This is a genomic window from Mucilaginibacter sp. McL0603, assembly GCF_049992945.1.
Lineage (GTDB): Bacteria > Bacteroidota > Bacteroidia > Sphingobacteriales > Sphingobacteriaceae > Mucilaginibacter.
The window spans coordinates 4550439-4608109 of the sequence record NZ_CP188251.1; the positions used below are offsets into that span (position 1 = coordinate 4550439).

Genomic DNA, 57671 nt, shown 5'->3' on the forward strand with positions numbered 1-57671 from the left:
CAGGGGGCTCCTGCGTAGTTATACAGGTATGGGATATGGAAGCTGGGCTCGTTACCCATGGAATACTGACCTACCAAACCGGTAGCATCAGGAAATTTAGCCCAAAACTCATATTTGCTGCGATCAAGGCCTTCACGGAATGTTTGGTCGAGCTTGTTCTGGAAACTATTATTGCCGCCCATTAAATTGATCAGGCCGCTGATATCATGCTGAACCTGCCACAGGTAGGTCCAGCCGTTATTTTCATCATAATAATCGCGCCCGCCCAGGCCGCCATCAAATTTAGGATCGATATCGATCCAGTTGCCATCTTTATCCTTGGGAATGAACATCTTTTTATCGTCGTTCCACAGGTTTTTGTAATTGGTGGCGCGCCTTGCAAACAGGGCCTGATCATTTGGTTTATCCAATTCGGCTGCTAACTGGCCAACTGCCCAATCATCATAGCTGCCACCGAGCGTTACTGCAACAGCTTGTCTTTTCTCGAAAGAATGCACCAGGCTTACAGTCTCTTTTTCTCCCTTTTGCAGCGCAGGGAAATAACCCTTGGTATAATAAAAATCATCAAGCTCGCATTTAGGGCCGTTCTTCCATGGCAGCATAGTGGCCTGGGTTGCATTTTTCAGAACACCTTCGTAGGCTTTGTTTATATCAAAACCACGAATCCCCTTACGGTAATCATCCAGGAACATAACTGTAGAGTGGAAACCGTTCATGCACGGGTTATCACCAAACAAAACCGGGAAAGTAGGCATCCATCCGCTTTGCTCGTACATGTCTACATAGGAGTTTAACATATCCGACTCCATAGCCGGGTTTAATATAGTTCTTAACGGATGTAGCGCCAGGTAGGTGTCCCAAACCCAATCGTCAACATAAAATGGTCTTGTGCTTTCATGTATTTTTTTATCGTAGCCGCTATAGTAATGCCCGTCTTCATTGATGTTCACCATACGCTCATTGCTGCGGTATAGTGCGGTATAAAAGGAGCGGCGCTGTGCTTCTGTGCCGCCTTCTATCCCGATTTGGTTAACCACTTTTGCCCAGGCGTTTTTAGCAGCGTGCGTTAAAGCAGCAAAATCAACCCCGGTAAACTCGTTTTTGTAGTTCTGCTTTGCCTGCTCGGGGCTTATATAAGATATAGCATACCTAAACTCAATAACGTCCGGTGTGCCGACTGTAAACGTAATATACGACTTAGCACTTTTACCGTCTATCGAGATTTGTTTTGATAACGTATTGTTATTAATCACACCTGCCGTTCCTTTTGCATTGAATTGCCCATACACATAAATTTTAATATCATCATGGTAGGTCTCCATGCCGGTAATCTCATTGCCGCCTGTAAAGCTCCATTTTGCCTCGCCATTGTTATACACGTTGAAAAGGAGGCTTTTAGCAACACTTTTAGCCGGAAAAGAAAACCGGTACATGCCCACTTTTTTGCCAGGGGTAAACTCAACGGTTATGTCCTTATCAATCAGGTAAGTTGAATAGTACCAGGGGCGGGTAACTTCAAGATCATGGTCGTAAGGCATTTTTTGATCCCAAGAGCCAGGCGTAAGCGGTGAGTTGTCGGGTTTTATCGCGAAAACTTCTCCCAGCCTATGTGAGACCATATTCAAAGGGAAACTGGAGATCTGATCATCAATATAGTCAGCCCTTTTGGGATACATCCTGATCATCTGATTGGGCAGGTGCATGGTTGGCCGTGTTGGTTCCAATAGTTGTCCTACATTACCAATGCGGGGATCAATATAGCTCAGATTACCATCGGTACTTTGTGCAACGCATTTATTTGCCACGGTAATACTTATCAAAGTGCAGAAAACGACCGGCTTTAGCAACCGGAAAACAGAAATAACCATTTGTTGAAATTTATAATTGGTTTACAGCTCCAAAATTGCCTGTAAAGCTTAATGAACTATTAATATTTGATTAATAGGGAAAGAAAATGATGTTTGTAACAAAATTATTCAAGAATTGAATTAAAATCCCTTTCAAAGGTTTCTCCATAAATGGCTTTGTACTCTTTATTGAAATTCTCGAAAGCGTTTTTCGCCAGGGAATGTTTTCCGATATGTGCCAGAGCTTTGCATTTTATGATCATAGCGTCCTCGTTAACCGGGTCAAAATAGAAAATATCATTGGCCAGTTTTATTAAAAACTCCGGATCATCAGCTATTTGGATGCTGTTTGCAAATAGAATGTATGAGTCAATTATTTCGTTAGACACTTCTGACTTGAAAGTATCAAGCCATTCATATTCAATATTTGATAAAAAATTACCCCTTTGGGTAATGTGGGTAAGCAGTATTATTTTTTCTTTATTGAGTTTGGTCTTATTTGATACAATATTCAAATAGCTATGATAATCAACCCGTATGTAGCTGTAATCGATTTCGATTTTCCAATAGCCGGTATCTTTTGATAAATGGCAGTATCCCATTTTATCAAGCAGCGATTTGAGCTTTGCAATATTAACCGAACGATTGTTACGCGCACTTTTTTCTGATTTATCAAACCAAAGTATCTCATTCAGTTTTTCGGAGCTTACCCCCCTATCCAGCTTTACCGAATACATTAAAATAACCAGGAACAATTCTTTTAGCAGCGGTGTAAAATATTTAGTGATCTCCTGCCCATCAGGTGTAAAAAGCTGAAGATCGCCAAATAAGAAAATAGCGTTCTTGTTGACATCCCTGTAATGATCGTCGCCGTCTGCTAACAGACCTTGTTCGATAGGATTAATATTCACGGGCACTTCTTCGGCAGATTTTGGTGCCCCTTGAACCGGTACCGCTACTTTTTTATTACGCCAATAAATCAACAGATAGCCGGCAAGCGCCAGTGCAACTGTGCACCCAATCGTAATCCACAGGAAATAATTTATAGGAGCAATTTCTGCGATCTGATTAGTTAAAGGCTCGGGCGGGCTCAGCAGCGAATATATCTTGATCCTTGTTTGCTGATCTTCTTTAAAAAGAGTAACAGCCAGGAATTTGCCACTATGGGGGAAATAACACAGATCGGCATAGGAGCGCCTGTCATGAAACAGGTAAGGAATGGTGTCCCCCACCAAATGATACACTCCTTTATCAAGTGACCCGCTTATGAGCTGAAGATTTGAATTAAATTTATGCTGAGGGAAAATAAGGCCGTAGTATGATTTGTCTTTCCCATTTATTACCAAAGAGTTGGCAAATACAAAGTCCTCATTTTTTACATCAATATTGAACAGCTTTTTAAACGTTTTATCTTTAACCGTAAAACGCATCATATCATACAGGTTACGCGGGTTTACTATCTGCTGGCCAGATGCGCTGCCGTATCCGCCGATAACATAAACCGTGTCGCCGTTTGCATTGGAGCCCAACCCGGCCAGGTAGCGGGGAGTAAATACATCTCCTTTACCCTTAATATTTTGCCAGGTATTGGTAATTACATTGTAACGTTTGATACTGTCTTTATATACCAGCTGTCCATATCCACCAATGGTATATATGGAACTATCTGTTTTACAAAAAAACTTATTCAGATGACCATTATTGGTTTCCGGGTTTTTGAAAGCCTTGTTCCATCGCTGATCTTTAATATCATAAGTGGCTATGACCTTCTGGTCTATATAAAGATAATACAGTTTGTCGTTGCTGAACAACGCCTGGTCGCCTGGCACTAATGGTTGCCTTCCCGAACGGTAAGCTACGCTTTTTAACTGTGGCGTTTTATTTAATGAGAATGTAACCAACGAGTCCGGTGAAATGATGTAGACCATTTCGTTTGCGGCATCGAAGGCCAGGCTGGCATCGCCGGGTACTGTAAATTCCTTTTCCATTTGCCAGTTACGATGGCGTGCCTTTATCCATAAAGGATTTTTCACCATTCCGTTATTCTGATGCACTGTTTCATTGGCCACAGTGCCCTGCCATTCGTCAAGCGGCCAGTTGGATAATAGTTTGTTGCCTTGCAAAACACTAATATCCCTTAATTTCATGGGAGGAAGATCGGTGGTTTGAAACTGGCGGTAAGAGTTTGCACCAAACAGTAATTTGTAGTTGGTGTTTTGCTTCAGATGAAGACCGGATTCTGAAAATGATTCACGGCCAGAAAATACGGTGAGCTTATCGTTCTTATAGTCTATCAATATCCTCAGCCTGTTCCAGTGTTCAAATAATAACTTGTCATCAATATTGAACGATATTTTTGAAAGCTGCTCACCTATAATTATTTTGAAATGCCTGATATTGGCTTGGTTATCATATACTAAATCGATGTTTTGCTTGTCATCGCCAATAAGCCTTAATATGTAACCGAAGTAAATTTCGTGATTGGGAATAAAGGAAAGATCAAAAGAGACTTCGAGGTTATCTTTTGGAGATATGTTGTCCAGGCCCAGATCTAATGTAGTACGCTTATCCTGTACTACCTCGTGACTATTAAAACCAAGCCCATATGATTGCGCATTGACTGGCAATATGAAAAGGACATTCAATAAAATAGCCGCGACTACACCCAATAAAAAAAATCTCATGTCGATAAGTACACCCCCAAGCATTATACCTCAAGTATCTGCTCTGTAATTTATAATTTTAGGCCAAAAAACAAGAACCCTGTTTAGGTAACTGCAATGGCTAAATTACAATAAAACAGTTTACATTTCAAAAAATTGCAGCACGATATAAGCAATAACGCAATGAAAGTGAGCTAAGCAATTGGTATTAATTTAATAAATATTGATACCATTTTAACCACTAAAATACAAACTATTCAGGGTATTTGGTATCCTGTTGCATTTAAAATAAACTCAACAATCGGTGCAGGATTGGGCAAACTGTGCGGATGGTGCTTAAAACCAGGCTTATGTATAACCGTTATCGATCCATTAAGTGCTTTTACCTCCTGTTCAAACAAAAGCGTATTTTTTGAAGGATCGACCGCTTCGTCCTCATCTGCCAAAATGTGGAGCATGGGATAACCGCCTTTTACTATCTGTGGTATTTTATCTATCGGACTTGCTTTTAAGGCGCCTATCTGCCCGGCGCTTGTTAAATGATAATCCTGTTTAAGTATGGCAGTATCCGGCCAAAAACGCAGGTCAAGCAAAGCATTATCAGCATAAACACAGGCTACCTTGTCCGGGTTTACAGCCGCCCAATTGTAAATGTAGATACCACCCCGGCTCATGCCTTCAAGTACAGCTTTTTTACCTAAACCGGCATTGTTGAGCATTTTGTAAAAATTATTCCAGTGGCTTATCGCTTCATTATTGCCAAGCAATTCGGCAACATCGCAATAGACAATATGGAAACCACGTTCGAGCAAAGCGATGTCAGTTTGTGGCTCGTGACCCCAAAATCGCGCCCTCCACACCCACGGATGCCCTACAGCCGCCCATTTGGGTTTGGCCACTTTACAATCCCTCCCGTCAATAGTAAATTCGGCACAGGGATAGCCATAAAAAGAACTCACTTTATAGGGCTGCTCTATTTTGTTAAAAATATCAAAGCTGATATCTTTTGGCTGGATGATCACATCATACAATCTTTTGGCAGTCATTGCAGTCCCTTCCAGATCTGGATGGATCTTGTCTGGCATCCAGCTTTCATGGTTAAGGAACATGGAGTGCATATCGATCACCTCCAGGTGTTCATCATAAGCTACACGCCTGATGCGGGGGATAATATCATTAACGATTACCTTATCATTTATCTGGTTGGTATCTGTTAAAAACGAAGGTATTGGCAACAGCAGCACAATGCGTGGATGCGATGGCAGATGCACCAAAGATTGAATCATTTCATGATAATCCTGTTCATATTCATTTAAATGAACACGGTTTATCAGTTTGCTGTCATTACCCCCGAGGTCAATAAACACGATATCAGGCCGACTTTGCAATGCCTGCTGCCAGGCCTGTGTATTCCAGTAAGACAGGTCGCCTTTATGCAGCATCGTGGCGCTGCTTACGCCAAAGTTGCTGACCACATAATTATTCCCCAATAATTTTTGCAGTTGCGCCGGGTATGATTGCGTTAAAGGGTCTTTAAGTCCATATCCGTAGGTGATGCTTGCCCCGATACAAGTTACTCTTGTACCTGCTTTTAACTGTATAACAATGCATAAGCTTAAAAGTAAACTTAAAATAAATTTCATAAGGTCAGTTCTTTTTAGTCATATCTATAATATCAGCAAGGCGGCTCGCGGGTGTTACCTTTAGATTAGTAAGCTTTCCCTTTTCCACCTTACCCTCTACAGTCGTGTTGTATGGGGCATTAAGTTTAAAAACGGCATCCCAGCCGACGGGCCAGGCGGGCAAAAGCATTATCTTTTTGCCATCTACCTGCATCAGCATTTGCTGCAGGCCATTCTCGCCGTTACCGCCGTTATCTTCGTCGGGACTATAATCATTTCCTTTATCCCAAAAAGCAGGGAATTTAAAATGAGGATCTTTACGGGTTAAGGCAAAACTCACATAGTCTTTAGCCACATCAGCATCCCCTATCATGGCCGCCTGAATAGGGTCCTGAACCCAGCAACCTTTTGCACGCTGTTTACGCGCATTAAAGGTATTTACAGCCACATCCAGGCCGGGCTTACCCAAACCATAAAGCCTGAAAGGATATATGGCATATAGTTCGGGGTTTTCGCTGTTGAATGATTTTGCAGTTTGGGGGCCGGTATAAGGTAAAAGCACAGTTTTACCATTAGTATTTTCCATTGGCAAAGGTGGCAGCTCATTATAGAGTTTTTGCCATTGCGATCGCGTTTTTTCATCAACCATACTGGTAGGTAATGCCATCATCCGGCTAAGTACGGCATGCAAACCGGCAATATCGGGTGCGGGATTATGTACTTTCCAGAACATTTCAATAGAATTATCCGGGTCAAGTAAAAGCTTACCGGTACTGTCGCGGGTAAAATGCTGATCAAAAAATTGTAATCCGGCTGCAGCCACCGGCTGCATAGTTTTCCTCGCAAAAACTGTATCACCAGTATATTCATAATAGTCGAGCATCATCATGCTCAGCTCCAGTATTGGCGTAAAGTAGTGGTTGGTATAATTGGCCTTTACATCAGGACCCATAAAGTTGAGCCCGCCCCAAAAAGGAGCAGTCTCTGCAAAGTAAGCGCCACCATGATGATAATATTGCTGAACCTGGGCTTCGTTAGCGGGTAATATATTGGCATACATGTTGAATAATGGCAGCATCATATCAAAATCGCCGGCCATGAGCCGTGGCCAATACATTGGCCGGGTGTTCTGGAACCAATACTGTCCGCCCCACGCACGGAAATCAGCATTTTCATTTTTTGCCGGGTTATCCACTACAAAAATAGACCCGTTGAATTTTATTGGATATACCCCTCTGCCTGCGCATGCCGTAACAAAACGCTGTAAAACATAACCCTGCGTAACTTTATTGGCAAGCGTATCGCCATGTATAAATACCCAACTGCGCTGCCAAAACTGTTTCCACCATTGCTGATGGGCGATATATGTTTGCTCTGGCTTAAGCTTTTCAAGCTTACTTACCTGCGGCTCAAGTTTATCAAGCCATTGTTGGCCGCTGCCTGCAACAGATGTTAAGGGATAAATAGAGATACGCTGGGCAGTAACCGATTTTGCAGACTGCATGGTCACATTGTCCTGATTAATTAATCCATGACCTTTGATCATGGCGCCAAAGGTCAAATTGGCCAGGTGCGGATCAGTTGTTGCTGAATTATGGTGATACCAGGCTACACGGTTTTTTTGATCATTTAAAACTGTATCTGTTAAACCGGCGCGCCAGTTTTCGAGCTTTACCTTTACGGTGACGGGGCTGGCGCTTTTAGTTTCTACCTGTATTACCGGGTGATTGGCATCAACCCAAACCCGGAAATTAACCGCAGAGTTCCCTAGCCCTTCCTGCACTAATATTTCACCATCTTTAAGCTTCAGTATTTGTTTGAAGACCGAACTTTTAACCAGGGGATTGGGACTTACTGACACCCGGATGGCTCCCAGTTTCATCAGTACACCGCCTTGCCTCATCCACTCATCTTTTTGGGCGTCAAGTTCGCCGCCCCAGGCATCGGTTTTACTGATATAAAAAACAAGGTCGCCATTTTTTTCAACCCATACATTAAGCCCAATATCCCCATTGCCCAATGGCATAGATTGTGCCGAACCCGGGCCGGGTACATCCCATTGAACATTATAACTATCAAGCAGGGTATAAATTGGCTGCTGGTACGTGAATTTGTTTACCGGCTTTGCTAAACTGCCGTAAGCTACTGTCATAAACAATAAAATAGCTGCTGCTAACTGTGGTACTTTTCTAGTCATGGTTTGTACAGATGATCGTCTAAAACTAAACAACAATATAGCTCAACCGGGAATAGTTAAACCCTAAGCCGCAATTTTATCATGAGTATCTTTCGATGCTGAATGAATCAGGTTGTTTAATTGATGATACAAATAAATTGGCAGGACTTAATAAAAGATTAAAAAAAAATTAACCGCGAAACTACCAGAATTTTAAAACCATATTTTGGCTATATGATCCTAAAGAACCTTTTAAAGAATGGTTCAGGAAGAGCTTTCTAAATGGCCTTGCAGATCATTACTTGCTAAACTATCAGCTGGTTCCCCTTTCAAGGCCTTAATGCACTTAAATTATAATAGAAGTGTCATACAAAATTATAAAAAAAATAAATAGTATTATAATTGACCATCAAATATATAACTTTATTCATCAATTATAAAAAATATGAATTCTGCATCTTCATTTTCTTTAGTAGAGTATGGTTATAGGAGAGTTATTATTACAATTACGGCTGTTTTTTGTGCCCTGCTCGAAATCATTGATACGACGATAGTAAATGTGGCGATCAATGACATGCGCGGTAATCTTGGGGCCACCCTGAACGAGATCAGCTGGGTAATTACCGCCTACTCATTGGGAAACGTTATCATTGTACCAATGACCAGCTGGCTTTCCCAGCAATTTGGCCGGCGGAATTACTTTGCCGCTTCAGTAATTGTTTTTACAGTCTGTTCCTTTCTATGCGGAAACGCTACTTCTATCTGGGAGTTGGTGATTTTTCGTTTTATACAGGGTTTAGGCGGAGGGGCCTTATTGGTAACTTCCCAAACCATTATTACAGAAAGCTGGCCAACCGAAAAAAGAGCCATGGCCCAGGCTATTTACACGCTTGGGGTCATTATGGGTCCTACGCTTGGCCCCACACTCGGCGGTTACATCGTAGATAATTATTCCTGGCCCTTTATCTTTTACATCAATATCCCTGTTGGAATAGTTGCAACATTGCTTACATTGAGCTTTGTAAGAAGCCCCAAGTACGAAGAAAAGCGGCCGGTAAGCCAGGTAGACTGGTTGGGAATTGCATTATTAACCATTGGGATTTCGTCTTTGCAATACGTTTTAGAAAAAGGGCAGGAAGATGACTGGTACAGCAGTAAAACAATCATTGTACTTACGGCGACCGCTACATTAGGTATCTTAACATTTATATGGCGGGAACTCTCGTATGCATATCCTATTGTTAACTTGCGGGTCTTAAAAAACCCCAATTTAAGGATAGGGATAATGCTATCCTTCATTTTGGGTTTTGGACTTTACGGAGCATCTTTTGTCCTTCCCTTATTCACGCAATCACTGCTTGGCTGGACAGCGATGCAGGCAGGCATGCTTCAACTTCCAACCACCATATTTGTGATGTTCATGCTGCCGTTGATTGGGAAGCTGATACAAATGGGTGTGCCCCAAAAGTATTTGATAGCAATTGGTTTAACGATATTTTTCATCTACAGCATGTACGCATCTTCCATACTCACACTTGAAACCAGCAGCGGGAATTTCTTCTGGATCCTTATGGTGCGTGGCTTGGGTTTGGGCTTATTATCAGTACCTGTCAGTACGATGGCCTTATCTACCTTAAAGGGACAGGAAATTGGGCAGGGAGCAGCCTTTTCAGGCATGATGCGCCAGTTGGGCGGATCTTTTGGTGTAGCGCTTATCTCGACATTTGTTTACCGGCAAACACAAGTTCACCGGAATGTACTGATAACTCATTTACCTTCCTACGATCTGAATGTACAACAGCGTGTAGCTCAATTAGCTGCACACGTACAGCACCAAAGTGGCTTAGATAGTTTAACATCACGGCAAACCGCTTATACTATGCTTGACAGATCCGTAAACACTCAGGCTACCCTGCTTTCTTACACAGATGTTTTTTTATGGATTGGCGTCATGTTCCTGATTTTTGTCCCTGTAGTACTCATATTTGTCGCAAAAAGTAAAAATAAAATCAGCCTCGCTGATGCAGCTCATTAGGGAAACAGGATAACTTTATTATTTATAACCTTGTTATCCTATAAAATCAATCTGTTAATTTTTTAATACTGATTGAATTTTTATATTATTTTCGTAGTTGATCTAAACGATGTATTAATTTTCAAAGGCGGCCCGCTAAATCCGCCTGAATAGTGTAGCATTGAAATGGTTAAATTTGATAATTCATGATAACACAGGAAAAAAATAAAACCAATACCGAGCTTGCAGTAGAACTTGCCTATTTAATGCAGGAGCTGAGAAATTTCACGAGAAAATATATTCAGAAAAAGATAAAGGACCATGGTATCAATCTCACTTATGAAATGCTGGAAGTAATGGGTATCCTATGGAGAAAAGATGGCTTAAATCAGCAGGAAATCGCTGACAGGACTTTAAGGGATAAATCCAGTATGACCTATTTATTGGATAACCTGATCAAACGTAAGATGGTAAAACGGTTGGCTGATAAAAATGACAGGCGAAATAAGCTGATTTTCTTAACGAAGGAAGGGCTAACCTTAAAGGAGATCTTGCATCCCTGGGTAGCAGAAGTTTATGGGCTGGCTTCAGAGGAAATTGCCTGTGAAGATTTGCAAAATGGGGTGTCACTCATCAGCAGAATGGTGAGTAATTTAAAAAAAGAATAAAAAAATTTGCCATAAAGGTTGTATACTTGATTATCTATTTATTGACTAATTATTTGTATATTTATAGTGCTATGGAAATTGGTAAAAAATCCATAAAGAGGCTATGGATTAAGCTTATTGGTTTTTTCGAACGGGAAATGGTTTTCACGCTTTGGTTTTGGCTTGCTGCCTTTTTAATCGCCCTTGTAATGAGATTATTGAGGTTAGGTAAACATTAGCTTGCTCATCTAAATCTCAATGAAATAAAAAGTAAAACTGATAAACAAAGATTAAAATGAATACATTACTTATACCCATTGACTTTTCAGATACGTCCGGAAATGTTATCCGCTACGCAACAGACTTTGTGAAGGATGTTCCTGTTGAAAGGATCATACTTTTGAAATCATATTACACTTCTATGGCTGCACAATTGCTGCCTTCGGCGGATTTTGTACAGATGGATGCACAAGAAATAAGTGATGAAAGGCAAAAAATCGAAAGCAATGTAAAATTTATCGCCCATAAATTACTAAGGAAGTGCAGCTCTTCTGTCAGAGTAGAATCAGGCATCAGTGACCTCCCATTGTTAAGGGCCATTCATGAGGCAATAGATGCCGAACGACCAGACCTGATCATGATTGGAAGCGATCATAGCTCCAGGGAGGGTCACAGCCCTATTGGGGAACAAGTGATCAGTATTAGCAAAACGAGTACGGTTCCGGTATTGATTATTCCTGCAGGCCTGCACTACCAAAATATCAAACAGGCTTTGGTCCCCTGCGATTTTGCCGCTGTTTCCAGATTGGCCATTTTAAAAGGACTACAGTCATCACAACAATGGCTGCATCCTAAATTAATTGTTTTAAATGTAGATCCCGGAAAGATAAACAGTACACATGAAGAAGAAAATACCGGTGCGCTTAAAGAGATGCTCGAAAGCTACTCTTACCGGGTTCACTATTCCGAAGACAAAAATGTTGTTCACGGAATTCTTGATTTTAGTGAACACAATGAAGTTCAACTTATTATAGCTCTACCGGGTCATTATAGCTTCTTCAGTAATTTAACTCATAAAAGTATTACCAATGCCCTTGCAGTAAATGCTAATCAGCCGATTTTGATCCTCAAATAAATAACAGATTAATGAAATTAAATCATTCGATATGATTAATCATGAGTTCAATAAAGTAAAAGTAGCTGACGGTTCTGAAATTGACTTGTATGCAGCCTTTCCTGACCGTCGTGGTAATTTTCCTGCTGCTATTCTTTTGCAGGAAACTTTTGGCATTTCGGAACATTTACGTGATGTTGCTGAAGCGTTTCGCAAAAAAGGTTATGCCGTTGTAGCGCCTGATCTTTATGGCCGGATTACAGCAAGGCTCAGCGCTAATCAAATTGTAAAACCTACTATCCTTCCTCAATATGCTGTCTTTATAAAAAATGGTTTAGCAGCCGATATAAAAGCATCTTACAATTGGCTATTGCAGCAAGATAAAGTAATAAAGGACAAAATCGGTTGTGCCGGATTTTTTTCAGACGGCAGGGTTTCTTTTCTGGCAGACACAGTACTGCCGCATTTAGCGGCGGCGGCCTACTTTAAAAATGGCATAGGAGGTTTTACGGGCAATGCACCCAGCCTGGATCGCATCATGCTTTTTTATGGTAACGAACCTGAAATACAATCAACCCATAATAAGGTTTATGATCAGGTTAACGCTTTAAAACATACGCATCATAAGCATGTCTACGAATATATCGCTGATGATAATAATCAATCCCGTAAGGAACATTCCGTTTATTCATCATTTGCTGCTAAAAAAGATTGGGCCCTGACCTTATCCTTTTTCAAGGACCGTTTAAAATGATGGCCAAATTTTAAATTATAGGCAATTTGCAGCTAGTCCTAATATGTAGCACATAAAAAAGCGGGGATCTCTAATCAGGGATCTCCGCTTTTTCTTTTCAAAGAAGATTAACATCAATCTTTAATGATTACAGAAACATTTACGCTCATGCCGGGGCGCAGTTTTGCCATGGTTTCCTTATCTGCAAGGATCTTTATTTTAACTGGGACCCGCTGAACAACTTTTACAAAGTTACCGGTCGCATTGTCTGGTGGCAGCAAAGAAAACTTAGCACCTGTGGCGGGAGAAAAATTAAAAACGGAACCCGATAGCTTTAGATCAGGATAAGAATCAACCTCAATTTCTACTTTTTGCCCGTTTCGGATCTTATCCAACTGTGTTTCCTTAAAATTTGCGGTAATGTAAGTACTGTTATCATTTACAATAGAAAATAAGGTCTGGCCAGGCTGGACCAGCTGACCTACCTGAACGCTTTTTTTGGAGGCCAATCCACTTGCGGGCGCCTTAATGGCGGTATAAGAAAGCTGAAGTTTCGCGTAGTTAACATCTACCTGCCTTTGTGATACACCTGTATGCGTAACATTTAACTGGTTGCGGGTTGTTCCAACGTGTTCAAGAGCCGCCTGGTACTGATCCTGGGCTGCATTGTAATTTGCCTGAGCGACCTCAAGATCAGACTTTACCTGGTCAAATTGCTGCTGTGTAATGGAACCGTCCTTCACCAGGTTGGCATAACGCTGGTAATCTTTAGTAACCTTGTCCAGCCTTGCAGCTGCAGATGTTACCTGAGCCTTTGCACTGGAGGAACTGGCGGTATTAGCAGAAATTTCCGACTGGCCAACATTGATACTTGCGCTTGCCCCGGTTTCAGCCGCTAAAGCCTGCTCAAGCCTGATCTTATAATCTTTGTCATCAATCTGTACCAGCACCTGGTCCCTGTTAACATGGGTGTTCTCCTGGAAATAAATACTATCTACATAGCCGCCAACGCGTGCTACAACAGGGCTGATGTCCCCATCAATCTGTGCATCATCGGTGTCAACGTGTTTACCGTAATAAATGTATTCCTTTATTCCGAAAAAGATACCTCCTATAAGTATAATTCCAAGGATTATAGGTAATATCCTGTTCGGTTTGTTGGGTGGTGTTTCTTGTTCCTGTGTCATTGTCTTGGAGTTATTTTTATTGTTTATTAAGTTTTCCGGTTGATTTTAGTAAGGTATAATAAGCAAGTCCTGCATCAGCTTTAGCCAGTTCTAAGTTGATCTGTGCCTGGTATAGTAGTATTTCGGCATCTGCCCGGTCTGTTGCCGAAGCTATATTGCTTTTATATTTCGATTCGAGGATCTTATCATTCTCACTTGCCTGGTCTATGGAAGTTTGAAGCAGTTTAATTTTATTTAAGGCCGTGGTATAATTTTCATAGCTCGTGTTAACATCATTACGGATATTGTCAGCAGTAATCCCCTGGTTAATGCTCACCTGTTCGCGTTGGATCTTAGCCTCGCTCACTTTGTTCTTGTTGGTCCATAGCGATGAGAAATTCCAGCCAAAAGTTAAACCTACCGTTACCGGGGTAATGTAATTGCCTGATTTAGGCAATGGGTTGGCAGCAAGATCTGCATAGTAACCGCTGGCCGCGGCAGAAAGCGTAGGAAGCCGATTTGCCCTGATGCTTTTTATATTGGTTTCAGCCACTTTTGACTGTAATTGCAATTGTTGAACCTCCTGACGGCTAAGCATTGCAGTATCAATATAACTACTCAAAGAATTAACCTGGCGATCGGCTTCCCGGATCTGGTTGATGCTAATTTGAGTGGTTTCCGGCAGCCCAAGCAAAATATCAAGATTAAAATTGATGATCTTTCTATTGTTTTCCAGATCGATGCCGTTTAATTCTACGTTGGCATATTGCAATTGAAAGCGGAGCACATCATTTTTGGTAACCAGGCCCTGATCAAAGAAACGTTGGGATTGTTTAATCTGCTGATCAATAGAACTCAAATTTTGGGCGACTACTTTTTTGCTCTGCAATACTTTATACAGGTTATAAAATGAACTGATCACATCATAGGTAATCTGATCTTTATCCTTGTCCGCGTCTAATCTGGAAACTTGTGTCAACAGTTTAGTAGACTCCTGGGCATACTTATACTTGCCACCTGCAAAAATGACCTCATTCAATGAGACAGTGCCTAAGTACAGATTTGTGTTTTTAGGTATGGAAATCGTTGAACCTCCAAATGCCAGGCTATTAACCGGTGTTTCAGCACGGTAATAAGTCAACCCTGCGCTTCCGGTAGGCAATGCCTTATCCTTTGCCTGATTATATTGGGATACAGCCTGATCTATTTTACTTTGTGAAAGTTTAAGGATCTTGCTGTTTTCAATTCCAAGTTTAACAGCTTCATCAAGCGTAAGGGTTTTTTCCTGTGCGAAGACGTTTGTACAAATGATTAAGCTGGTTACAATTAACGCAGTAGCGGATCGGTAAAAGGGTGGTGCTATTTTTTTAAATAGCTTTCGGGTAACGGGTTTATTTGTTTGTGTAATCATGATCTTTCACTAAGTAAGCTTTCAATAATGTTATTATAAAGGTCTTTACCCTGGGCTTGACTTCTTCTGCCAGAAATTTATCCGTAATGTCGTTGCCGAATAATAGCGAGGAAAGCTGTGGTGTATTTATGACAAAGGTTCTTATTCCAAATATCGTTGCTGCCACCATTTCAGGGTCAGCATAGGCATGAAAATCTCCGGTCTTAATGCCCTCTATTAATATTTTTTTAAACTCCAGGATGTTGATCATAAACATATCCGTAAGCTTATCCGTAAGACTCCATTTTTTCCCGGATGAAATTTCCCGGTTAATTAGTTTTTGAATACGGCTGTTAACAATAAACCTGTCAACAAAAGTATCGATGCAAGTCTCCATCTTACCCCATGACGAGAGTGTGTCACAATTGCCTACATTTTGGAGTAAACTTTTAAGCGAGGAAATCTTCCGTTCAAAAACTGCTAAAAACAATCCTTCCTTTGAACCAAAATAATAGTGCAGCATTGCAATATTTACATCAGCTTTACCAGCGATAGCCCGTGTCGATGCTCTCTCAAATCCCAATTCTGAAAACATCCTTTCAGCAACATCCAGGATATGGTCCTTCTTTTCCTTTCTTTCTTCCATATATTCCTTCCTCACAGGCGTTAGATCACTGGTTTGTGATTAACTATCTGCCAGGTGCTTTTTAAAATTTGTATCCTATCCATAGTATTCTTCAGCTAATTTTTAAGATAGGAAAGGACCGTATTCTTATAGGCATTCTTTTGTAGTTCCAGCCTGATATGTTTAAAAATCTCTAATGGCCCTTCGGTAGCAAACAAATTGACCACCCATGAGGGCACGGAACCGCCCGGATTTACATGCACCATATATTCAACCCTGATTTGATCAGTACCTAATGGTGTGATCGTCCATTTACCGATAGATTCATTTATCCTGACTACACCCTTTTTTATGGGTACCAACCCCGGTACAGCCGGTGCGTCTATGGTTATTATCTTTGTATCAGGGTCTTGGGAAACTTTTAAATGAACTACAAGATCCCTGTTACTTGCAGGCCATGGTACACTGATCTCCAGGTAATAATAAAGTTCTGAGGGGGATACCTGACTAATCATTTTACAGGACTTAACATGGTAAACCCAATCTGGCGATGTCTTTATATCCATCAGCAATGCAACCAGTTCTGAGGCTGTAGCGTTATATTCGCCTACAGCCTTTATGGCCTTAATTTTTGAATCCGGGACAACTTCAGCGTAAACCTTTATGCCTTCCTTTTCAGTCTTTAATTTCCATTCATTTTGCCCTAATAAAGGATGAACCTTGATTACCAAAAGAAGTGCTATAATGAATAGTTTATACATCTTATTGGAATAGTTATGTAAAGCGGCCTGTATACTGCTACGTTAATTTTTATTGTTATTTAAACCCAAAAATACAAAACATTTATAATAGTATGAATATTGACTATCAAGTCTATAACTTTTATACATTCCTATGATAATTGATCTGCGGCCAGCAAATAAATTGAGCGGCAGGCGTATATCAGGCTATCACTTTATACCGAAGGAATGCTGTTTTTATGGGGCTTAATGTCTTCAAGCTCTTCTGTTCTGCCTTTTATCCTTTGTGCCAGCCGCAGGCTCTGATCGGCGGTAAAATATTTATAAACCCAGTTAATGAAAATCTGAACCTTATTTTTAACCCCCAGTATCAGAAAAAGATGCAGAAACATCCAGATCAGCCATGCTAATCTTCCCTTTATGTGCATCTTTGGATTAGTAAGATCAACGACCGCTTTACGTTTACCAATTGTTGCCATGACCCCGCGATTAACAAATTCGAAAGGGATCATTGATTGATTATTCATCAGGCGTTTAATATTTTTTGCCAGGTGCTTTGCCTGGCTGCCGGCGACACTGGCAAGCTGGGGATGACCTTTGGGGTAAAGTGGCGTCTCCATATAGGCAATATCACCAATAGCGCATATATTCCAGTATTTTAAAACATTGTTAAACCGGTCTACTTTGATGCGGTTTCCCCTGGCCATACTTTCCGGCTCTATTCCCTTTGGCAGCACTCCTTTAACCCCGGCTGCCCAGATCACTGTTTTTACATGCAGCAGATTACCATCATCCAAAAGCAACTCATGACCATTAAATTCCAGTACACCAGTACCAAGCTTTAATATTACGCCCATTTCTTCCAGGTAGTTTTTGGCGTCCTGACCCGATCTTTCACTCATCGCTGCCAGTGGTCTGCTGCTGTGGTCAAGCAGATAGATATTCATCAGGTTTAGGTTAAGATCAGGATAATCATTGGGGAGTATATTCTTTTTCATTTCGGCTAGAGCGCCAGCCAGTTCAACCCCCGTAGGGCCTGCACCTACAATTGCGATACTCATGATCGTTTCCTGATCAGCCCTGTTCGTTAAATCCAGCGCATCTTCAAAATTATTAATGATCCTGTTCATTAGTCTAAGCGCTTCAAGGGTAGATTTCATTGGAAAGGCCAGCGATTTGATTTGCTGGTTCCCGAAAAAATTAGTTTCCGTACCGGTTGCTATAATCAGCCGGTCATAAGAATATTCGGAATTATCTGAAATCACCATATTTTTCTCCGGAATGATTTCCAATACTTCGGTTATCCTTATCCGCACATTTTTACTATGTTGAAATATTTTACGCAGCGGGAATGAGGTATTGGTGGCTTCAATACTCGCCGTTGCTACCTGGTAAAATAAAGGCTGAAATTGATGGAATGTCAATTTATCCAATAACAGGATATCTATACCCGCTATATTATTTAATTCACGAGTCAGCTTTAAACCAGCAAATCCTCCTCCAATGATAATAAGTTTCATACTTTTTATTTTAATGATAAACTGCGGGTCTCAGAAGTCAAACTTTACAAAAAACCTTATACCAGACTTTGCCACGTCAGGATGCTCCAGATAAGTGAAGCGCCTGACATAATCAATGCGCAGTAATTTGAAAATATTAGAAATGCCTACACTTCCTTCGAGGTATGGTGTGCCATTTAAAGCATAAGTAGTGGGCACACCCTGGCCATCCACCGGGAAGCGGAGTAATTCAGGATGCAATGCAGGGTTGTTCTCATTTCTTATTCCGCCCCACAAACCTTTAAAATCAATCACTTCCCGCCATTTGAGTTTTTGTAATAATGGGATCTTGTTAAAAATGAACCCGTTAAAACTGTGATCAATATTGATGCTCGCATAATGGTCACTTACAAATTCCAGAAAATTCATCAAGTTATAGGATTGGAACTGAAAAGCATAGCTTTGGTTAGCCCTGTGAATATCCAGTAAAGCGAACGGCAACTGCCCGAATACGTTGCCGCCTTCTATCGTCACATCTGTATAGCCTAACTGGGAAAGGTAAAACCGCTTATATATGTTTGCTGTAATGTTTTGATAATTATAATCGCCGCCGAGCAAATCTTTAAAACCTTCATTGTATCTAAGTGTAAAAATTGGGTATTTGTCCGGTATCGGCGTACGGTAAAGCTTTCCCTGGTAAAATTTCTCGTATGGGGCGTACCTAAGCTCGACAGATATTTCTGACGTTCGTATATCATCAACTTTATTTAGCGCACCGTTTTGAATATTGTTAAAGTAAAGTGCGCCTGCCGGAGTTTGATCCCAGTTCTTATACTCCAATTTATAAGAAAAGTGGCTTTCATATTCCCGGACATAATCCAGGCGGAAAATATCATTGTAAAGCCACATATCATTATCACCACGCTTAAAGGAAAGTAAGAAATTGTCCTCCTCAACAAACTGCAGTTCCTGCCCCGGGATCTTGGTATCATGCTGGAAACTTGCTCTTAAATAGTTCTGGGGAAATTTATAAATGGACTTATTATTTAAAGAATAGGTTGCGCTTAAAAAGTATTTAAACTTATCGTCTTTGAAACCATAGGCACCGTAAGTTTCGAAATAATAACGCTGACTCAGCGTAGGGGTTGTTCTGCCACCTAATCTTAACCTGAAACCCTCAACCGGGTTGAAACTATAAAATGAATTCACGGGCCCCATTTCAAACCATTTAAAATTCTTATAGCCTGCCAGTAAGAGTGTGACCAGATCCATCGTTCTTTTAAATGAGGGAATGGTTTGAAGACTGTCGATATTCTTATAAATGTTTGCCTGGGCAGTAGTAAGTGTATCATACCGGTTTGACTGCCAGAAATTGTCCGTCTTTTCATCCGCATGAGGTGCCGTCACAATGGCCGGCCCCTCATAAGTAGTTTTATTTCGCGGCTGGTTAACCACAAAATCTTTGATAGTCACCTCCCGTTCGCCATAAATGCCTCCGCCTTTATTTTTATCAATACCAAAGTCTATTTTAAGATCACTTTTACTCAAATGGTATTTCCCGTCAGGATTTTTTTCAAATTCAAGGGCTGCCTGCAGCTGCCTTACAAAATTCAGGTTGATGTGTTTGTTTACCGATAAGACTGCATTTTCAACCGCATAGTTTCCATCCATTGTAATATATATGCGTCCCTCAAACAACATGTCGGTCTGGCTCCGTGGCGTAAAGCTCAATTCTATCAATTGTGGTGTCTGATCCTTGATGGTATCCGTAATGAAAAACTTATAAAAGGCAGGGGCATTATCAGAAATTGGGCTCAATATCTGGTTACTCAGCATAGTGACATTATTATCATAAATATCAATGTCCTGATACATACGGTTAAAGTAAGTATTGAGCCCGGCGTTATCCACGAAGTTTTCGTCATACTTAACTTGTTTATCAGCTGTAATGACCTGCTTTTTTGTATAGGGGTTTTTGCGGTAATAGTTATCTGATAATTTCTCATCCATATACAGTGGCAACAGATTCTTTCCGCCAATTGCAGTGGAGTCCTGTTCCTGGAACAGAAATTGATAGTTTTTGAAAATGCGCTTATTTTTGAATTTTTCCGATAGGTCACTTAGTGAGATCACCATTTTTTCGTATTGCTTATATTCTGAATAATCATAGCTTTCCAGACGGTTACTCTTTTTGTGTGCAATAACTTTGCGGATCAGTTCAACGGCCGGGTTATCTTTATTGGTATATTTCTTTTTCTTTCCTGACTTGACAACTACCTCCTTTAATAAGGTATTATTAGCTGTTAAAGAAAAATCAATGGATTGTTCTCTTCCGGGAATAATATTCTTTATTACGGAATTATAACCTACAAAGGACACTTTAATCTGGGTATAGGTGCCGGTTATGGCAATATTGTACTGTCCGCTATTATCCGTATTAACACCTTGCGAGCTGCCCGGTACTGCAACGGTAACAAAAGGAAGCGCTGCTTTTGTTTTGGCATCCTTAATTACCCCTTTTATGATCGTGCCTTGTGCATAGCCATGAACCTGACTCAGTATAAGAAATACGAGGAAAAATATGGCTTTAATATATGGATGGGTTTTAAATTTCATTTATTCAAGGATAGCCCAGCTATGATGGTTTATAGAACCTTTAGTGATAGCTAATTCAGACTTAGTGAAGGAAGCTGCAAATTTCGTGGCGGGTAAAACAGTATGATTTAAGGCATATAGTTATAATCATATAACTATATGCCGATTTTGACTTTCATATTCCGGAGGGTAATTGCTCTCAGATTGTTAAAAGGAGCATCAGGCCCCTTCTTTTCATCACAAGCTGTTGGTTAAAAGCCATAAGCTACACGCAGGCCAAAGAAATTTACTTTGCTGTCGTCAACTACGCTGTTAAATTTGGTGCTGGCCTCATAACGAACCCCTGCATCAATATAGCTATTGCCGCCAATATGAAACTGGTAACCAATTGAAGGTGCATAGATAAAAGCTGCGGACTTATCATCACCCAAATCAGATTTGTTTAGCAAAAAAGCAGCGCCAGCTTCTCCCTGTATATAGAAATTAGGTATGAGGAAATATTTTAAGCCGGCTTTAGCGGGTAATAACTGGATATTTGTTGGGTTAAATTCCATCCCATTGATATTAATATTGTTTTTCCCCTGAATGCTGTTATAACCCGCGTTGACGGTAACGAATAAATTCTGCATCACCGGAATATCAACCTGTAAAGAACCGCCGATGCTGAAGTTATAGGTGTCCGATAATTTGCCCGTAGGTATTCCCGCATCTACACCAATGCTATAGCGTATGCCATTTGAATTGCCGGGAGTAGAAGTAGTTGTAGTGGTTGTAGTAGTTTGAGCTTTTGCACTGATAGAAAGTGCTGTAAAAGCTAAAAGAATTGCTGGAATTTTGAATGTGGTTTTCATGACTCTAAAGATTAAATTGTCTGTGTCCATATAAACACAAAACAAAGTTATATACATGATAGTTAAATACTATACTATAATTTAAATTTATACTTTTATATGACGTTACTATTGCTTTATACTTAGAAAAGGAAGAATTTAACCCACAAGTAATAAAAATTAAAAAATAGTTTGATAATTGACTATCAAATATATAACTTTGTTGCTTTGTTATGTCAATATAACACCCGGTTTTCCGTTCTAACCCGATTTATAGAGAATATGCATCATAATATCTAAAAATCTGCTGAAATGAAAAGCTATTTTCAGGGTAAAAGACAGGTGGTAAATTAAAATCTACGAAAATGCACATTCATCAAATGGACCTCCCATTGCGCATTGAAAATTCAACCATTGAATTAGTAAGTGAAGCCAGCTTTGAAACAGTTTCCTTAAGCCAAATAGCCCAAAGAACAAATGTTTCCGTCCCGACACTTTCCGTTCATTTTCAAAGCAAACAAGATTTGCTGATGCAATGTTGCCTGCTATGCTTTTCGCGTATGGCCACTGATGTGTTCAAACCGGCAGGCGAAACAAATTTGATTAATGGGATCAGATATATTTATTATAACTATTTGAGATTTCACCAATACAACAGGAAGGAAACCTTATTTATACAAAAATTCTTAAAGTCACCTTACAGTATAAATGGGCCCTGTTTAAAACAGGAAATTAATAAGATTCTGCACCCTTTTACCGATTACTTAGCCCTTCACTATGAAACACCGATTGAAAACAAGTCCTTTTTAGTTTTTAGCCATATGGTTAATTCCGTAAAAGAAATGAACCAGGGGAAAGTGGCTGAACAGCTCCGCAGGCATGATTCCATTCATGGGCAATTTATCCAAACCTTTTGGCCGGAATTTCAAAAAATAATGAATCTCCCAATAATTGGTTGAAACTTGTGTTAATCTTTTAATGATTCGCCTGACTATTCTTCCTTTGAGGTTTTCTTTTGATCCGCCGAAACAAGGATTATTGATCTTCGCACGGTTTTGCATTTAAATGGATTTCATCCAAATGTAAATTTTAGAGATACATTTGTCCATCACGTAATATTAAAATTAAGTTTACAACTCAAATTATTGCAGGTATCTACGCTTGCAATTGTGATAAGGTTTAGGTAAAAATGCCCGACAGCGAGTGGAGGGCATTTTTTTATAGCTACTCTTTGTCATTTATTTTTAAACTCTGCAGATCTGCGGTCAAATTACACATAGGACAAACTAATTGCCGGCCCCTTTTCCAGTATCTCTGTTCCAAAATGCGGGCATTTACGGTCAGCGCATATTTTATCTGCAAAACCTTTGTTCTTTTTTGTTTTACATCGCGCCCAATGCTTCTTTTAGCAGGCCAACCGCTTCGGTATTGCTTTTGGCTGTTTCGAAAATATCACTCGAACTGATAGAAGAACCGTAATAAGCAGCATTACCCTTTTTATCGATCCCCAGGTTTGACCCGTTTATGCTTATACCAGCAAAAAGGCCACGACTGCGGGAGTAGCTATAAACTTCTGCTTCCAGCTTATAATCTGTATTCGCAGAAGTGCTTCTTCCCACCGGCCCGGCTGCGGCTGAAACATCTCCGCCAATAGTAAAATCGCCATTTTTTACCTTCGTCAAAGCGCCCTTATGCCTGAAAACTAATACCAGGTCAACCGATTGAACACCGATCTGCAAACCAAAGCTTCCGCCTGTAAGGGTAACAAAAACAGGATCGCTCCATTTCCCATCGTCAAGCTTCACCATTGCAATACCTTTCCCACGCTTTCCACCAACAACAAAACCCGCATTAATTAAATGGGGCACAATAATAATGCCCTCATACTCCGCTATCAAATTGTGGGGAATGCTTTCTTTCATTTTGCTGAAATCTTTTAAAACATCAGCAGCGTCATGTATTTTTTCGGTTTGTTTACTGTCATCAGGTGTTGCAGAAACAAGTATAAACAGGAAGCTGAATAATAAAGGACGTAAAATAAATTTTAATGGTTTCATATACTAAACTAGTCTATTTAACGGGTAAGAAATTAATGCGCGGCATCTGCCAGGCTGACCTTTGCGTTAGATTTCTTAACGATGAATAATACAAGGGGTACAAAAACCACAAAAACTATGCCGACCATCATAAATATATCCATATAAGACAGCAATGTCGCCTGCTTCATAGCAGCGTTATCCATCATTTCATAAGCGGTATTACGTGAAGTTAAGCTGTCCAATCCATGGGTATGCATCCCGGCAGCAAGTTGCGCAACCCTTGTTTGAACATTTATATCATTCACATTTAAATGACTTACCACATTTACCCGGTGAATGCTGGTTTCACGTGATAAATAGGTGGATATAAGAGCGATACCAAATGAACCGCCCAGCTGTCGCATCATGCCTGTAAAAGCAGCTCCCTGGCCAATTTCCTGTCCCTTTAAAGTAGATAGCGACATTGTACTTACCGGAACAGACAATAAGCCCAAACCGAACCCTCTTACTATTAATGGCCAGAAGAAATCGCCCGCGCTGGTATCCGGCACAATAATTCTATAGCAGAGCATACAAAAAATGTAAAATATAAACATCCCTATTGCAATCAGATACTTTTGCTGAACACCTTTTTGAATTAAGGTAGCTACAACAGGCATCATAACTGCGGTAAATAACGTGCTTGGTAATTGTAATACACCAGCCTGCTGGGCTGTCCATCCTAATAGTGATTGTGTAAACAGGGGAATTACGAAGGTGGAACCGAACGCGCCAAACCCCATTACAAAAGAAAGCATAACCCCCATCCGTAAATTGCCATTTTTAAGTACCCTTATATTAACCACGGGAAATTTGGTTTCCAGTTGACGCCAGACAAACAGGTATAATCCTAAAAATGCAGTAATGCAAAGCGTAACAATCAATTGACTGTTGAACCAGTCATCTTCCTGCCCTTTTTCTAAAACGTACTGTAAGGACGAAATACCTACTGAAAGCAAAATGATGCCAAGCCAGTCGATCTCTCTGGCAGACCTCTTTTGTTCGTACTTAGGGCTTCTTACATAGTTCAATGTAAGCAAGGTTGCAACTATTCCAACAGGGATATTGATGTAAAAGATAAACGGCCATGAGAAATTATCAACGATGTAACCACCTATAGGCGGACCAAGTGTTGGCCCCACGATAATTCCTAAAACGTATATGGCCTGGGCCATGGCTCTTTTTTCGGGAGGCCAGCTTTCCGTGATGATAGTTTGCGAAGTAACCAGCAACGCGCCGCCGCCCATTCCCTGTAAGAACCGGAAGATGATCAGTTCTGTTATTGAATGCGCATTACCGCATAAAAAAGAACAAACCGTAAAAATAACGATGGACGCCGCAAAATAATTTCTTCTGCCGAATTGCTGCGAAAGCCAGCTGGTTAGGGGTATAATAATCACATTTGCTAAAGAATAGGCGGTTATTACCCAGCTTATCTCGTTTAAAGTTGCGCCTAAACCTCCACGCATATTGTTTAGCGCTACGTTTACAATGGTGGTATCAATTATTTCTAACAACGCGCAAAATACTGCGGTAACGGTGATGATGACCAAACGTGGTCCATGTTCAATCAGGGATTCTCCTTGCCTCTGCATTTAAATTAATTTAAAAAGCAAAGTTATGTATTATACAGTCAAGTTTACAACTAATATTTAAAAGATTTCATTTCCATAATTAATTAGCAGGTTTGAGCCAAGGATAGTGAGGATGGCGGATCCGAAGGATTGATTTGAGTCTTGAGTCGAAAGTCCGGGGTTGGTTAAAACTTAGAACTCTCGACTTTTGACTCCAATAGGGCGTATCCCGCTGATAGAAGCGGGCCGGGCTATCCATTCATACGCCTGCAGGCATTACGCGCAGTGGCCGGTATCCATTGCTATCCCTTACGCGAGGAATTGGAGTTATTTGGATTGCAAATCCCCTTGTTTTTTAGTCCGGGATTGCAAATCCGGACTAACGTGACATGGTAGCCCCCTTTAATTGGAATTGGAGAGTGTTGTTGGGGTTGCGAAGTAACGAAAGTAGATTTCTGCAAGCTTTTGATGATAGTTTACTTTTAGAAATTCATATAAACAATCGCCTATTTGTCTTACCTGGCTAAGCCTGTTTAATACAGTGTCATTATCCACGGCCAACAAGAAATTTAAACTGGAGGTAACATTTTCTCATTACCTCCAGTTCTATAAATAAAAGAATATTTTTGATTTACTGCCTAGGAGAAAATTGTCTGCCTCAAATCTATCTTTGTAAAATATATTCATTACGAAATTAATGCACGAGTCTCTTATTAAACATATCAATAACTATACCTCAATACCGCTTAGAGAAAGCGAGGTAGAGCTGATTAAAAATACTTTTGCACCTAAAAAAATAAAAAAAAAGCAATACCTTTTGCAGGAGGGCCAGGTCTGCAAATACAGTGCCTTTGTAGTTAAAGGTGCTATGCGGCAATATAATGTTGATGATAAAGGTGTAGAACATATTGTTCGCTTGTCAATTGAAAATTGGTGGGCTGCAGATCGTGAAAGTTTTGTGATGCTCACTCCTTCGGTTTATAATATTGATGCCTGGGAAGATACCGAAATGCTGCTCATTACAAAACCCGACTCATTGGCCCTGCTTAATCAAATTCCGGTTCTGATCGAATGGGTAAGGAAGTTAGACGAACATCATGCTTTTGCTGCCCAAAAAAGATTGTCCGCTTCAATTAGTTTTTCGGCTGAAAAACGTTACTCCGATTTCGCAACGACGTATCCGGAATTTTTGCAACGTTTTCCGCAGCACATGATTGCTTCTTATCTTGGCATAACTAAGGAATCCCTTAGCCGGATACGCCATCAGGCAGCGAAAAAATAGAGGTCGCTGCTTTACATTATTTATTGCCCTCTCGTTCTGTTATCATTTGATAACAGTTTTTTTTATCATTTGTCATCGTTTTGCGCCTTTCTCCTGGAGTATCTTTGAATTTCCAAACTTCAATTTTATTATTTAATTCAAAACAGACATTATGGACAATTCGAATGGAAAAGTCATTAAACGTTTCGATAAGCGGACAGTGATCATCACGGGCGGTGCCCGGGGATTGGGAGCAAGTATGGTGAGAGGATTTGTCACGGAGGGAGCGAATGTCGTGATCGCGGACGTACTTGAGCGGGAGGGATTGGCACTCGCCGACGAGCTGGGTGATAAGGTTATCTTCTCTCTCCTTGATGTTACAAGCGAAAAAGACTGGACAGCGACAATTGCCGCCGCCGAGAATACCTTCGGGTCAATCTCTGTCCTTGTCAACAATGCGGCCATTGTCCACTTCGAACCGATTGCAGAGACCGAGCCGGTGGCCTGGCGCAAGGTGATCGACATCAATTTGACCGGCACATACCTGGGAATCCGCGCCGTAGTGCCGTCAATGCGCAAGGCAGGAAGCGGCTCCATCGTCAATATCTCCGCGGCTGCAGGTATGACCGGCATGTGGGGAGCTGGTGCCTATGTGGCCAGCAAGTGGGGCGGACGTGGGCTGACCAAGACTGCGGCGCTGGAGCTTGGACAGGATAATATCCGCGTCAACTCCATCCACCCAGGTGCTGTCCGTACTCACATGGCATCTGGCCTGGACACTTCAGGGATTGCGGCGCCGGAGGTAAAGGATTTGGCGATTCCCCGCATAGCGGAGCCTGATGAAATCACGCGTTTGGCGCTATTCGTCGCTTCCGACGAGGCCAGCTTCTCAACTGGTTCCGAGTTTGTCGCAGACGGTGGGTATTTGCTTGGCCCGGCACCTGTGTTTGGTCGCACCACTGCAGGCAATGGAAAGGCTATTAAACAATAAAAAGGATCGCCTGATGGCGAGGGCATAAGGGAAGCGCAGTGGTGGATGATTTTATTACTAAAATCAAACAAGAATTACGAACAATCCGAACGAACTAACAATCGAGAACTCGGTGCTGTGCTCATTGATCACCACCCTTGGGGTCGCCTTTGCCATACACTCTATCGATACTTGTCCCATGATCAACAATGTCGCTGGTCTCGCACAGTCAACAAAAAATATGTGCGTACCGGAAGTGCTGACCACTGTTGGCGCGACGGGAAGCATAAGCAGGTTTCCAGTCGATATCTCGAAAGACCAAATCGGACATAGTTGACCGTTGAAGGCCCGCGCACTGTTCGCAGGCCTTCAACTCTCTTCCAGTGAATAAGAGGAAGCATTGGCAGCATTTTTCAAGCTATCGCTTTAACTCTGCTGCAAGGAAATTGATGTAACCCGGCTTTCTGACCCACTATACACGTAGTCTGCGACTACCTCTGACAAAGACACACAGATATTTCTTTATTTAAGAACATGCCAATCCCTCACCCAATTTATTGCCGGGTTAAAAATAAGTTCAGTGTTCAGACAAATTTTTCTGCCTATCACTATTGTTGAATAATGCGTTTTCCTGCATGGGTTCGAACCACGATCTTCTGAACCAAAATCAAACGTGCTGCCGTTGCACCATAGGAAAATATCAGAGGTCAGAACTGGACTCGAACCAGTGCAAGCCGGTTTTGCACCGTATTAAGGTGACAACATTTAAAGACTGAAAATCCTTGTGTCGCTGGTTCGATTCCAGCTAATCCCACATAACCGAAAAAACCTCGATTCCTGCTTGGAATCGAGGTTTTTTATTTTTCGATTTTTTTCAAACAGCCTAAATAGCAATTAAAACAGGTTTTGGGTTCGATGTCCAATAGAGTTAACCGTATTCAGCAAGGAAACGGTTGAATATTTGCGTGCATAAAACCTGGTTTCTCTGCCATCTCTTAAATTTATAGCAACCACTGTTGCTTATCATTCGCCTCGTTTTCAAATTGATCAAAAAAACGTATTTTTGATTATTGATTATGAATGAAAAACATCAAAGATGAATTACAACATATCATTCTCGGACATGAACCGGCTGGCCAAGCAAGCCAACTCAAAAAAATCCAGCGTTTCCTTAGACCAGATGCGGAAACAAGCTTCGCAAGTGAAAAACAGCAGCGGATCAAAAGTGAAGAAACAGCAGCACTCTTAGGGTTCGCTGAGCAAGAGAATATTATCTACACACCAGCAATCTGGGAAAGTGATTTTATCAGTGAAGGTGCGGAACAAAAGGTTTACCGGCTTGACGGATCGCATGTCGTCAAGACCAACGCGGGTGTCTTTTACGAATGCTGGTTCGATTACTTCAACAGCCTGCTCATTCACAATTATTTCTTCCCGTCCACCGCTTATACATTTCTTGGTTTCAAAATGATTACCGGTGAACTGAATGCGGTAGTGATGCAGGAGTTTATCGTGACTTCCGAACCTACCGATCTTACTGCCGTAAAAGAGTTTCTGGAATACAACAATTTTCACAATCATCGCAATAACGATTACATCAACAGCGATTTGGGGTTAATTTTTGAGGACCTGCACGATGAGAATGTACTTTCCGCTAATGGCATTCTTTTCTTTATTGATACCGTTTTTTACTTAACCGACGATTTTTATATAGCCTGAAGTTCGGTATCATACTATGAATATGCAGACTTGAACCATTTTCAATTCAGGTCTAAATCCGCTAATCTTTTCAAATCGTAAAAGAAATGGTGTGTTATAATTAAAGTCTGCACCACAAAAAGCCTTCAGATTAATTCCTGAAGGCTTTTTTAATTTTGGTCGTTGCTAGCTATTAACAGCGAGGGTTGGTGTATTTGAATAATTTCTGATCCCTTCCTATGGTTTCCGTTAACCTATATTATCAATTTTCGATATGCTGCCAATCAATGTTATCATGATCGCTAAAAGATCCGCTTTTTTCCTAATCCCGAATCATTTCAACATTATACAAAATCACGACAGAATTTGTTATTAATTTTAGACATGATAACTGTTGAGTAATAATAATTATTACAGAGTAAGGTTAAATAGCACCTGTTATTGATTGATTTTGCTATTACTTTAACATGAAAGTTGCCGCAAGCGAAAATGAACTTAGACATAGTATAATATACGACGAATGAAAATATTGATTGTTGAAGACGAACCTGAGCTACTTAAAAGCATCAAAACCTATCTTAGTCAAAACAATTTTTTATGTGATATTGCAGATAACATTCGTGAAGCCCGTGATCGTATTTTAGATTCTGAATACGATTGCGTAATATTGGATATCACCTTCCCTGTAGGTAGCGGATTTGAAATTCTAAGAAAAATAAAGGAGATCAAGAAAAATTGCGGCGTGCTAATTATTTCAGCGAAAGACTCATTGGATGATAAGCTTCTTGGGCTGGAACTCGGAGCAGATGATTACATGACCAAGCCATTTCATTTGCCGGAACTTGCAGCAAGGCTGCATGCCATTAACCGGCGAAGGAATTTTGAGGGCAATGATCTGTTGATTGTAGATAAACTGGTTGTGAATGTGCAGGATAAATATGTAAAAACTGATACCGGCAATATTGAGCTTACCCGCAAAGAATTTGACCTGTTGTTATATTTTATCAGTAATAAAAATAAAGTTGTAACCAAGCAATCGATAATAGATTATTTGTGGGGAGATCAGGCGGATATGACCGATAACTACGACCTGATTTATGTCCACATCAAGAATTTGCGTAAGAAGCTGATCGATAAAGGCTGCCCGGATTATATTTCAGCGGTTTATGGAATGGGTTACAGATTTTCAGTAAAAACTCAAGTACCCGGGATATGAGACTTATCGCAAAATACAACCTTTACTCAGTTTCTGTTATGCTGCTTGTGTTTATCATTTCAAGCGTTGGATCATACTTTTTAATTAAACAGGCGCTTACCAAAGAGCTTGATGTCAGTTTAGTAAGGGTAAAAGGCAGGATACAAACTTACATTGAAAAAAATCACAAAATTCCGATACTCAATTCGTTTGATGATGAAACGGTAAGCTTTAAAGCAATCAACGAAAAAAATATTGAACCTTACTTTACAACAGTTCAAACGTTTATCAAAGAACAAGATAAGCTGCATATTTCCAGAAGATTGTCTTATGTAACTTACGTCAATAACCAAAATTACCTTGTAAGTATTACCAGTCCGCTGGAAGGCACCAGGCATATGTCGATTGCCATTTCCAATATAACCCTGGCAACTATCTTTATTTTGATCATTTGTGTGTTGTTAATAAACAGAGTTATAATGGGTAAGCTATGGCGGCCTTTTTATTCTTCCATCAATCAACTGCGTGGCTTTAGTATCATCAACCCATATCAGCTTAACTTTCCGAAAACGAATGTTAAAGAGTTTAATTTTTTGATAGAAAACCTCAAAACAAATACTGAAAAATCTGTTGAAAGCTATCAGATACTGAAGGAGTTTACCGAAAATGCCTCGCACGAAATACAAACGCCTTTAGCAATTACGCGCTCAAAACTCGATCTTCTTATCCAGGATGATGGCCTAAGCCGCGAACAGAGCGAGCATTTGGTTATTGCTTATGAGGCTTTGAGGCGCCTGTCGAGGTTAAATCAATCTTTGCTGCTCATCGCTAAAATAGATAACCTTCAATTCCACAAAAAATCACTTGTCGATCTAAAAAACAAGTTGGAAAGTAAGATAAAAGAATTTGGCGAACTTTGGGCCAGCAAAAATATTGAATTGAAAACCGACTTGTCTGATGCTTATATTGATGCCAGTCCTGAATTGATCGATATTATGCTAAGTAACCTTCTCAGCAATTCATGCAAGCATAATTTTATCAGCGGTTCAGCTAATATTGAATTAAAGCTTGGCACTTTAAAGGTCATTAATACGGGTAAAAAACAACCTTTGGATACACAAAAAGTATTCACCAGGTTTTATAAAGAAAGCCATGATCCGGGAAATAATGGATTAGGCTTATCTATCGTTAAAAAAATATGCGATCAATCAGGTATCACACCGGTATATAACTTTAGTTCAGACAATGGTGAGCATATTTTTACCCTGAACTGGTAAGGCATTCTCTTGTAAAAAACTACTCGTTTTCGTGAGGCAGCACTATAAACAAAATTAATCTACTTTTAAAGATACCGTAATGCTGTCTCCGATTACGGTTTTGGCATTGGCATCCATTGGCGAGGTGTTCCATAAACACTCCCTTACGGTAAGTAGTTTATTTTGAGTATCTAATGTGATCAACTGAAATGAAAGTTTGGTTTCATCACTCGCGGAAAATTTGCCTTTCATCGGCGAATCAACCCTGAACACGTTTAAATTAACATCGTTATCCGGACCTTTGTATTTATAAAATTCGTTCCAGTTGCTATTTCCATGAAAATAGGCCTTGATATTGGGATGGTCTTTTAAAAATTTCACGAAGCCGCGTTGTTCAATAGTTGTTGCTCCATCATCCTTTGATGCAATAACGCCCTCTTTATAATACTCTGCAGTAAGGTTTTCAAACCGATTCTCAATGGTCATATTATGGGGCGGCAATGGGTTGGTAAAATGTTTGGATTCACATTCAGGCTGATCATGTGTAAAAATAATTACCGGTGTATTCTTTGCCACTGTATCCAGGTCTTTTTGCATCCAAATACGTTCGGCGGAATCAGGCCATAAGGTAATAAACTGTATGTGTACGCCTTTTATGTTATAGGAATAATTGACTTTATCCGTAGCGTAATTATAGCTATTGTTAGTCAACCGTTTTTCTGGCTTCAGCATCATATTGTATATCTTAACCATTGATGTTGGATCGGTTAAGGGTTTCATCGGCTTGGAAAACCCGATAGCGTTTGAAATATCATGGTTACCAGGAATCACTAATAATTTAGCATGTTTGCCATCCTCATCTTTCAAATTAAGCTTGTGCATGTAGTCCGTTTCAAACTGCGCCCATGATGCAGCAGCGCTTTGGTTAGGTATCTCCATACGGTTAGCGATATCGCCGCCCTCTATTATGTAATCCACATAGCCAACTTTTTTACCTGCATTTACACCACTATCTTCCGGAAGGGTAAGATAAGGCATCGCATTGATCTGTTGGATCATAGCTGCATTTACCTTGTGACCGGTTACATTACTATCTCCCCTGAATTTAGCGCGGGTAATACCATAATGCGCATCAGAAGTAAAAACTATATTAGTTACTTCAGCCCCTTTATTTTGGCTATAACCCTGGTGCGAACACAAGGTAAGCATTAGACCAATGATCAGAGAGTTGATCATTGCTATCGATATTTTTTGGCGATATATAAAATTCATAAATTGTATAAGTCAAAAAGATCTTTATCAGATTATTTTCTTTTGTAAAAAGACATGGTGGACACTTTACCGGGGTATCCTTTAATTTCTGTATCGGTATAATATCCAGAACCATCTGCCGCAAAGCCAACACCCTCACCCTGCGGTTCATTGTTAGCATATGGTGCAACTTCTGGTTGAGTTAATAAACCTGCGGATATACTTGTTCCTGCTGGAAGTTTCCAATACCATATCAGCTCATTACTTCTGAGCAAGATCTCAGTACCATCCGGAGAAATATCACCACCCGTTGCTTTATTAAAATACAATTGAACTACCGGCGTCATCACCGTAACAGAAGTTGTACTTTGAGGATAACGGGCAACATATATTTTTGAAAGATTACTTTGTTTGCTGGCGATATAAATGTCTTTGGTCAGAGGGTCAATCATAAGCGTTTCTGCATTGCCGGGGCCGTCAGGATATTTTAGTTCGATCTTATCGACTGTAGTGATATCTGAAATATAGGGCAAGGTTTTACCTGTCAGGTCTGGTTCAGGAAAACGATATACGAATACCGAACTGTATTTGGAATCATTGTCGCCAATATCCCCAACATATATATAATTTACACCAGCAACGGGGCCAGGGCCAACGGCTATATCCTCCCAATCACGGTTACCTACTGAGGTTAGAGTAAGTGTTCCATTATTAGCGCCACTCCCATCGGTTAAGTAAACCTGGTTGGGGTCACCGCTATCCTGGTGAATGTATAATATTCCTGGATTGATCCTGCTTGCAGCTACACCGGATACTTCCAGAAGATCCTGGCGGGCAAGGGCATTTACAACCGGCACATTATTAAACAATTTTGTAGTATCCAGCGCAGAAGGGTTATATGATGTTTTTGGAAATTCTACCGGTTTCGGTGGAGTTACTACGGTTGTATCTTTTACAGGTAATACTGCGTTACCCGATTTATTACAAGAGAGTATTGTGAGTATTAAAAAACACAACAACCCATTTTTAAGGGTTGTTGTGCTAAAGATGTTATATTTCATTAATAACAATAAATATTAGTGTTGGTTACCTGTACCGTCTAACTGGTAGCAACCCATATCTTTTCCCGGAGGAGTTATACCGCTTGAACCAAAATTAGCATCAAGAGGTATACCTGCAGTAATTGGAGTGAAAGCAGTAGTTGTGCCTTTACCTGCAGCAGGAGAACCAGATTGTAAGCGGAAGTTATAACCGTCAACTGATGCCTGTGTAAGCCAGAAATTGCTGGCAGCAGGAAGAGGATAGTTTACAAACATAGGATTGTTTTGCCCTACCAGTGAAGTACCGTCATAAACCAATCCGAAAGTATAAGTCTTTCCTAAGAAAGCAGCCATATTTGGGATATCAGTAGCCTGTGGATGAGTAACTACCGGCTGTGCAACGTTTGTTGGCACAAACTGACCTGCCATAGCAGCATTGTCAGCATAATAGAAGTTATAACCATAAGCAGTTTGTTTAATTATGCTTGAAGCGTTGTAAGTAGTATCTGCCAGGTAAACTTTTGCGCCAGCAGGACCGCCAGCTATACGTACACCGAAATCACAATCAACTATCAGGTTATTATAAACCAATGCCCTTGAGTTGTTTTCTATTTCAACAGAACCGCTTCTTGCGCCATAAACACCATTATTCCTGAAACCGTCATTAATATAAGTGTTATTGTACATGGTAAACTGGCACTCGCCTGCTGTAGTACCGTCACTTGCTGATTTAGTACCATTTGTTGCACCTCCAATGATCAGGTTATAAGCCATATTACCAATAGCACTACCTTTAGCATTAAAGCCGTCACCACCATTGCTGCCGCATTTTTCCATGGTATTTCTCATGATGTTATAAGTACCGCCATAAAAACGTGTTGCATCATCAGGTGAGCCATACATCCATGAATCTTCCATTATAAAAAGACCGGCAGGATTCATGAAATATAAAATATACTGGGCACCTACTTTCAATGAATTTGAATTAGGAAAAGGAAGGGCCTTTAACGCTGCACCACCGAAATCAAGGTGAGTCCATTTAAGAACCACTAGTTTGCTTGTCGGGCCAGCATAAATACCGCCCCAGCCGCCAACATAAGCAGAATCCTGACCTACTACAGATGTGCCCGTAGTTTTAGTTCTGCGCGGATCAGTAATTGTAACCGGTGCATCTTTTGTACCAAGACTTACCAGGTCACCGTTTACAATGAAGTTGGCGCCGTTGGTCATGTTAATTTTAACACCTTTCTGAATTAAAAGTGTATCGCCTGCATTAATGGTAATGTCACCGCCTACAGTATAAGTTTGACCCGCAAGCATGGTACCTTTATAAGTACCTGCCGGTAATGTTCCCGAATTACTGATTGGTTTACCAACTTGCAAAAGCGGCACCGATACTATCGCCTTGTCGTTGTTCTTACTGCAGGCAGCAAGCGCTAAAAGCGATATTCCTAACATAATGATTTGTAACTTTTTCATAAAAATGGGGATGGATTTAATGATTCTATTAATTGTTGTTGCTTGTTTAAAAATTGTACTTAACCCCTAAATTGTAGCGGGCGTAGAATTGATCATATTGAATAGTAGTGTAGGCAGCGCTCTCTTGATGCGGGTATTTTGCTATACCAGTATAGTTATATGTATTATTTTGCTTGAGAACCAGTTGATAAGGCGTATTAAGTAGGTTATTGGCCTTGGCATAAATAATAAAATGATGCCCAATCTTCTTTTGAGCCGAAAGATCAAGATAGGTCGATGGGCGTTCCCAGGTATCCAAATTATAATAGGCAGATACTGCTTGTATTCGCTCGCCGATATAAGACAATGTTAATTGAGCATCCAAACCAAGTTTCTGATCCTTATACAATAAGGATGCATTAGCGATGTTTTCGGCCTGGCCTTGCAGCGGCCTGGTTTGGGCAACCTGGGTTGCAACGTCGTTAAGATAGGTATTCTTTAAAGTAGTTATTTTCGATTTGGTGTAGGTATAATTGATCGATCCACCAATGTTACCAAAGAATTTTTTGGCTTCCAATTCAGCGCCATAATTATGGGCATTGCCAAAATTCTCAGGAATATATTGTAATTTTGAGAGGTCGAGAACTGTTTCAATTGGGTTAATAAGGTTTTTGTAAAATCCACCGAGCATGAATTCGTCAAATACGCCGGGAAAAAACTCATATCTTAAATCGTAATTATCAATTACTGTATGCTGCAAATAAGGGTTTCCCACATGTGTGTAAGTTTCGTCATATGTATCATCGTTGCCGGGAACAAGATCGAAGGCGGCTGGGCGAAGAATAGATTTATAATAGGATGCTCTCAAGTCTTGATCCTGATTGTCTGTAAGCAAATACTTCAGATTAACGCTTGGTAAATAATCGGTATAAGTGTTGGTTGAAGTTTTACCCGGAAATATTGCTGGAAGCTGGGATATATAATATTGATAAGTATGCTCGGCCCGTATGCCGATTATTGCATTCAAATGCTCGCTGATATCATATTTTACCATGGCATACCCGCCCTGCACATTTTCGGTAAAAGTATAGACTCTGCCGTCTGTAGCTGATGAGCCTTTTGCATTTACTGTATCAGCCCCGGTAAACAAAAATTTTGCAGCTGGGATAGAAGTGTAGGTTTCAGGCACGCCATCTACGATGGCATTAGGCAAACTGTATTTATTCGCAAAATTGTCCCGGGTTTTGTGTCTGAACATCCCACCTGCCGAAAATGTAGCCTTGCGTCCAAATAGCTTTACTTTGTAGTGCAGGTTTAAATAGCCTGATATATCTTTGTCTGTATTGTGCAACCACTCTCTTGATTCATTCTGAACCAGTGTGGGGCCGTTGGTTATTCCTTGTGCCACTGAAACATTGGGCTCATTCGGATTACCGGTAGCCTGACTGGTTGTTGATGTGGGGCTGGTGCCGTATTGCGTATCGAACTCGGCATCATCAGGCAGTTTGTGTGTGGCTTTTGAATCTGCAACAGTCCAGTCGATGGAGAAGGGTTCAAATATAGTGTGTTTGCCGCTTAGTGCTATATTATAAATATTTTGCAAATCGCTACGTGTCTCTGTTAAATTATCAACGGAAAATGTACCACGATAGCCCTGATAAGTATATCCTCCATAAGTATCCTCCTGAGTCTGGCGTACCCTGTATTGGTTTAACTGCAGATAAGTAGCGAATAAATTAATCGTATTATTGGAATCGAATTTATAATCGACAGATGCAATAGTACCCAAACGCTGTAGCTGTGATGAATACTGGCGATTATAAGCACTTTCAAAAGCGAGTTCCTCCAATTGTGGAGAAGTATTAACAGGCGCAGCTACCGTATTGGTTTGCTTTGCAACAAAGCTATTATCGCCCTGGTATAAATTCTGGTAACTTCCTGAGAAAAGCACTCCCAGCTTATTATTCAGGTAGCGATTACCAATAGTTAAGCTTGCATTTAAATTTGGTGCAGGGTTTGCTGTTTTAGTAATAAGGTTTTGATATGGAAAATCGTTTGGTGTAGCAATACCGCCAGGGTTTATTTCGCCCGGCGATTTGCTGTTAACCGAACTATGGTCAAAACTTGCAAAAGGCCTGTCAAAAAATATCTGGCTATAGCCTGTACCTACCTCACCATCGATCTTTAATTTATCCGGAGCGGTTTTCATCACCAGGTTTACCACACCACCTGATGCATCTCCCTCCATATCAGGCGTAAGAGTTTTATAAACCTCTAACCTGTCTACTAATCCGGCAGGAAAGATATCCAAGGGCACGTACCTGTTTTTATTATCCGGACTTGGGATTTTAATTCCGTTTATAAGCGTAGTATTGTATTGTTTATCCATACCACGGATGATCACATGCTGAGCATCACCGGTACTGCTTCTGTCAATAGATATACCTGATACCCTGCCAAGTACATTGGATACCAATACATCGGGAGAAATTGCTATTGACTGTGCGGATACTGCATTCATAGTAACATTTGCATTCTTCTCAACATTTCTTGCTGATCTGTCACTTTCCCTGCCTGCATGCTCCATAATAACTACTTCGTTAAGTGATGTTGAGTTATCAACCATCGCTACATTCAAAACAACCGTATTATCTTTTGTTACCTCTACCGTATATTCTTTTGATTCATTATAGCCAACAAATTTTATCTGCAACTTATAAGTGCCGGCAGGCACGTCTTTAAATACATATACACCATCCAGTTTAACTGTAGTGTTTAATTGAGAATCACCATTTGCAATATGAACAGTAGCACCAATAAGTGTTTCTCCATTTTTTGCATCTGTAACATTGCCTTTTATAATGCCTTGTGAAAAAACAGTTGATGCAAGTAACATCAACACAACAGAAAGTAAGTATTTTTTAAGATTTTTAGTAAAACTTGAAACCATATGAACCGGATTTTTTGCAATGCTATTTATAATTCCAGCTCAATTTTTAATTAATTAATTTGATAAGCTTATGATATCAATCGCTTAATAAATGCTTCAGAATCTCTTTAGAATCTCCAAAATCTGTTCAGAATTCGTTTAGATTTAATCGCTAAACGGGTACTTCTCTAATCTCGGCAGTACACTCTGGTATATAGCCAGCCTCACGTGTATAGGTTGGGGGATGTTAAGTAACAATTTAAATCAATATTGATATCTTTCATAACCTGAATTTGCCGACGATCTATATTTCCCAGCCTTATAATGGCGTGCTGCCGCAGCAGATGGAAGGGATTTGTATCTACTAACTACCAAAACCTCTACCTGTATGTCAGCGGGATCAAATCCATTGAAACCAATAATATTCAAGACAAAACTTAGTTTTTACGATAGCACCAATATGGCACAGGCTGTGGCTGTGGTAACCTCGCTTACCAATCGTGCATTTATTGAAATGCCACCCGGAACACCGCCGCCAATTATTATCCGTTTTGAATTAGTATTTGTAGCATAGCCTGCCATCAATCCGAAAAGCAAGAAACTTAAAATGTGGCAGGCATATTGCGCGGTCTGCATAAGTAGACAGGTTGCCAAACTGGTATTATCATTTAAGCGGCATTCTTTGCCTTATATACTTTTACTTTGCCCCTTGCTTTACGGGGTCGTTTAATACTCCCTGGAAGATCAGGTATATTGTCATAGCGCCTGGGTATCAGCAATGAAATATAAAAAGGAATCGACAAAACAGTTTTGATAATCGATTTTGTTATTCGCATGGCGTCACGTAGGTTAGTTTTCACCCATTAGTTTTAAAGTGAAATAAAAGTTTTTATTGGTGCGTTCGATTCTCTTTTGACCAACCTGTTTACCATCTATCGACAATATCATGTTTGCATGTTTGCCTCTTCCCCGTCCATCATATACAGTAAAGCCTTAAACCATATGAACCTGATTTTTGCAATACTATTTATAATTCCAGTCCTATTTTCAATTAATTAATTTGATAATCTTAATATATCAATTTCTTAATAAATACTTCAGAATCTCTTTAGAATCCCCAAAATCTGTTCAGAATTTCTTTAGATTAATCGCTAAACGAGGGACTTCTTTAATCTCGGCGGTATACTCTGGTGTATACATATGGCACAACAGTTATCATTAAGCATAAGATAGCGAGCCAGAGTTACTGGTAAAATCGGATATCTGAAAGCTATAAAGAAATGGTTTCATTCCGTGCGTTTTTATGACCGCCGGTTCATCATACGCGATCATGTGCACAGCAAATTCGGGAAGGCACCGTGCAGTTTAACCCAAAAGCTTTCATATGTGAAGAATTTAGAATCCCCCATCCTGTGGCGGCATCATCGAATAACCTAATTGCCGCAGCACGTCGGCTTCATTATAAAAAGTTCTGCTACGTACAATTTTACCGTTTTCTATCTTGTATATGGCATTTACCCATGCGTTTACAGTACCCCTTCCGCCTTTGTATTTAATGGTGAGGTAAGCCCAGTTGGAAACCCAGTCGCCCTGATCAGCTTGTTCGCCTTCTTTAATGGTTACGGCTATGTTTTGATGACGGGTATATTTAATAGATTCATACAAATTGGCAGCATTATATTTCCAGTTAGCTAGTGCATTTGCCTTGTTGGTAGAATCACCCACAGAGGGGCCATACCCCATATAATTATCTGCAAGAAGAGATTCCATGATTGCCGGATTGTTAGTTTCTACGGCCTCCATATATTTTTTAGCAATGGCCAGGCTTTCACTTTCTTTTTTGCCGGTAGAAGAAGTGCAGGAAATAAGGCCAATACCTATAACGGTTAATAATATCACTCGTTTCATAATTTGATTTAATTTTTTATTGCGGTGTATGTTTGCTTTAAATCATTCTTTAGTTTAAGACAATAGTCTACCAATCTATTTATACTGCTATTTGAGGGTGTATCCTTTTCCTTCCATGCATGCTGAAAAACCCTTTACAAAACTGTCCTTCATTGCCTGTTCTTTAGATGCCGCATCTGCCTGTGCCTGCTGGTTTTGTTGCTTTTGTGCATTTTTCCCCGCCCTTCTACCGGCTACCCCGCCGGCGACAGCACCAATAGCTGCTCCTTTACCCGCATCGCCTGCAATAGCGCCAATGGCAACACCTGCCGCAGCTCCCTTGGCGCCACCTTTAACAGCGCCACCGGTAGGCCCGGTTTCAGCAGGTGCAACCGCAACTTTTGGAAGGTTCAACGGATCAATGCCTGATTGCTCCATTGCCCATTTATAACATTCAAATTCATCTTTTTTTTGTTGTTGTTTGCTTTGTCCTTTGGCCGGGAACACATATAATTTCAAACCACTTGATATCTGGTTATAGGTCATTTTTGAAGTGTCGGGTAATGCCGGTGGCGCCTGGGCAAGAATTGTTTCAGAAAATCCCAGGATCATAGCCAGTAATAAAAACCGGATAATGGCTTTAGAGAAAAAAGTTGTTTCCATTTTTTAGTTTATTTTAAATTATGAAGTATACTTCATTCATTCAACAACTGTGCGTTAGGAATTTCTGCAATAAAAACACGAAACTGTTGAGCATAAGTTCTAATAATCTATCCAATTAACATACAAACCAGAATGCTTTTGTGAGTTCTTAGTTGATATATGATCGTATAGATTATTAGTAATATGATTACGTATAAATCGGCATGTTTATGTATATCAATATTTGCGAAGCTTGATTGATAATAAAATGATGCAATTTATTTCAAATTGTGATGATAGTATTGTTAATCTATTCTCTATGTAGTTCCAATTTAGAATATGCAACGGATCAATCCTGGATTGCGTTCATTTTGGCGGTGGGGTTTTGGATACAGTTACCTGATCATTTCAATTCACGTTAATTGTATCTTTTTTAAGCGTAAAGCGTTGAAGCAAATAAAAAAACTATCGCACAGAGCAGAACCTGCCCAATCTTAAGGCTGGCTTTATTTTGCATGGTTTAATTGGTACTATCTAAGGTAAATAAAAAACATCTTTCAATAGCGTGCTTACAGGCGAACTATCTGCATTGGTTTCCATAATATCATCCATGTACTCCCACCATTCCTGCATAATTAGATTTTGCGGAAGTTTATCAATTTCACTTACCTTATCTGCCTTTAAAACGCCGAACAAAATATTGGTTTCCTCATCCAAAAAAATGGAGTAATCGCTGATCCCAGTTTCTTTAAGCAGGATCACCAGGTGCGGCCATATCTTATCATGGCGCTTTTTGTACTCTTCAGCACAGCCGGGCAGGAGTTTCATTTTAAAGGCGATGCGTTCCATTCCGTTCTATTTAAAATCTTCAATTAATTGCTTTTATCAATGGTTACGTTGTCTTTAGTGGCTCATCCGGTTAACTCCTTAAGCTTTATCATGTTATTTCTTCGCATCATTTATAATTTCAACCTTCCCGTTCTCAACCTTTAGTGGCAGCCATAAATAGTCTGATTTTTCAAGGTCGGTTTTATTCCAATGATCAGCCATAAACAAGTAGGTGTTTTTTTCTTTCAAAGGCAGCACGTAAGTACTTTGCGATTCGAAAGTGGTATTTGCTCGCAGTCCTTTGCAGGGGTTACCATATTCTTTGTATGGCCCTAATACCTTATCAGCAATAGCATAAGTTGCCGCATTGGCCGACCAACCCGTGCAATCAGAAGTGATTAAATAATATTTGCCATTATTTTTAAACAAAGCAGGCGCCTCGCGACGACGGTTAATTAATATGCGGCTATAAGTTTTTGTGGGATGTAGATAATCATCGCTTAACAGACAAACCTGCATCGTATTGTTTTGCTCGGATGAATAGATCAAATAGGCTTTGCCATCATCATCTTTAAACAAGGTCATATCTCTCGACATCTGGCCATTAGGCTTTACACTCTTGATATAATGATAAGGCCCGGCAGGAGTTTTGCTCACCGCTACGCCTGATTGTGAATAAGAATAATCCTTAGCATCAATATGCATCCACATCACAAACTGCTTTGTTTTGGTATTATAAATAACTTTTGGGCGCTCTATAACTTTACCAGTGTCAATATCGCTCTTGGGATCACCTTTTACAGGGGCTAATGCCACGCCTTCATATCTCCAGTTTTTAAGATCTTTTGATGAATAGCAGGATATCCCTCCAGCCGGAACCCGGTAATCTTCCCAGCTTTGATTAGCTACGCGCCAGGTAGTTCCTTTTTTAATCTCGCCAAACAGGTAATAAATACCATCGTGATAAAGCATCCCTGCACCATGGGCATTGATCAGGTTTTTATCAGTATCATATAATTTACCATCAACTGACAGATCAGATGCCTGTGCAAAAGCATCCATTTTTAAAAATATTGTGCAGCTCACAATGAGTGCAATAACTGTGTATTTCAAAGCTTTATTTATTTTATTTTTCTTCCAGTACTATAAAGTTCCATGGCAATAATGTGATGAGTTCGCCTGGTGTTATAATTTTATTTTGCTGATACCGGTCTTATCGGTATAAACTGGTTTTGTTCTTAAAATTGAATTTGCCGGAAACTGATAATTAGTAAATGTTTTCAGTTGGGAAGCTGATGTAATTGCAGCATTTCCGGGACTCTTAAAATCCGGTTTAATATTCAATCCGACTATTTTGCCATCCTTTTGCTCTTTCCCTGTCTTTTCGGCCCAAGTTTTAAGGTCTTTTATATCATCAATTTTAAAACCACTTTCAATACTCCACCAATTGTTGCCCTGATATTTGACATCGCCTATTTTATCTATTCCTTTGATGAGTGAATCCTTGCCTACAAATACATTGTTATAAAAACGTATCCCCTTGCTCTCGCTTTTTTCTGAGAAAGTGATTGCCGCTACTTTTGAGTTATAAATGATATTTCCATACACATCGCAATCATAAAACTGTTTCTCATCATCAGAGCTGTTCCATACATATAAACCGGCTTGTGAGTCAGAAACTGTCCCGTCATTCTCACTAATATTATACCTGAAAATATTATGATGCCATGAACTTGCTCCCCAATACTGGAAAATGCAATATCCCGAGCCCTGGTTTTCATAAGAGACACAATATTGCACAATAGAATTAGTAACACCGCCATCCAGGTCAAAGCCACCGCCGTCTGCACCACCTTTAGAGGTTTTGTTACGATAAGACAGGCAATGCTGAATTACAACATTCTCTGCCTCATAGGCCCATATCCCTACCGGGCCGTTGCCAATACGCGGCATGTCCCAACCATTATTTGTTGCTGTGCAGTGATCTATCAATACATTTTTGCAATTCCCCACTACAATACCGTTACCGCTGTGGTTAGTCAGATTGGTTGGGTCGCCGGGATTATTTTCGGCGCGGCAATCCAGAATCTTTATATCGCTGCTCTCCCGCTTAGGATAAGCGCTCTCTACAGTAATACCTGCCGACCCGTTATCATGCGTGAATACCTTTTTTGCAACAACATTTTTTGAAGAGAAGATACGCAGGCCGGATTTTTGGAAACCCGAAATATTTAGATCATCAACAGAGATTTGTATACAATTATTAATAGCAAGCCCATCTTCCACATTCCCTGTTTTACGACCAGAACCAACAAGTGAAAGATGTTGTATTTTGATATATTGCCCTTTATAAACTTTAACGCCAACGCTATCTTTAGCGTTAATAGTAGCATGTGCACCACCGTAAGAGGTAATTACAACAGGCTTATTTGCCGCTCCGTTAATAGCTTGAGTGAGTAACAGGCTTCCGTTAAAAACTTGTCCCGATCTGAAAAAAATTGTATCACCTGCCACAAGTTGCTGACTGTTTATCTTATTAAGAGTTTTAAAGGGAGATTTCTTAGTGCCCGGATTATTATCGTTACCACTCAAGCTAACATAATATGATCTCGAAGCAGTTAAATGCTGAGCAAAGCTTTGTATACCTGTTAATAAAGCAGTAGCAAAAACAACGCAGCAGCAAATTATATATTTATTAAAATTCATTTATGATTGTTTTTATAGATTCCTGTAAAAGAATGTATGATGACCAAAGTTGATCATCATGCATTCCTATGCAAGTTATTAATATCCCGGATTTTGTTTGAGTGTTGACTTATAATTTTAAGGGTGGTTTATGACCCTGTTTGAGAGCGAAGTAAAAAATTGTTAAATAAAACTAAAAAAAATCAGCTTTATCAGTGTGATAAACACGCTATTAAACTACTCATATAGCCTTTAAATGTGTTTTTGTTTAAAATCGATGTTGTATTTTTTCATGCCACAATACATTACATTTGCCTTGCCTTAACTGCTTAACCAATTACTTATAAATGCAAAAGTATTCTAAACAAACCCGGCTCCTATTGGCAGTTGACTGCATTATTTTTGGATTTGACGGTGAAACACTAAAGATCCTCTTGATAAAAAGAGGCTTTCAGCCAGAAAAAGGGAACTGGAGCTTAATGGGCGGGTTCGTCCAGGCGAATGAAAGTCTGGACCAGGCGTCTAACAGAATATTAAAGCAACTTACTGGTTTAGAAGGGGTTTATCTTGAGCAACTGCACACATTTGGTGACACACAACGCGACCCGATAGAACGGACTGTATCAACTGCTTATTTTGCCTTAATTGATATACACAAGTATGAAACACAGCTAAGTAATGATTACCATGCCGAATGGTTCCCTTTAAAACGTACTCCTAAACTGATATTTGATCAACAGGAAATGGTTGAAACAGCCAAAAGACGAATACGTTATAAAGCGGCTTTGCACCCAATTTTATTTGAACTATTGCCCGGCAGGTTTACGATCCCACAATTACAAATCCTTTATGAGAGCGTTTTTAATACCACAATAGATAAAAGAAACTTCAGTAAAAGAGTTTTAGCTACCGGACTATTAATAAAATTAGCTGAAAAAGATAAGGCCGGATCAAAACGCGGTGCATACTATTACCAACTCAATATGAAGAACTATTATGCTAAATTCCAGGCATTTTTGAACTTTATTCCCAACCCTGACACGCTCTTGCTTTAACTCATTTATTCCTTTATCAAACAACACTAATATTATAAATCCGCAAAAATATTGGCCAGTTGACAACTCAAATGGAGCACCTATTCGCATAAGTTCGATAGGTTATCGTCACTACTTCTTTGGAATTAATTGCACTTAGCATCCTTATATTGAAAAGGATTCAGGATCTCTTCTGAATTAAATAAATCCCTATACGATACCCAGTCAGTTTTGACAACAGAATAACTAATTACAGAGTCGCCAGGAAGTTGTTCGGTATAACATATTTTAAATATAGTTTCATCTTAAAATATGCTACATGTACAAAAATACATCCATGCTTATTGTAGCCTTTCATTAATAGCTTTGACCTGGTCAGTTCCCTACAAAGCTGTGTATTAGTGATAATTAGAATTTGTTTTAAGGTAAAAAACAAAATGCAGACAAAAATGAAAATCAAAATCACCATCCTGAGTCTTGCTGTCGTTGCAACGCTTGGCATTTTCAGCAGTTGTAAGCAACCTGCAACACAAACAAATGAAACGGCGGAAGGGACCAGTCCTACGGATTCACTGGACCGAACGGTGCTTCCCATCCATGAGCCTCCCCGTCAAACTTACAAAGAGCTGGATGCCCGCAATGCCAAAGCACCGGCACGCTGGGAAGTAAAAGCACCTAAAGGCGCACCGAATGTGGTGGTGGTTTTAATTGACGATATGGGCTTTGGCGCTTCCAGTCGTTTTGGAGGGCCAATCAATATGCCGGTACTCGATAAAATTGCAGCGGAAGGTCTCAGTTATACCCGTTTTCACACTACCTCACTCTGCTCGCCAACACGGATGGCACTGCTTACCGGGTATAATCATCATAGCAACAATGCGGGTTCTATCATGGAAACCGCGACTGCTTTTCCGGGTAACAATGGCATAAGACCCCAATCCATTACTCCAATGGCCGAAGTGCTTCGCCAAAATGGCTTCAGCACAGCCGCTTTTGGAAAGTACCATGAAACACCACCGTGGGAAATTTCTGTATCTGGTCCTTTAGATCGTTGGCCCACTCATTCGGGTTTTGATAAATTCTACGGTTTTATTGGTGGCGAAACCAATCAATGGGCACCATTAGTATATGATGGTACTACGCAAGTAGAAGTCCCAAAAGACCCGAACTATCATTTCACTACCGATATGACAAACCAGGCCATCAGTTGGGTACGTTTTCAACATGCACTTACACCTGATAAACCTTTCATGATGTATTTTGCCACAGGTGCCACCCACGCGCCACATCACGCACCTAAAGAATATATAGATAAGTACAAAGGCAAATTTGACCAGGGTTGGGATAAATTGAGGGAAGAAACACTGGAGCGCCAGAAAAAACTTGGCATCGTTCCGCAAAATGCTAAGCTGGCTCCTAAACCCAAGGACATAAAAGACTGGGATAAATTATCACCAGATGAAAAGAAAATGTTTGCCCGCCAGATGGAAGTGTACGCTGGTTTTGGCGAGCATACCGATCATGAGATTGGGCGCCTTTATTCGGCCATTGAGGATTTGGGTGTAATGGATAATACCGTGTTCATTTATATTGTTGGTGACAATGGGGCAAGTGCTGAAGGAACTATGAATGGAGTGTACAATGAAATGACCTATTTCAATGGGGTGCGTGAATCGTTACAGGATATGATGAAGCATTATGACGAATGGGGCGGACCAAACACCTATCCGCATTATGCTGCAGGATGGGCGGTGGCAATGGATGCTCCTTTTTCCTGGACAAAACAGGTTGCTTCTGATTTTGGTGGCACACGCAATGGTATGGTGATTCATTGGCCCAAAGGCATTAAAGCGAAAGGGGAGATTCGTACGCAGTTTACACATGTCATAGATGTGGCTCCAACGGTGTATGAAGCATGTAAAATACCGGCGCCTAAAACGGTGAATGGCATTGAACAGGACCCGGTTGAAGGCACAAGTATGGTGTACAGTTTTAATGATGCTAATGCGAAAGAAAAGCATACCGTTCAATATTTCGAGATGTTTGGCAACAGGGCAATATATAGTGATGGCTGGTATGCCAGAACTATTCACAGGCCGGCATGGCAAAGAATGCCCAGTCAAACCCTGGACAAGGACCCATGGGAATTATATAATTCAAATGATGACTTCAGCCTGTCGACTGATGTTGCAGCTCAAAATCCTGATAAGCTGAAAGAGCTTCAGGCATTGTTTATGACGGAAGCCGAGAAATATCATGTGCTTCCTATTGATGACCGCACGCTGGAAAGAACAGATGCAAAGGCAGTTGGACGGCCTGATGTTATGGGAGCGAGAACATCTGTTACATATGGTGAAGGAATGAAAGGAATGGGCATAGATATTTTTATCAGTACCAGAAATACATCTTACACAATTACCAGTGAGGTGGATGTTGCCACCAATGCTAATGGCGTTATGGTTGCACAGGGAGGAAGGTTTGGCGGTTTTTCATTTTACCTTAAAGCTGGCCGGCCAGTATTTACGTACAATTATCTCGGATTGTCGGCATACAACGTCGTATCTGCCCAAAGTCTCAAACCGGGTAAGCATACCATTGTGTATGATTTTAAATACGATGGCGGCGGTTTAGGAAAAGGCGGAACAGGAACCATTACTATAGATGGCGCTAAAGCAGCTAGCGGACGTGTAGCTATGACACAACCGGGAATATTTTCTGTAGACGACCTTGCTGATGTGGGTACAGATGATGGAACGCCTGTTGCAAATTATGGCGGGCCGGCTCATTTCAGCGGGAAGCTTGATAAGGTAAAAATTGAAACCCATCCGGGAGCTGCTGCTGGCCAGGCTGATAAAAAGAAAGCATCTGATCTGGAAAAAGCGGCAAGATTTGCAGCCAGGGATTGAATGGTTCCGCGATGATAGTATTATTGACCAAAAAAATTAATTCAAAACACCGGGCAGACATTTTAACAAACAGTGGCCACCGCGTTGGTGGTCGCTGTTTTCTCTCCGCAGCTGTGGTTGACAAGACCTGGAAGTCGGGAGGGTCCGGGTAGTAAAGTAAAGAGAATAATACAGTTTGATCGTTATGCAGGCTTCTTTACAATTGCTTTGCTATTCAACTCACCTCCAAAGTAATTCCTTTGGACCGGTCGTTGCTCCATTCGACCAACCTCTCTTTTCGCCCAAGGCGGAGAAAGAGGTTTTTTTGCATTCGAAGGGGGATAATATCCTCCATCAGTTTCATATTTAAAAATGCAACCAGTCATCCGGCAACAAATGGCTGTTAACTTTTACTTCTGTTTAGCTTTGAATTAGTAAAACTATTCATATGGAATTTTTAAACATTACGGGCAGAAGGTGGATTTGTCTCGCTAAGGATGGCAATGTATATAAGAAGGACAATGGAGGCAACTGGAGCCAGTATAATAATGGCGGCTGGGATTCGGCAGATAAAAACAAGGCAACGCAACAGAATTTAAATAATTCTGAAAAAGCCAGAAACACAGGCCAGCAACAAACACAAAAATTTCAAAACTTCCAGTGCTGCGGCGGAGGTAATTTCCAGCGCGGCGGTGGCGGCTTCAGGGGTCGGCATTAATGATACCCGCAATTTATTACGGTACATCAGTGATCACCTTAAAATACTACTTATGTTACACACAAATAATGAAAAGCGATTTTTTAGTGCGGCAATACTATTGTCTTTCCTCACTATTTTTTCTTCCACTGCTTTTGGACAAGTATACACCAATAAAGAAGTTGGTAAAGAAAATGAACTGAAGGACAGTCTCCAAAAAACGGATTATCCTTATATGCTGCCGATCTGGGGAAAAAAAGTGGCTAAGAAAGGTTATAATTTACCTTATTCAGCAGGCGTGAGCGTAAATTACCTTTGGCAAAAATCAGACCTGGTTATAGAAAATCTTAGTGTTGGTTTTAATAACGGCACGATGCACAACCTTGATCAAATAATACGTTTTGATAAGGCTACGTCAGAAACGAATTCGATAACTATAAGGCCTGATGTCTGGGTACTACCCTTCTTAAATGTATATGGAATTTTTGCTACTTCAAAACCATCTACGAATGTTGGTTTTGGGATATGGATACCCGATGCCAATAACACTTGGCACGAAATATTCAATTACAACACCACAGCTAATTTCACAGCCCAAACCTTAGGATTTGGATTCACCCCCACGATAGGTGTGGGGGGCGGCTGGGTGGCTCTGGATATGAACTTTAGCTGGTCGGACGTGAGCGCATTAGAAAAACCTGCATTTGTTACTGTGTTTGGCCCCCGCGTAGGTAAAACGTTCAAATTTAAAAAACCTGATCAAAATATTGCGGTTTGGGTTGGCGGGTTCAGGGTAAAACTTGCCAGCGGAACCAAGGGATCGATTGCGTTAAAAGATGTAATACCTGCTGATGGAAGCATGCAGGCAAAAGTTGATGCCGGCCAGCAAAAAGTAACAGACGCACAAACGCAGGTTGATACCTGGTGGAATAGCCTGACGCCTCCACAACAAAACAATCCGGTAAATAAGGCAAAGTATCAAACGGCAAATACTGCTTTAACTAGTGCAGGTAACATCTTAGACGCTGCGGACGGCGCGCTCAGCACTCTTTCCAACTCAACCATCCAATATTCGCTGGACAAAAGGGTGAAGGATCCCTGGAATTTCATCGTAGGCAGTCAGTTTCAGCTAAATAAACACTTTATGGCGAGGGCGGAGTATGGATTTCTGGGAAGCCGTCAGCAGTTTTTAACCGGGCTACAATATCGTTTTGGCCTGTAAATTTATTGGGGAATGAAAAAATATCTGCTTATCCTGTTTATGCTGATTCTTGGTTTTTCTGCAAAGTCACAGGTGCTGATATCTATTTTGTTAGGCGATAAGTTAAATTCGGGGAAGGTGGAGTTCGGGTTGGATGGTGGCCTCAACTGGTCTACCATGCAAGGGTTACCGGGAGCCAATAGTCATACCGGATTTAATTTGGGCTTTTATTTCGACTTCAAATTTAATAACCCTGCATGGATGTTAAATACCGGGGTGATTGTAAAATCCGCCCTGGGAGCCGGTGACCTGCCGGTATATTCTCTTAATAATGCCCTCCTTGATAGTGCATTCAAAGGTGGAAGTGTTACCAGGAAACTCGAGTATTTTAATGTGCCAGTGATGATAAAATATATGTTCAAAAACAACTTTTATGTAAAGGGAGGCACACAATTAGGATTGCGATATAACGCTTTTGATGATTTTACCAACAAGGTAATTGATAAGGATGATCTCAACTATAAATTGAAGATCAAAGATCAGTTTCGGCCTCTGGATGCAGGCTTAGTGGCAGGTTTAGGTTACCGGCTTATGGGAGGCAACGGAATGAATATCGAGATGAGATATTATTACGGATTGGTGGATGTTGTAACTGCTGAAGCATCACCACCCCAGTATAACAGGTCGCTCTATTTAACAGTGGGTATACCTATTGGCAAATCGAAGAAAAAGGAAACAAATATAAATTAGGAAGCAATAAATGAAACAATTTACCGTCCTGGTCTTTTTTATACTTTTTACATTATTGCGAGGTTACAGTCAACCTGTTGATAGTGTAAAAAAAAGCTTGCCTGTTCCCGAAACAACCGTGATTTCCGTCATGAGCGAGCTGGAAAAACAGAATAGCCAAACCAATCAAATTTTTCCGAAGCTGGAAAGTGAGACCGAGCTTAAAACTCTCCGTCTAAAACTCGAAACTATTACCGCCTCCCTCTATGATCTGCAGCAGGATTTTAACAATTATCAGGACCGGGTAAATTATCGCAAAATAAAATCCAATTATATATTTCTTAATCAGGTAAATGCAGAACTAAACAGGCTACGAAATAGAATTAGCGAGGAAGTGACTTATAATGTGAAAGTAGATAGTATGACTTCTGCATTTTCCAACTCCCGAACCCATTACAAAAGCTTCGATATGATAAAACATCCCGAACTGAGAAAAGAATACGAGCTGGTGATTAATAAGTGGAACAAGATCGATAGCATCAATAAAAGAAATTCAGTTTTACTGGAGAATTTACAAGGAGAGTTCACCAATGATAATGTTATTGTTTCAGACAGGCGTAGAGAAGCATGGAGCAAAATGGAAGAGCTTAATGAAAATTTATGGAACAAGGATGAGCCCGGGCTTTTTAATGCCCGCAGCGCTAACTATCCCCGTTCCTTCATTGTGGCGATCAAAGAAACATTATCAAGGAGTGATCTGCTTTTTAAGTATTATATAAGTAATCAGGCTGGTTTTATAGTTGTTATAATAATAGCTTGTTTATTGATCGCCTTTTGGATAAACTATTTTATAAAAAAGCAAGCTGTTGATGTTGATGATCTGAAAGGATATTTGCATCGGCAGCCATTTTTAAGCAGCCTGCTTATTTCCGTTTCATTTATACCGTTTATTTTAAAAAGCCCTCCGTTGATATTTTTAGATTTGGTATGGGCTTTAGTTGGAATCATTATTACGTTACTAATTATTTCTAATAACGATATCCCCGGCAAGTTAAAGTCATTGTGGCTGGTTTCTTCAGTGGTGTTTTTTTTAATAGGGGCAACAGATGTGCTTATTTATTCCTCTTTAGCAGAAAGATGGATTACCATGGTAATTAATATGCTATGTGTATTTATTGGCTTCTACGCCTACCAGCTTATTAAAACCTACTCATTTCATAATGGATACACGACAAAAATACTTTTGGCATTATTTGTAATATTTGGTACCAGCTCTCTGGTCTATAATTTATTAGGTTACTCCAGCCTTTCTAAAGTACTTACTATGACGGGGTCTTACCTCATTTTTGCAGCTATTGCTTTAATATTGTTTACCCAGATACTTGCAGACCTGATAAAAATGCTGTTTAAAGTTATTCACACTCAGGCATCTACCTCCTTTAATACTGAAATTGATTCTTTGTTAAGAGAATTTACAATTCTTTTAAATATGTTTTCATTTATTGTATGGGTAAGTATTGTGCTCGACAATCTGAATATTTTAGATGGATTAACTGCCAGTCTTTCTTTATTTCTGAATAATCCGATCAAGGTGGGCAAGGCTGCTTTCACGCCCTGGAGTATAGTTATCTTTTTTATCATTATTTGGGTATCGACTCTAATCAGCAGGATAGCATCAGTTTTGACCGAGTATGGCTATAATATAAACAGAGAAGCGTTTAGCAGTCTTAAAAACTCTAAGCTATTATTAAAAATAGGTATCGTCAGTTTCGGCTTAATACTCGGATTTGCAGCATCAGGTATACCGATAGATAAATTGGCAATCATCATAAGCGCTTTAAGTGTGGGCATTGGATTTGGACTTCAAAGCCTTATAAATAATCTCGTGTCGGGCATTATTATCTCCATAGAAAGACCAGTGCGTATTGGTGACTCGATAGAAGTAATGGGGTTTTCTGGTATTATAAGGGATATTGGCATACGATCAAGCAGAATACACACAAGCAACGGACCGGATATAATTATTCCAAATGGCGAAATATTATCTCATGCCTTAATTAAATGGACGGTAAACAACGGGCAACGTATTATGGATATCAGTTTGATGATCAAATATAAAGCCGATCTGAATGCCGTATACGAGTTGATCAAAGATGTTTTTAAAAATAGCGCCGGTGTATTAAAGCACCCCGAGCCTATTATTAATATCGTAAGCATTCAGGCGGCCGGAATAAGTATTAAGTGCTACTTCTGGTGCGGAGAATCCAGAAATTGGGAAAATACAAAGACTAAGGTTTTAACAGATTTGTATTATGCTTTTAAAAAAGAAGGTATTGATTTGGAATCAACTAACGAGCAGAAATAATTAAATTCTATCTCCGAAGAATCAGTATACTAAAAGGTTTTCTTGTGGATATCGTTTACTATCCTGGAACTAATCATACTAAACATTTTTATACTGAAAAGGGTTCTGGATTTAAGCAAATAACTATAAATGAAAGAGCGCCTGATTGCAATTAAAAGGTTTCTCTTATGTTTAAATAGATGCCCGAAAACCCGTAGCTTCTCCCATAATCAGCAGTAATGTTAGTGCGGTCAACTTTATTCATTTTAATGCGAAGCCCGAAGCCGTATCCCGGTGCAACTGTATTAAAAAGAGGTTGATTAGAATATGGCAACGGATTGCTGGCCGTTGTAAAGTTCACAAAAGTTACACCTCCGAATAAACCGTTCTTGCTGAGCTGAAAACGGAACTCCGATTCACCATAAATCATATCGTTACCCCTAAACCTGCCTTGTATATATCCTCTTCCCGATCGGTTATAAGTATCCCAGGTAATTGACGGCAAATCCAAATAAGGAAGACGCCCCGATGTGACACTTGCACCCCAAAGCCAAAATGCTATTAAATTGGCCGGTTTTGCTTTATTTACGCCGATGTATGTCCGGTATTCATAATAAACAACTGTGCTGTTTTGTGAACTTCCTAAAGCTTTCGGGTTGACACGAAAAGCTACATTAAAATAAGATCCTTTGTAAGGATTCACCGGATTGTCCCGACTGTCGTGCATAACCTGCAGTGATAATCCATTTGCGGAATAATGTGTTTGGTTAAAATTATATTCAGTTGAATAAATATAATGTGAGGTGAGATGGACAGGTGAGTCCAGTCGCAACGATTCATCCTCAATTTTTGTATCAATGTCTACCATCACGCCAACTCCTGCGTACCAATCGTTAGCTACCTTTCTCAGGAAGGTTTCATAAAACCGTAAATAGTTATAGTTCAGCGGTTGTTCCAAGCTGTCATGAGTTGTTGTGCTTATACCATTCCAGCTAAAAGTATAATGTTGATTATGAAGGCCATATATGCCTAACCCATAAGTAGGCTGTGTAAAAAACAGCAAACGATTATCTCCGGATATATACCATTTATTATCTGTCGTATAAATATCAAATCTCAGATTTATAATTATCTGTTCTTTTGATGTTAATGACGTATTTGTCATTGCGGTAGAAAGTTTGGTTATTTTGGGGTCTCCCAAAAATTCGGTGGCACTTATAGCTGCTCCTATCAAGAAACCATTTTCGGGGCTATAGCCAAGGATCGGTATCAGAGAAAGATTTTTTACACCTTGCCGGGGCGTATCTATTACAGTTTTCTTTGGTTTTTTTCCCCACTTTCTAAATATGTCAGAAATATCAACCTCATTAGCTAAACGTATAGAATCCTGGGTCTTGGTATCTTCCTGCGCATAACATGAACCATGGGTCATCATTAAAATGAATGCACAAGTTATAACACACCCCAGAGCATACAGAAATTTCCGGGTTGGGATTTCAAACTTCGATGTTTCAAGAAGGTTCACATTTTTGATCTATGATGTTATAGTTAAAAATTAATCCTATCCGGATTTGAGGACCGTATTCGTTCATGCGTATAAAAACCTATCACTTCCTGATTTATTATCATTATAATCCATGGAAATGTAACGATAGCCAAGGCCAATTTGCAAAAGTTTTGATGCACGATAAGCAACATCAGGCTGCAATTGCCAGGCAAACTTAGACCCGACTCCAAAACCATATCCTAAATTCTAAATCCAATTGATAACCTGACGAAAGGATATTTGCTGGTATAGTCGGGATAATCCCTATAGTCGCCACGTAAAATTAAATAGCCGCCCTCAGCTCCTATAGAAAATTTGTCAAATATCTTGTACCTTACTTCGCCGGAGGCAGTATGCAAAAAATGAGTTGAGCTATTACCATTTATCGTTACAAACCAACCGCCTTTGTAATTAAATATAAAAGCAAGCTTATTCTTTACCATTATACCTGCCTGGCCTATCAAACTAAAGCCCGGACCATAATCATAATTTCTGCCCTCGCCGTAGTATAAGTAAGGATCGGGTACAGCAGCCAGTATTACAGCACCTGCACCAATCCTGGTGGTAAAATTAACGTCGTTATCGTTCGTGAATTTAGAATACAGGCTAAAGGTGACAGATTGCGCCCCATACTCAAATGATGAATTATGATAAAAATCATAATTGGCCGTAAGTGACATTATATGGTCTTCCTTTTCATTAGACTTAAGCTCCCATGAAGACAAAAGTCCGTTCACACTTACATTATTTATCTTTGCAGTATCATCATCACCCAACTCAACCTTGATATCAAAGTTATTGAATGGCGTTTTTGAAGGTTTAAAAGGGTCTCCATATAATAGTCGTAACCGGGCATACCAACCTGCTTTTCCTTTAGTAAACAGATTACCGGTATGTTCATTGATCTGCCTGGCACCTATATCTAATTCTCCTGCCATAGCCATTGTATCCAGATCTGTTAAGGGTACAGTAGATACCCGGCCCCACTTGCCATCTAAGAGTCTGTTAAATCCACCCATCGGATCAATCAAAAACCCAAACACTTCGCTCACCTGTCTTTTCACACCCCGCTGCTTTTTATTGATGATCCGGTTTGATACACGATGAGTCATTTCGCCCAGGATTATACCGCCTACACTGGTGTTAATAAAATCGTTAGGCGCAGGAGGGTGCGTTTCACCAGCTACTTCCCACATAAAGCTGCCTGCAAAAGAGGCAGGTGCCGATTGCCAAAAGCTGTAACCGTTAGATCTGAATGCATTGAAATACAAGTTTCCCTGGTAAGGATGTGCGATTTGGTTGGTAGTAAAGTTATTATCATCCCACTCCCAATTGCTCAGCTTCAAATTATGTCCTATGCTCGCAAATGTAACGTGCGCAAACTCAGCATCGCGTACAAAGTAATTATATGCCCAGGGTATTATTTGCGCTAACATTAATTCGCCGGAAGCCCGCCAAAACCTCTTTTTTACAATCGTTGAATCTATCGGCGTTATCTTTGCTGTTGTATCCGTTGAAATTTGCACAACCAAAGTTTTTGAAGTATCGCCCGATGCCGCATATACGGGTTTGCTATATCCGGTAATTATGAATAAAAGCAACAAACAATAAAATATACGTTCCGTGGTAATATTTTTTGTAGCTATCATATGAGAAAATCTTATGAGTATCACTAATAATAATAATAATACTCCAAGGTAAGCTGTAACCCCCAATAATTTAATAGAGATTGAGCTTAATGACGTGGCACATTTAAAAATGAAACCAATATTTAACTGTTATGGAAAATCAGATCGTTAAACACCCCGGGGGAGGGCGAGGTCTCTAGCCACTGAATTGAAAAAAACATCCGGAAGGAGTAACTGAAATGAAAACACAAAATAGTTATCAGCGAAGCTGTTTTGAGAATAAGCCCCGGCCTATTTATTTAACACGTAAGGTTTGACAGAAAGCAATTCTGCAGCCAATAACCAAACTATTTCCTGGGTCTTTTCTTTTTTACAGGATCAGATGACCTTTCCACTTTGGTATACTTTACCATTGGACTAACTCTTGTAGCTGATGGGAGTGGTTGACTCTGGTCCGTAGCTTTTTCTTCCCTTATGCTTAAGCTAAGAGTTCGGTCTCCTATTGGATAGCCGCTCAAATTTTTAATTACTTCTTCGGCTGCTTCCCGGTCATGCATTTCCAGAAAAGCATAACCCTTACAAATTCTGGTCTTTTTATCCCTAACTATCTTTATAGTACTGACCTGGCCGAATGGCATAACCAATTTTACCAAATCTATCTCTTCCATGTCCAGCGGGAACCCACCTACAAATAACTTAACCATTCAATCTTTAAATGAGATTATAAAGATAATCTCTCATTAGCATTTGATCACGATTTCATTTCAAAAAATTTGAACATAATTTATAAATATCTGTAAATAAGCAATTTGCATTTAGATTTTTATTCACATCTAAATTAAAAAGGATCGAATCTTAATAATTTTTTTGATATTTATTCGATTACACGTTTCTGATTTTACTTTAAAACAACATATTGATAAATTGATAGTTGATTGTTTGACTAATTGCATTTTTTAAAAATTACGGGCTTATTAAAAATAATGTCTCCAGTCAAATACGATCCTGATACCAATTTGATATACTGATTTTAACTCCGGGAGTGCAGCGTCGACCGGTGCAATAACTGCGGCGTGGTGAGGAATCGTAACACCTCCGGTTAGTTGAACGAGCAGGCTTGAGCTCTGCACTTGCGAAAAAGATCTGCGAAATGGCTGATACTCGAGTATTGGAAAATCGAGTTGAGTAGATTTA

43 protein-coding genes (2 of these 43 cut by a window edge) are annotated in these 57671 nt (G+C 40.1%); 17 read left to right on the plus strand and 26 right to left on the minus strand.

Annotated elements, in window-relative coordinates:
- The 4 genes from ACPPVU_RS20850 to ACPPVU_RS20865 all read right to left on the minus strand — a co-directional run.
- Positions 1 to 1868, minus strand: partial view of a GH92 family glycosyl hydrolase gene (locus ACPPVU_RS20850; RefSeq protein ID WP_426668668.1) — the 5' portion only. It extends 379 nt beyond the left edge of the window; the window shows 1868 of its 2247 coding nt (coding positions 1-1868); the start codon lies at positions 1866 to 1868; the stop codon falls past the left edge of the window.
- A 104-nt stretch (positions 1869 to 1972) separates the two neighbouring features.
- Positions 1973 to 4531, minus strand: coding sequence for a galactose oxidase (locus ACPPVU_RS20855; RefSeq protein WP_426668669.1), 2559 nt, complete (start codon positions 4529 to 4531; stop codon positions 1973 to 1975).
- Between the two features lie 236 nt (positions 4532 to 4767).
- Positions 4768 to 6153: a GDSL-type esterase/lipase family protein gene (locus tag ACPPVU_RS20860; RefSeq protein ID WP_426668670.1), complete on the minus strand. Its 1386-nt coding sequence runs from the start codon at positions 6151 to 6153 to the stop codon at positions 4768 to 4770.
- A gap of 4 nt (positions 6154 to 6157) precedes the next feature.
- Positions 6158 to 8329: a DUF5703 domain-containing protein gene (locus ACPPVU_RS20865; protein WP_426668671.1), complete on the minus strand. Its 2172-nt coding sequence runs from the start codon at positions 8327 to 8329 to the stop codon at positions 6158 to 6160.
- A gap of 424 nt (positions 8330 to 8753) precedes the next feature.
- Here ACPPVU_RS20865 and ACPPVU_RS20870 point away from each other — a divergent pair, with 424 nt between their 5' ends.
- The 4 genes from ACPPVU_RS20870 to ACPPVU_RS20885 all read left to right on the plus strand — a co-directional run bounded on the left by ACPPVU_RS20870 (position 8754) and on the right by ACPPVU_RS20885 (position 12837).
- A complete protein-coding gene (locus ACPPVU_RS20870; RefSeq protein ID WP_426668672.1) occupies positions 8754 to 10343 on the plus strand; it encodes a DHA2 family efflux MFS transporter permease subunit in 1590 nt (529 codons plus the stop codon).
- Between the two features lie 185 nt (positions 10344 to 10528).
- On the plus strand, positions 10529 to 10990 hold the full coding sequence (locus ACPPVU_RS20875) for a MarR family winged helix-turn-helix transcriptional regulator (RefSeq protein WP_426668673.1): 462 nt from the start codon (positions 10529 to 10531) through the stop codon (positions 10988 to 10990).
- A gap of 274 nt (positions 10991 to 11264) precedes the next feature.
- Positions 11265 to 12104 carry a universal stress protein gene (locus ACPPVU_RS20880; protein ID WP_426668674.1) on the plus strand — a complete coding sequence of 280 codons (840 nt, stop codon included), beginning with the start codon at positions 11265 to 11267 and terminating at the stop codon, positions 12102 to 12104.
- 31 nt (positions 12105 to 12135) lie between these two features.
- Complete coding sequence (locus tag ACPPVU_RS20885) at positions 12136 to 12837, plus strand: dienelactone hydrolase family protein (protein ID WP_426668675.1); 702 nt, start codon at positions 12136 to 12138, stop codon at positions 12835 to 12837.
- A 113-nt stretch (positions 12838 to 12950) separates the two neighbouring features.
- On the opposite strand, the gene ACPPVU_RS20890 is transcribed toward ACPPVU_RS20885, so the two are convergent.
- The 7 genes from ACPPVU_RS20890 to ACPPVU_RS20920 all read right to left on the minus strand — a co-directional run bounded on the left by ACPPVU_RS20890 (position 12951) and on the right by ACPPVU_RS20920 (position 21682).
- Positions 12951 to 14003 (minus strand): HlyD family secretion protein, encoded by a 1053-nt coding sequence (locus ACPPVU_RS20890; protein WP_426668676.1) that lies wholly within the window; start codon positions 14001 to 14003, stop codon positions 12951 to 12953.
- A gap of 16 nt (positions 14004 to 14019) precedes the next feature.
- Complete coding sequence (locus ACPPVU_RS20895; RefSeq protein ID WP_426668677.1) at positions 14020 to 15393, minus strand: TolC family protein; 1374 nt, start codon at positions 15391 to 15393, stop codon at positions 14020 to 14022.
- A complete protein-coding gene (locus tag ACPPVU_RS20900) occupies positions 15374 to 16033 on the minus strand; it encodes a TetR/AcrR family transcriptional regulator (RefSeq protein WP_426668678.1) in 660 nt (219 codons plus the stop codon). Before ACPPVU_RS20900 ends, ACPPVU_RS20895 begins: the two co-directional genes overlap by 20 nt.
- An 80-nt stretch (positions 16034 to 16113) precedes the next feature.
- Positions 16114 to 16758: an START domain-containing protein gene (locus ACPPVU_RS20905; RefSeq protein ID WP_426668679.1), complete on the minus strand. Its 645-nt coding sequence runs from the start codon at positions 16756 to 16758 to the stop codon at positions 16114 to 16116.
- Positions 16759 to 16952: 194 nt separating this feature from the next.
- Positions 16953 to 18257: an NAD(P)/FAD-dependent oxidoreductase gene (locus ACPPVU_RS20910; RefSeq protein WP_426668680.1), complete on the minus strand. Its 1305-nt coding sequence runs from the start codon at positions 18255 to 18257 to the stop codon at positions 16953 to 16955.
- Positions 18258 to 18287: 30 nt separating this feature from the next.
- Positions 18288 to 20852 carry a DUF5686 family protein gene (locus ACPPVU_RS20915; protein ID WP_426668681.1) on the minus strand — a complete coding sequence of 855 codons (2565 nt, stop codon included), beginning with the start codon at positions 20850 to 20852 and terminating at the stop codon, positions 18288 to 18290.
- 230 nt (positions 20853 to 21082) lie between these two features.
- Positions 21083 to 21682 carry an outer membrane beta-barrel protein gene (locus tag ACPPVU_RS20920; RefSeq protein ID WP_426668682.1) on the minus strand — a complete coding sequence of 200 codons (600 nt, stop codon included), beginning with the start codon at positions 21680 to 21682 and terminating at the stop codon, positions 21083 to 21085.
- 344 nt (positions 21683 to 22026) lie between these two features.
- Between ACPPVU_RS20920 and ACPPVU_RS20925 the strand changes: the two genes are divergently transcribed.
- Entirely contained in the window at positions 22027 to 22620 is a 594-nt protein-coding gene (locus ACPPVU_RS20925) for a TetR/AcrR family transcriptional regulator (protein ID WP_426668683.1), read from the plus strand.
- Positions 22621 to 23043: 423 nt separating this feature from the next.
- Here ACPPVU_RS20925 and ACPPVU_RS20930 read toward each other — a convergent pair whose 3' ends face one another.
- Positions 23044 to 23718, minus strand: coding sequence for a lipid-binding SYLF domain-containing protein (locus tag ACPPVU_RS20930; protein WP_426668684.1), 675 nt, complete (start codon positions 23716 to 23718; stop codon positions 23044 to 23046).
- 32 nt (positions 23719 to 23750) lie between these two features.
- Entirely contained in the window at positions 23751 to 25334 is a 1584-nt protein-coding gene (locus tag ACPPVU_RS20935) for a DHA2 family efflux MFS transporter permease subunit (RefSeq protein ID WP_426668685.1), read from the minus strand.
- A 676-nt stretch (positions 25335 to 26010) separates the two neighbouring features.
- On the opposite strand from ACPPVU_RS20935, the gene ACPPVU_RS20940 reads away from it, so the two are divergent.
- From ACPPVU_RS20940 to ACPPVU_RS20960, 5 genes are all read left to right on the plus strand, one after another.
- On the plus strand, positions 26011 to 26595 hold the full coding sequence (locus ACPPVU_RS20940) for a Crp/Fnr family transcriptional regulator (RefSeq protein ID WP_426668686.1): 585 nt from the start codon (positions 26011 to 26013) through the stop codon (positions 26593 to 26595).
- A gap of 151 nt (positions 26596 to 26746) precedes the next feature.
- Complete coding sequence (locus tag ACPPVU_RS20945) at positions 26747 to 27565, plus strand: SDR family oxidoreductase (protein ID WP_426668687.1); 819 nt, start codon at positions 26747 to 26749, stop codon at positions 27563 to 27565.
- 1059 nt (positions 27566 to 28624) lie between these two features.
- Positions 28625 to 29263 carry a hypothetical protein gene (locus ACPPVU_RS20950; RefSeq protein WP_426668688.1) on the plus strand — a complete coding sequence of 213 codons (639 nt, stop codon included), beginning with the start codon at positions 28625 to 28627 and terminating at the stop codon, positions 29261 to 29263.
- Between the two features lie 499 nt (positions 29264 to 29762).
- Positions 29763 to 30458, plus strand: a complete 696-nt coding sequence (locus ACPPVU_RS20955; protein WP_426668689.1) for a response regulator transcription factor — start codon at positions 29763 to 29765, stop codon at positions 30456 to 30458.
- Positions 30455 to 31714 carry a sensor histidine kinase gene (locus ACPPVU_RS20960; RefSeq protein ID WP_426668690.1) on the plus strand — a complete coding sequence of 420 codons (1260 nt, stop codon included), beginning with the start codon at positions 30455 to 30457 and terminating at the stop codon, positions 31712 to 31714. The genes ACPPVU_RS20955 and ACPPVU_RS20960 overlap by 4 nt, the downstream gene beginning before the upstream one ends.
- A 54-nt stretch (positions 31715 to 31768) precedes the next feature.
- On the opposite strand, the gene ACPPVU_RS20965 is transcribed toward ACPPVU_RS20960, so the two are convergent.
- From ACPPVU_RS20965 to ACPPVU_RS20980, 4 genes are read right to left on the minus strand one after another with little or no spacing between them, the layout of a single operon-like run.
- Positions 31769 to 32965, minus strand: a complete 1197-nt coding sequence (locus ACPPVU_RS20965) for a metallophosphoesterase family protein (protein ID WP_426668691.1) — start codon at positions 32963 to 32965, stop codon at positions 31769 to 31771.
- A 32-nt stretch (positions 32966 to 32997) separates the two neighbouring features.
- Entirely contained in the window at positions 32998 to 34005 is a 1008-nt protein-coding gene (locus ACPPVU_RS20970; protein ID WP_426668692.1) for a hypothetical protein, read from the minus strand.
- Positions 34006 to 34020: 15 nt separating this feature from the next.
- Positions 34021 to 35463, minus strand: coding sequence for a hypothetical protein (locus ACPPVU_RS20975; protein ID WP_426668693.1), 1443 nt, complete (start codon positions 35461 to 35463; stop codon positions 34021 to 34023).
- Positions 35464 to 35509: 46 nt separating this feature from the next.
- Complete coding sequence (locus ACPPVU_RS20980) at positions 35510 to 38392, minus strand: TonB-dependent receptor domain-containing protein (RefSeq protein ID WP_426668694.1); 2883 nt, start codon at positions 38390 to 38392, stop codon at positions 35510 to 35512.
- A 367-nt stretch (positions 38393 to 38759) separates the two neighbouring features.
- On the opposite strand from ACPPVU_RS20980, the gene ACPPVU_RS20985 reads away from it, so the two are divergent.
- Positions 38760 to 38945, plus strand: coding sequence for a hypothetical protein (locus ACPPVU_RS20985; protein WP_426668695.1), 186 nt, complete (start codon positions 38760 to 38762; stop codon positions 38943 to 38945).
- 821 nt (positions 38946 to 39766) lie between these two features.
- On the opposite strand, the gene ACPPVU_RS20990 is transcribed toward ACPPVU_RS20985, so the two are convergent.
- The 5 genes from ACPPVU_RS20990 to ACPPVU_RS21010 all read right to left on the minus strand — a co-directional run bounded on the left by ACPPVU_RS20990 (position 39767) and on the right by ACPPVU_RS21010 (position 44434).
- On the minus strand, positions 39767 to 40279 hold the full coding sequence (locus ACPPVU_RS20990; protein ID WP_426668696.1) for a nuclear transport factor 2 family protein: 513 nt from the start codon (positions 40277 to 40279) through the stop codon (positions 39767 to 39769).
- 87 nt (positions 40280 to 40366) lie between these two features.
- Positions 40367 to 40921 (minus strand): glycine zipper domain-containing protein, encoded by a 555-nt coding sequence (locus ACPPVU_RS20995; RefSeq protein WP_426668697.1) that lies wholly within the window; start codon positions 40919 to 40921, stop codon positions 40367 to 40369.
- A gap of 513 nt (positions 40922 to 41434) precedes the next feature.
- Entirely contained in the window at positions 41435 to 41749 is a 315-nt protein-coding gene (gene rhaM / locus ACPPVU_RS21000) for an L-rhamnose mutarotase (protein ID WP_426668698.1), read from the minus strand.
- Positions 41750 to 41842: 93 nt separating this feature from the next.
- Complete coding sequence (locus ACPPVU_RS21005; RefSeq protein WP_426668699.1) at positions 41843 to 42790, minus strand: glycoside hydrolase family 43 protein; 948 nt, start codon at positions 42788 to 42790, stop codon at positions 41843 to 41845.
- Between the two features lie 123 nt (positions 42791 to 42913).
- Positions 42914 to 44434, minus strand: a complete 1521-nt coding sequence (locus ACPPVU_RS21010; protein WP_426668700.1) for a right-handed parallel beta-helix repeat-containing protein — start codon at positions 44432 to 44434, stop codon at positions 42914 to 42916.
- A 326-nt stretch (positions 44435 to 44760) separates the two neighbouring features.
- Between ACPPVU_RS21010 and ACPPVU_RS21015 the strand changes: the two genes are divergently transcribed.
- From ACPPVU_RS21015 to ACPPVU_RS21040, 6 genes are all read left to right on the plus strand, one after another.
- Positions 44761 to 45468, plus strand: a complete 708-nt coding sequence (locus ACPPVU_RS21015; protein WP_426668701.1) for an NUDIX hydrolase — start codon at positions 44761 to 44763, stop codon at positions 45466 to 45468.
- Positions 45469 to 45896: 428 nt separating this feature from the next.
- Entirely contained in the window at positions 45897 to 48353 is a 2457-nt protein-coding gene (locus tag ACPPVU_RS21020) for an arylsulfatase (RefSeq protein WP_426668702.1), read from the plus strand.
- A gap of 427 nt (positions 48354 to 48780) precedes the next feature.
- Positions 48781 to 49050, plus strand: coding sequence for a hypothetical protein (locus ACPPVU_RS21025; RefSeq protein WP_426668703.1), 270 nt, complete (start codon positions 48781 to 48783; stop codon positions 49048 to 49050).
- A gap of 52 nt (positions 49051 to 49102) precedes the next feature.
- The gene (locus ACPPVU_RS21030) at positions 49103 to 50251 is read left to right on the plus strand and encodes a hypothetical protein (RefSeq protein ID WP_426668704.1); all 1149 of its coding nucleotides are present in this window, start codon (positions 49103 to 49105) and stop codon (positions 50249 to 50251) included.
- 12 nt (positions 50252 to 50263) lie between these two features.
- Positions 50264 to 50980, plus strand: coding sequence for a porin family protein (locus ACPPVU_RS21035; protein ID WP_426668705.1), 717 nt, complete (start codon positions 50264 to 50266; stop codon positions 50978 to 50980).
- Between the two features lie 10 nt (positions 50981 to 50990).
- Positions 50991 to 53324, plus strand: a complete 2334-nt coding sequence (locus tag ACPPVU_RS21040; RefSeq protein ID WP_426668706.1) for a mechanosensitive ion channel family protein — start codon at positions 50991 to 50993, stop codon at positions 53322 to 53324.
- Between the two features lie 151 nt (positions 53325 to 53475).
- On the opposite strand, the gene ACPPVU_RS21045 is transcribed toward ACPPVU_RS21040, so the two are convergent.
- The 4 genes from ACPPVU_RS21045 to ACPPVU_RS21060 form a co-directional block, all read right to left on the minus strand.
- Positions 53476 to 54828 (minus strand): BamA/TamA family outer membrane protein, encoded by a 1353-nt coding sequence (locus tag ACPPVU_RS21045; protein WP_426668707.1) that lies wholly within the window; start codon positions 54826 to 54828, stop codon positions 53476 to 53478.
- A 221-nt stretch (positions 54829 to 55049) separates the two neighbouring features.
- On the minus strand, positions 55050 to 56498 hold the full coding sequence (locus ACPPVU_RS21050; RefSeq protein ID WP_426668708.1) for a DUF3943 domain-containing protein: 1449 nt from the start codon (positions 56496 to 56498) through the stop codon (positions 55050 to 55052).
- 326 nt (positions 56499 to 56824) lie between these two features.
- Entirely contained in the window at positions 56825 to 57181 is a 357-nt protein-coding gene (locus tag ACPPVU_RS21055; RefSeq protein ID WP_426668709.1) for an RNA recognition motif domain-containing protein, read from the minus strand.
- 270 nt (positions 57182 to 57451) lie between these two features.
- Positions 57452 to 57671: the 3' end of a hypothetical protein gene (locus ACPPVU_RS21060; protein WP_426668710.1), read on the minus strand. Its footprint extends 1691 nt past the window's final position; the window shows 220 of its 1911 coding nt (coding positions 1692-1911); its start codon lies beyond the right edge, outside the window; the stop codon is at positions 57452 to 57454.

Excerpts from the sequence above, each read along its gene's own strand:
- ACPPVU_RS20855 (WP_426668669.1), bottom strand. The coding sequence starts at position 4,531 with ATGAGATTTTTTTTATTGGGTGTAGTCGCGGCTATTTTATTGAATGTC.
- ACPPVU_RS20860 (WP_426668670.1), bottom strand. The coding sequence starts at position 6,153 with ATGAAATTTATTTTAAGTTTACTTTTAAGCTTATGCATTGTTATACAG.
- ACPPVU_RS20865 (WP_426668671.1), bottom strand. The coding sequence starts at position 8,329 with ATGACTAGAAAAGTACCACAGTTAGCAGCAGCTATTTTATTGTTTATG.
- ACPPVU_RS20870 (WP_426668672.1), top strand. The coding sequence starts at position 8,754 with ATGAATTCTGCATCTTCATTTTCTTTAGTAGAGTATGGTTATAGGAGA.
- ACPPVU_RS20875 (WP_426668673.1), top strand. The coding sequence starts at position 10,529 with ATGATAACACAGGAAAAAAATAAAACCAATACCGAGCTTGCAGTAGAA.
- ACPPVU_RS20880 (WP_426668674.1), top strand. The coding sequence starts at position 11,265 with ATGAATACATTACTTATACCCATTGACTTTTCAGATACGTCCGGAAAT.
- ACPPVU_RS20885 (WP_426668675.1), top strand. The coding sequence starts at position 12,136 with ATGATTAATCATGAGTTCAATAAAGTAAAAGTAGCTGACGGTTCTGAA.
- ACPPVU_RS20890 (WP_426668676.1), bottom strand. The coding sequence starts at position 14,003 with ATGACACAGGAACAAGAAACACCACCCAACAAACCGAACAGGATATTA.
- ACPPVU_RS20895 (WP_426668677.1), bottom strand. The coding sequence starts at position 15,393 with ATGATTACACAAACAAATAAACCCGTTACCCGAAAGCTATTTAAAAAA.
- ACPPVU_RS20905 (WP_426668679.1), bottom strand. The coding sequence starts at position 16,758 with ATGTATAAACTATTCATTATAGCACTTCTTTTGGTAATCAAGGTTCAT.
- ACPPVU_RS20910 (WP_426668680.1), bottom strand. The coding sequence starts at position 18,257 with ATGAAACTTATTATCATTGGAGGAGGATTTGCTGGTTTAAAGCTGACT.
- ACPPVU_RS20915 (WP_426668681.1), bottom strand. The coding sequence starts at position 20,852 with ATGAAATTTAAAACCCATCCATATATTAAAGCCATATTTTTCCTCGTA.
- ACPPVU_RS20920 (WP_426668682.1), bottom strand. The coding sequence starts at position 21,682 with ATGAAAACCACATTCAAAATTCCAGCAATTCTTTTAGCTTTTACAGCA.
- ACPPVU_RS20925 (WP_426668683.1), top strand. The coding sequence starts at position 22,027 with ATGCACATTCATCAAATGGACCTCCCATTGCGCATTGAAAATTCAACC.
- ACPPVU_RS20930 (WP_426668684.1), bottom strand. The coding sequence starts at position 23,718 with ATGAAACCATTAAAATTTATTTTACGTCCTTTATTATTCAGCTTCCTG.
- ACPPVU_RS20935 (WP_426668685.1), bottom strand. The coding sequence starts at position 25,334 with ATGCAGAGGCAAGGAGAATCCCTGATTGAACATGGACCACGTTTGGTC.
- ACPPVU_RS20940 (WP_426668686.1), top strand. The coding sequence starts at position 26,011 with ATGCACGAGTCTCTTATTAAACATATCAATAACTATACCTCAATACCG.
- ACPPVU_RS20945 (WP_426668687.1), top strand. The coding sequence starts at position 26,747 with ATGGACAATTCGAATGGAAAAGTCATTAAACGTTTCGATAAGCGGACA.
- ACPPVU_RS20950 (WP_426668688.1), top strand. The coding sequence starts at position 28,625 with ATGAAAAACATCAAAGATGAATTACAACATATCATTCTCGGACATGAA.
- ACPPVU_RS20955 (WP_426668689.1), top strand. The coding sequence starts at position 29,763 with ATGAAAATATTGATTGTTGAAGACGAACCTGAGCTACTTAAAAGCATC.
- ACPPVU_RS20960 (WP_426668690.1), top strand. The coding sequence starts at position 30,455 with ATGAGACTTATCGCAAAATACAACCTTTACTCAGTTTCTGTTATGCTG.
- ACPPVU_RS20965 (WP_426668691.1), bottom strand. The coding sequence starts at position 32,965 with ATGAATTTTATATATCGCCAAAAAATATCGATAGCAATGATCAACTCT.
- ACPPVU_RS20970 (WP_426668692.1), bottom strand. The coding sequence starts at position 34,005 with ATGAAATATAACATCTTTAGCACAACAACCCTTAAAAATGGGTTGTTG.
- ACPPVU_RS20975 (WP_426668693.1), bottom strand. The coding sequence starts at position 35,463 with ATGAAAAAGTTACAAATCATTATGTTAGGAATATCGCTTTTAGCGCTT.
- ACPPVU_RS20980 (WP_426668694.1), bottom strand. The coding sequence starts at position 38,392 with ATGGTTTCAAGTTTTACTAAAAATCTTAAAAAATACTTACTTTCTGTT.
- ACPPVU_RS20985 (WP_426668695.1), top strand. The coding sequence starts at position 38,760 with ATGTCAGCGGGATCAAATCCATTGAAACCAATAATATTCAAGACAAAA.
- ACPPVU_RS20990 (WP_426668696.1), bottom strand. The coding sequence starts at position 40,279 with ATGAAACGAGTGATATTATTAACCGTTATAGGTATTGGCCTTATTTCC.
- ACPPVU_RS20995 (WP_426668697.1), bottom strand. The coding sequence starts at position 40,921 with ATGGAAACAACTTTTTTCTCTAAAGCCATTATCCGGTTTTTATTACTG.
- rhaM (WP_426668698.1), bottom strand. The coding sequence starts at position 41,749 with ATGGAACGCATCGCCTTTAAAATGAAACTCCTGCCCGGCTGTGCTGAA.
- ACPPVU_RS21005 (WP_426668699.1), bottom strand. The coding sequence starts at position 42,790 with ATGGATGCTTTTGCACAGGCATCTGATCTGTCAGTTGATGGTAAATTA.
- ACPPVU_RS21010 (WP_426668700.1), bottom strand. The coding sequence starts at position 44,434 with ATGAATTTTAATAAATATATAATTTGCTGCTGCGTTGTTTTTGCTACT.
- ACPPVU_RS21015 (WP_426668701.1), top strand. The coding sequence starts at position 44,761 with ATGCAAAAGTATTCTAAACAAACCCGGCTCCTATTGGCAGTTGACTGC.
- ACPPVU_RS21020 (WP_426668702.1), top strand. The coding sequence starts at position 45,897 with ATGAAAATCAAAATCACCATCCTGAGTCTTGCTGTCGTTGCAACGCTT.
- ACPPVU_RS21025 (WP_426668703.1), top strand. The coding sequence starts at position 48,781 with ATGGAATTTTTAAACATTACGGGCAGAAGGTGGATTTGTCTCGCTAAG.
- ACPPVU_RS21030 (WP_426668704.1), top strand. The coding sequence starts at position 49,103 with ATGTTACACACAAATAATGAAAAGCGATTTTTTAGTGCGGCAATACTA.
- ACPPVU_RS21035 (WP_426668705.1), top strand. The coding sequence starts at position 50,264 with ATGAAAAAATATCTGCTTATCCTGTTTATGCTGATTCTTGGTTTTTCT.
- ACPPVU_RS21040 (WP_426668706.1), top strand. The coding sequence starts at position 50,991 with ATGAAACAATTTACCGTCCTGGTCTTTTTTATACTTTTTACATTATTG.
- ACPPVU_RS21050 (WP_426668708.1), bottom strand. The coding sequence starts at position 56,498 with ATGATAGCTACAAAAAATATTACCACGGAACGTATATTTTATTGTTTG.
- ACPPVU_RS21055 (WP_426668709.1), bottom strand. The coding sequence starts at position 57,181 with ATGGTTAAGTTATTTGTAGGTGGGTTCCCGCTGGACATGGAAGAGATA.